Annotated in this window: 52 protein-coding genes (1 of these 52 running past the window's edge); 39 read left to right on the forward strand and 13 right to left on the reverse strand. The window is 63.0% G+C overall.

All coding sequences use genetic code 11. The annotated features are described in order from the left end of the window. Window positions 1-117: 117 nt before the first annotated feature. Window positions 118-975, reverse strand: coding sequence for a CAF17-like 4Fe-4S cluster assembly/insertion protein YgfZ (ygfZ, locus tag ACVOLR_RS04410; protein ID WP_481535356.1), 858 nt, complete (start codon window positions 973-975; stop codon window positions 118-120). A 39-nt stretch (window positions 976-1014) separates the two neighbouring features. Between ygfZ and ACVOLR_RS04415 the strand changes: the two genes are divergently transcribed. From ACVOLR_RS04415 to ACVOLR_RS04455, 9 genes are all read left to right on the forward strand, one after another. Then, on the forward strand, window positions 1015-1188 hold the full coding sequence (locus ACVOLR_RS04415) for a DUF1674 domain-containing protein (protein WP_481532526.1): 174 nt from the start codon (window positions 1015-1017) through the stop codon (window positions 1186-1188). Between the two features lie 54 nt (window positions 1189-1242). After that, window positions 1243-1635, forward strand: a complete 393-nt coding sequence (gene sdhC, locus ACVOLR_RS04420) for a succinate dehydrogenase, cytochrome b556 subunit (protein WP_282268784.1) — start codon at window positions 1243-1245, stop codon at window positions 1633-1635. Beyond that, entirely contained in the window at window positions 1632-2015 is a 384-nt protein-coding gene (gene sdhD / locus ACVOLR_RS04425) for a succinate dehydrogenase, hydrophobic membrane anchor protein (RefSeq protein WP_282268787.1), read from the forward strand. The genes sdhC and sdhD overlap by 4 nt, the downstream gene beginning before the upstream one ends. A 3-nt stretch (window positions 2016-2018) precedes the next feature. After that, a complete protein-coding gene (sdhA, locus tag ACVOLR_RS04430) occupies window positions 2019-3809 on the forward strand; it encodes a succinate dehydrogenase flavoprotein subunit (RefSeq protein ID WP_481535357.1) in 1791 nt (596 codons plus the stop codon). Between the two features lie 18 nt (window positions 3810-3827). Further along, complete coding sequence (locus ACVOLR_RS04435) at window positions 3828-4613, forward strand: succinate dehydrogenase iron-sulfur subunit (protein ID WP_481517949.1); 786 nt, start codon at window positions 3828-3830, stop codon at window positions 4611-4613. A 213-nt stretch (window positions 4614-4826) separates the two neighbouring features. Beyond that, entirely contained in the window at window positions 4827-5081 is a 255-nt protein-coding gene (locus ACVOLR_RS04440) for an FAD assembly factor SdhE (RefSeq protein ID WP_481535358.1), read from the forward strand. Between the two features lie 424 nt (window positions 5082-5505). Then, window positions 5506-6747: a lipoprotein-releasing ABC transporter permease subunit gene (locus tag ACVOLR_RS04445; RefSeq protein ID WP_481535359.1), complete on the forward strand. Its 1242-nt coding sequence runs from the start codon at window positions 5506-5508 to the stop codon at window positions 6745-6747. Continuing rightward, window positions 6740-7450, forward strand: coding sequence for a lipoprotein-releasing ABC transporter ATP-binding protein LolD (gene lolD / locus ACVOLR_RS04450; protein ID WP_481535360.1), 711 nt, complete (start codon window positions 6740-6742; stop codon window positions 7448-7450). The genes ACVOLR_RS04445 and lolD overlap by 8 nt, the downstream gene beginning before the upstream one ends. 109 nt (window positions 7451-7559) lie before the next feature. Next, entirely contained in the window at window positions 7560-8021 is a 462-nt protein-coding gene (locus ACVOLR_RS04455; protein ID WP_481535361.1) for a DUF6491 family protein, read from the forward strand. Here the strand turns inward: ACVOLR_RS04455 and ACVOLR_RS04460 are convergent. The 5 genes from ACVOLR_RS04460 to htpG form a co-directional block, all read right to left on the reverse strand. Then, window positions 8000-8143: a hypothetical protein gene (locus ACVOLR_RS04460; RefSeq protein ID WP_481535362.1), complete on the reverse strand. Its 144-nt coding sequence runs from the start codon at window positions 8141-8143 to the stop codon at window positions 8000-8002. The two genes, ACVOLR_RS04455 and ACVOLR_RS04460, sit on opposite strands and share 22 nt — an antisense overlap. Window positions 8144-8177: 34 nt before the next feature. Further along, entirely contained in the window at window positions 8178-8453 is a 276-nt protein-coding gene (locus ACVOLR_RS04465) for an oxidative damage protection protein (RefSeq protein WP_481535363.1), read from the reverse strand. 17 nt (window positions 8454-8470) lie between these two features. Next, on the reverse strand, window positions 8471-9526 hold the full coding sequence (gene mutY, locus ACVOLR_RS04470; RefSeq protein WP_481535364.1) for an A/G-specific adenine glycosylase: 1056 nt from the start codon (window positions 9524-9526) through the stop codon (window positions 8471-8473). A gap of 152 nt (window positions 9527-9678) precedes the next feature. Further along, on the reverse strand, window positions 9679-11196 hold the full coding sequence (ftsY, locus tag ACVOLR_RS04475) for a signal recognition particle-docking protein FtsY (protein ID WP_481535365.1): 1518 nt from the start codon (window positions 11194-11196) through the stop codon (window positions 9679-9681). A gap of 227 nt (window positions 11197-11423) precedes the next feature. Then, window positions 11424-13328: a molecular chaperone HtpG gene (gene htpG / locus ACVOLR_RS04480; protein ID WP_481535366.1), complete on the reverse strand. Its 1905-nt coding sequence runs from the start codon at window positions 13326-13328 to the stop codon at window positions 11424-11426. A gap of 202 nt (window positions 13329-13530) precedes the next feature. On the opposite strand from htpG, the gene rsmD reads away from it, so the two are divergent. The 7 genes from rsmD (at window position 13531) to ACVOLR_RS04515 (ending at window position 20025) form a co-directional block, all read left to right on the forward strand. Further along, complete coding sequence (rsmD, locus tag ACVOLR_RS04485; RefSeq protein WP_481535367.1) at window positions 13531-14154, forward strand: 16S rRNA (guanine(966)-N(2))-methyltransferase RsmD; 624 nt, start codon at window positions 13531-13533, stop codon at window positions 14152-14154. After that, a complete protein-coding gene (gene coaD, locus ACVOLR_RS04490; RefSeq protein WP_481516224.1) occupies window positions 14151-14654 on the forward strand; it encodes a pantetheine-phosphate adenylyltransferase in 504 nt (167 codons plus the stop codon). Before rsmD ends, coaD begins: the two co-directional genes overlap by 4 nt. Before the next feature lie 38 nt (window positions 14655-14692). Then, window positions 14693-15181 carry a hypothetical protein gene (locus tag ACVOLR_RS04495; protein WP_481513534.1) on the forward strand — a complete coding sequence of 163 codons (489 nt, stop codon included), beginning with the start codon at window positions 14693-14695 and terminating at the stop codon, window positions 15179-15181. 313 nt (window positions 15182-15494) lie between these two features. Further along, window positions 15495-15779, forward strand: coding sequence for a YfhL family 4Fe-4S dicluster ferredoxin (locus tag ACVOLR_RS04500; RefSeq protein ID WP_481510864.1), 285 nt, complete (start codon window positions 15495-15497; stop codon window positions 15777-15779). Further along, a complete protein-coding gene (ggt, locus tag ACVOLR_RS04505; RefSeq protein ID WP_481535368.1) occupies window positions 15776-17518 on the forward strand; it encodes a gamma-glutamyltransferase in 1743 nt (580 codons plus the stop codon). Before ACVOLR_RS04500 ends, ggt begins: the two co-directional genes overlap by 4 nt. Before the next feature lie 355 nt (window positions 17519-17873). Continuing rightward, entirely contained in the window at window positions 17874-18764 is an 891-nt protein-coding gene (locus tag ACVOLR_RS04510) for an MBL fold metallo-hydrolase (RefSeq protein ID WP_481516222.1), read from the forward strand. A gap of 424 nt (window positions 18765-19188) precedes the next feature. Next, window positions 19189-20025, forward strand: a complete 837-nt coding sequence (locus ACVOLR_RS04515; protein ID WP_481535369.1) for an alpha/beta hydrolase — start codon at window positions 19189-19191, stop codon at window positions 20023-20025. Between the two features lie 53 nt (window positions 20026-20078). On the opposite strand, the gene upp is transcribed toward ACVOLR_RS04515, so the two are convergent. After that, a complete protein-coding gene (upp, locus tag ACVOLR_RS04520) occupies window positions 20079-20711 on the reverse strand; it encodes a uracil phosphoribosyltransferase (protein WP_481535370.1) in 633 nt (210 codons plus the stop codon). Window positions 20712-21207: 496 nt separating this feature from the next. Here upp and ACVOLR_RS04525 point away from each other — a divergent pair, with 496 nt between their 5' ends. The 5 genes from ACVOLR_RS04525 to ACVOLR_RS04545 all read left to right on the forward strand — a co-directional run bounded on the left by ACVOLR_RS04525 (window position 21208) and on the right by ACVOLR_RS04545 (window position 27525). Beyond that, on the forward strand, window positions 21208-23727 hold the full coding sequence (locus tag ACVOLR_RS04525; protein WP_481535460.1) for a TonB-dependent receptor: 2520 nt from the start codon (window positions 21208-21210) through the stop codon (window positions 23725-23727). Next, complete coding sequence (locus ACVOLR_RS04530) at window positions 23724-24833, forward strand: phytase (RefSeq protein ID WP_481535371.1); 1110 nt, start codon at window positions 23724-23726, stop codon at window positions 24831-24833. The genes ACVOLR_RS04525 and ACVOLR_RS04530 overlap by 4 nt, the downstream gene beginning before the upstream one ends. Before the next feature lie 59 nt (window positions 24834-24892). After that, the gene (locus ACVOLR_RS04535; RefSeq protein WP_481535372.1) at window positions 24893-26221 is read left to right on the forward strand and encodes a purple acid phosphatase family protein; all 1329 of its coding nucleotides are present in this window, start codon (window positions 24893-24895) and stop codon (window positions 26219-26221) included. Between the two features lie 4 nt (window positions 26222-26225). Continuing rightward, on the forward strand, window positions 26226-26819 hold the full coding sequence (locus tag ACVOLR_RS04540; RefSeq protein ID WP_481535373.1) for an inorganic diphosphatase: 594 nt from the start codon (window positions 26226-26228) through the stop codon (window positions 26817-26819). 226 nt (window positions 26820-27045) lie between these two features. Then, window positions 27046-27525, forward strand: coding sequence for a hypothetical protein (locus ACVOLR_RS04545; protein ID WP_481535461.1), 480 nt, complete (start codon window positions 27046-27048; stop codon window positions 27523-27525). A gap of 75 nt (window positions 27526-27600) precedes the next feature. Here the strand turns inward: ACVOLR_RS04545 and ACVOLR_RS04550 are convergent, their stop codons facing one another. Beyond that, a complete protein-coding gene (locus ACVOLR_RS04550; RefSeq protein ID WP_481535374.1) occupies window positions 27601-28623 on the reverse strand; it encodes a LysR family transcriptional regulator in 1023 nt (340 codons plus the stop codon). 513 nt (window positions 28624-29136) lie between these two features. Here ACVOLR_RS04550 and ACVOLR_RS04555 point away from each other — a divergent pair. The 4 genes from ACVOLR_RS04555 (at window position 29137) to ACVOLR_RS04570 (ending at window position 35896) form a co-directional block, all read left to right on the forward strand. Further along, the gene (locus tag ACVOLR_RS04555) at window positions 29137-30333 is read left to right on the forward strand and encodes an efflux RND transporter periplasmic adaptor subunit (protein WP_481535462.1); all 1197 of its coding nucleotides are present in this window, start codon (window positions 29137-29139) and stop codon (window positions 30331-30333) included. A gap of 106 nt (window positions 30334-30439) precedes the next feature. Further along, window positions 30440-33610, forward strand: coding sequence for an efflux RND transporter permease subunit (locus tag ACVOLR_RS04560; RefSeq protein WP_481535375.1), 3171 nt, complete (start codon window positions 30440-30442; stop codon window positions 33608-33610). Window positions 33611-33740: 130 nt separating this feature from the next. After that, entirely contained in the window at window positions 33741-34478 is a 738-nt protein-coding gene (locus tag ACVOLR_RS04565) for an SDR family oxidoreductase (RefSeq protein WP_481535376.1), read from the forward strand. Next, complete coding sequence (locus ACVOLR_RS04570; RefSeq protein ID WP_481535377.1) at window positions 34472-35896, forward strand: efflux transporter outer membrane subunit; 1425 nt, start codon at window positions 34472-34474, stop codon at window positions 35894-35896. Before ACVOLR_RS04565 ends, ACVOLR_RS04570 begins: the two co-directional genes overlap by 7 nt. Before the next feature lie 76 nt (window positions 35897-35972). On the opposite strand, the gene ACVOLR_RS04575 is transcribed toward ACVOLR_RS04570, so the two are convergent. Further along, entirely contained in the window at window positions 35973-37469 is a 1497-nt protein-coding gene (locus ACVOLR_RS04575) for an aminotransferase class III-fold pyridoxal phosphate-dependent enzyme (protein WP_481535378.1), read from the reverse strand. A 118-nt stretch (window positions 37470-37587) separates the two neighbouring features. Between ACVOLR_RS04575 and ACVOLR_RS04580 the strand changes: the two genes are divergently transcribed. From ACVOLR_RS04580 to fabV, 10 genes are all read left to right on the forward strand, one after another. Beyond that, complete coding sequence (locus tag ACVOLR_RS04580) at window positions 37588-38019, forward strand: Lrp/AsnC family transcriptional regulator (RefSeq protein WP_282271858.1); 432 nt, start codon at window positions 37588-37590, stop codon at window positions 38017-38019. Window positions 38020-38393: 374 nt separating this feature from the next. Then, window positions 38394-39437 (forward strand): tRNA preQ1(34) S-adenosylmethionine ribosyltransferase-isomerase QueA, encoded by a 1044-nt coding sequence (gene queA / locus ACVOLR_RS04585; RefSeq protein WP_481535379.1) that lies wholly within the window; start codon window positions 38394-38396, stop codon window positions 39435-39437. 94 nt (window positions 39438-39531) lie between these two features. Next, the gene (locus tag ACVOLR_RS04590; protein WP_481535380.1) at window positions 39532-40611 is read left to right on the forward strand and encodes a Fe(3+) ABC transporter substrate-binding protein; all 1080 of its coding nucleotides are present in this window, start codon (window positions 39532-39534) and stop codon (window positions 40609-40611) included. Between the two features lie 72 nt (window positions 40612-40683). Continuing rightward, the gene (locus ACVOLR_RS04595) at window positions 40684-42336 is read left to right on the forward strand and encodes an ABC transporter permease (RefSeq protein ID WP_481535381.1); all 1653 of its coding nucleotides are present in this window, start codon (window positions 40684-40686) and stop codon (window positions 42334-42336) included. Further along, the gene (locus tag ACVOLR_RS04600; RefSeq protein ID WP_481535382.1) at window positions 42326-43327 is read left to right on the forward strand and encodes an ABC transporter ATP-binding protein; all 1002 of its coding nucleotides are present in this window, start codon (window positions 42326-42328) and stop codon (window positions 43325-43327) included. The genes ACVOLR_RS04595 and ACVOLR_RS04600 overlap by 11 nt, the downstream gene beginning before the upstream one ends. Before the next feature lie 74 nt (window positions 43328-43401). After that, window positions 43402-44541 carry a tRNA guanosine(34) transglycosylase Tgt gene (gene tgt / locus ACVOLR_RS04605; RefSeq protein ID WP_481516207.1) on the forward strand — a complete coding sequence of 380 codons (1140 nt, stop codon included), beginning with the start codon at window positions 43402-43404 and terminating at the stop codon, window positions 44539-44541. A 126-nt stretch (window positions 44542-44667) separates the two neighbouring features. After that, window positions 44668-44997 (forward strand): preprotein translocase subunit YajC, encoded by a 330-nt coding sequence (gene yajC / locus ACVOLR_RS04610; protein ID WP_057629810.1) that lies wholly within the window; start codon window positions 44668-44670, stop codon window positions 44995-44997. Window positions 44998-45054: 57 nt separating this feature from the next. After that, window positions 45055-46899, forward strand: coding sequence for a protein translocase subunit SecD (gene secD / locus ACVOLR_RS04615; protein ID WP_481535383.1), 1845 nt, complete (start codon window positions 45055-45057; stop codon window positions 46897-46899). Between the two features lie 61 nt (window positions 46900-46960). Continuing rightward, complete coding sequence (secF, locus tag ACVOLR_RS04620) at window positions 46961-47929, forward strand: protein translocase subunit SecF (protein ID WP_481535384.1); 969 nt, start codon at window positions 46961-46963, stop codon at window positions 47927-47929. A gap of 189 nt (window positions 47930-48118) precedes the next feature. Beyond that, on the forward strand, window positions 48119-49378 hold the full coding sequence (gene fabV, locus ACVOLR_RS04625; RefSeq protein WP_481535385.1) for an enoyl-ACP reductase FabV: 1260 nt from the start codon (window positions 48119-48121) through the stop codon (window positions 49376-49378). Window positions 49379-49593: 215 nt separating this feature from the next. Here fabV and ACVOLR_RS04630 read toward each other — a convergent pair whose 3' ends face one another. From ACVOLR_RS04630 to ACVOLR_RS04640, 3 genes are all read right to left on the reverse strand, one after another. Then, the gene (locus tag ACVOLR_RS04630; protein WP_481535386.1) at window positions 49594-51663 is read right to left on the reverse strand and encodes an EAL domain-containing response regulator; all 2070 of its coding nucleotides are present in this window, start codon (window positions 51661-51663) and stop codon (window positions 49594-49596) included. A 208-nt stretch (window positions 51664-51871) separates the two neighbouring features. Continuing rightward, entirely contained in the window at window positions 51872-53062 is a 1191-nt protein-coding gene (locus ACVOLR_RS04635) for a BaiN/RdsA family NAD(P)/FAD-dependent oxidoreductase (protein ID WP_481535387.1), read from the reverse strand. A gap of 6 nt (window positions 53063-53068) precedes the next feature. Further along, the gene (locus ACVOLR_RS04640; RefSeq protein WP_481508481.1) at window positions 53069-53617 is read right to left on the reverse strand and encodes a YaeQ family protein; all 549 of its coding nucleotides are present in this window, start codon (window positions 53615-53617) and stop codon (window positions 53069-53071) included. Window positions 53618-53680: 63 nt separating this feature from the next. Here ACVOLR_RS04640 and ACVOLR_RS04645 point away from each other — a divergent pair, with 63 nt between their 5' ends. Then, a complete protein-coding gene (locus ACVOLR_RS04645; protein WP_481535388.1) occupies window positions 53681-54550 on the forward strand; it encodes a pseudouridine synthase in 870 nt (289 codons plus the stop codon). Window positions 54551-54553: 3 nt separating this feature from the next. Here the strand turns inward: ACVOLR_RS04645 and ACVOLR_RS04650 are convergent, their stop codons facing one another. After that, on the reverse strand, window positions 54554-55039 hold the full coding sequence (locus ACVOLR_RS04650; RefSeq protein ID WP_481535389.1) for a YaiI/YqxD family protein: 486 nt from the start codon (window positions 55037-55039) through the stop codon (window positions 54554-54556). Window positions 55040-55348: 309 nt separating this feature from the next. Between ACVOLR_RS04650 and ACVOLR_RS04655 the strand changes: the two genes are divergently transcribed. The 3 genes from ACVOLR_RS04655 to ACVOLR_RS04665 all read left to right on the forward strand — a co-directional run. Beyond that, a complete protein-coding gene (locus ACVOLR_RS04655; RefSeq protein WP_054659637.1) occupies window positions 55349-55558 on the forward strand; it encodes a cold-shock protein in 210 nt (69 codons plus the stop codon). A 160-nt stretch (window positions 55559-55718) separates the two neighbouring features. Then, the gene (locus ACVOLR_RS04660; protein ID WP_481535390.1) at window positions 55719-56411 is read left to right on the forward strand and encodes a glutathione S-transferase family protein; all 693 of its coding nucleotides are present in this window, start codon (window positions 55719-55721) and stop codon (window positions 56409-56411) included. A gap of 51 nt (window positions 56412-56462) precedes the next feature. After that, window positions 56463-57671 carry the 5' portion of a protein adenylyltransferase SelO gene (locus ACVOLR_RS04665; RefSeq protein WP_481535391.1) on the forward strand. It continues 354 nt past the right edge of the window, so only the first 1209 of its 1563 coding nucleotides appear in the window; its start codon is at window positions 56463-56465; its stop codon lies beyond the right edge, outside the window.

The raw sequence follows: 57671 nt of genomic DNA on the forward strand, positions 1-57671 counted from the left end.
GAGCATGGCTCGGCACTACCAAGGCATTGCTGGTAAAGCCTCTGCCGAGCGTGGCTCGGCACTACCAGGGCATTGCTGGTAAAGCCTCTGCCGAGCATGGCTCGGCACTACAGGTTCTCAGCGGGCCAGACCTTCCAGCAGCGGCTGGGTGCTGGCGGTCTCGCCATTGATCAGAAGTGGGCCATCAGGCAATTCCAGTGGCAACACGGCCAGTGCAAGCGCACCCGCTACGCAGGCGACGGTGCCGATGTTGCTGTCGCTGTGCTGGACTGTGTCACCAGAATTGGCGAATGAGACACATTCCAACAACGCCAGCGAGCGCTTGGCCTTGCCCAGGAAGTGGGTGCGGGCAACGATTTCCTGGCCGGGATAGCAGCCCTTCTTGACGCTATAGGCGTTCAAGCGATCCAGCCCCAGCTGTTGCGGCGTCCACTGCTCGCGCTGCCCGTCTTCAAGCCGGGGCAGGCCGAAACGAAGGTCGGATTGACGCCATGCCAATTCCGCGCTGTCGTCGATGGCAGCGGCCACATTGCTGATCTGCAGCGTGCGCGGAACCGTTGCGCTACCCACATCCAGCTCGATGACGGCATCGCTCAGCTGCGCCAATTGCGCGCCACGCGCCGCAACCGGCGCTTCCAGCGCGGCATTCACCGCAAGCGCGCTGGCATGGCTGATGACGACCTTGCGGCGGAATACGAAGCGTCGCAACTGCTCGGCCATGGCCTCGGCACCGCCGTCGTGGCAGATCAGCAGCAGGGTCTGCGCGTCCACCCGTACCAGCTGAAAGATAGACAGCACGCGGCCTTTGGCGGTCAGCCAGACGCTCCATTGCCAATGACCATCGGCCAGCGAGGGCACGTCGTTGGCGAACTGGGCTTGGGCGAAAACGACCGCATCAGCTCCCGCAAGGCTCACGATCTGAGCCTTGGAAAGTGTGCGGAAACCGGTGAATGCAGGGGCGAGGTTGTCAGACACGTGACTGAGGACTAAAATTTGTGCGTTGCGAGACCACCAATGATAGGCCAAACAACCCCCACTCCCGAGCCCGAAGCTGAAGCCCCGTTGGCCCCCGAGAAGCAGCCGCTTCCCGAGGTGACACCGGTGCCTGAGGAAATAGGCGGCCGCGGCGGACTTGATCCGGTGCGGTATGGCGATTGGGAGAAAAACGGGCGCTGCATAGATTTCTGAGCAGCGTTGAGCCAACGCGGCATTGAGCCGCCCAGCCGAGATACGAGTCAGCGAATGGCGAACAGACCCCGCCCCCTCTCTCCGCACCTGCAGGTGTATCGCTGGCAGATCCAGATGGCCACCTCGATCCTGCATCGAGTAACCGGCATCATTCTGACTGTCGGTTCCCTGATCATTGCGGGCGGCTTGTTCGCCCTGATGATGGGGCCTGAGTCCTGGAACTGCTTCACCACCCACGCCAGCGCCTGGTACGGCAAGGTGATCCTGTTCGGTTGGACCTGGTGCTTCGCCTACCACCTGTGCAATGGCATCCGCCATATCGTGCAGGACTTCGCCATCGGCTACGCCAAGGCTACCTTCATCCGCAGCAGCTGGGTGTCGGTGATTGCCTCGCTGGTGCTGACCGCGCTGATCTGGGCTTACGTCTGCATGGGAGCTGCCGCATGAGCAAGTACCGCACCCCGTTGAAGAATGCGCGTGGCCTTGGCAGTGCCAAGTCCGGTACCGAGCACTTCGTCCACCAGCGCCTGACCGCAACCGCCCTGGTCGCACTGACCATCTGGTTCCTGTGCCTGGTGCTGAGCCTGATGGGCGCCGATTACGTTACCGCTGTGGAAACCATTGCCAAGCCGTGGAACGCGATCCTGCTGGGTGGCTTCCTGGTCGCCATGTTCTGGCACGCCCAGCTTGGCCTGCAGGTGGTCCTCGAGGACTACATCCACAACTCGCTGATGGCCCTGGCCTTGCAGACCACGGTCAAGTTTGTCGCCGTGCTCGGCGCCATCGTCAGCATCTTTGCGGTTGCCCGCATCGCGTTTGGGAACTGATACATGTCCGCTTACAACATCACTGAACACAAGGTCGACATGGTCGTCGTCGGCGCCGGTGGCGCTGGCCTGCGTGCAACGTTTGGTCTGGCCCAGAAGGGCCTGCAGACGGTCTGCATCACCAAGGTCTTCCCGACCCGCTCGCACACCGTGGCAGCACAGGGCGGCATTTCCGCCGCGCTCGGCAACATGGGTGAGGACGACTGGCGTTACCACTTCTTCGACACCATCAAGGGTTCGGATTGGCTGGGTGACCAGGACGCCATCGAGTACATGTGCCGTGAGGCCATCCCGGCCATCATCGAGCTGGAGCACTACGGCGTTCCGTTCTCGCGTACCGAAGAAGGCAAGATCTACCAGCGTCCGTTCGGTGGCATGACCACCAAGTACGGTGAAGGCCCGTCCGCGCAGCGTACCTGCGCCGCCGCCGACCGTACCGGCCACGCCATCCTGCACACCCTGTACCAGCAGTCGCTGGCGCATGATGCGCAGTTCATGATCGAGTACTTCGCACTCGACCTGATTTTCGATGACGAAGGCGTCTGCCGCGGCGTGCTCGCCCTGGATATGGCCGAAGGCACCCTGCACCTGTTCCGTTCGCAGGGCGTGGTGCTGGCAACCGGCGGTTACGGCCGTGCCTACTTCAGCGCCACCTCGGCACATACCTGTACCGGTGATGGCGGTGGCCTGGTGGCCCGTGCCGGCCTGCCGCTGCAGGACATGGAGTTCGTGCAGTTCCACCCGACCGGCATCTATGGCGCCGGCTGCCTGATCACCGAAGGTGTGCGAGGCGAGGGCGGTATTCTGCGCAACAGCAATGGCGAGCGCTTCATGGAGCGCTACGCACCGCATTACAAGGATCTGGCATCGCGTGACGTGGTGTCGCGTTCGATGACCATCGAAATCCGCGAAGGCCGCGGCGTCGGCGAGCACAAGGATCACATCCTGCTCGACCTGACCCACCTCGGCCCGGGCGTGATCGACGACAAGCTGCCGGGTATCGCCGAAAGCGCACGCATCTTCGCGGGCGTGGACGTGCACAAGCAGCCGATCCCGGTCATCCCGACCGTGCACTACAACATGGGCGGTATCCCGACCAATTACCACGGTGAAGTGGTGCGCAAGGTCGGCGACAACCCCGATGCAGTGGTACCGGGCCTGTACGCCATTGGCGAAGCGGCCTGCGTGTCCGTGCACGGTGCAAACCGTCTGGGCTCCAACTCGCTGCTCGACCTGGTGGTGTTCGGCCGCGCCGTGGCCAACCGCTGCGCCGAGACGATCAAGCCGGGCGCTGCGCACAAGACCCTGCCGTCGGATGCCTGCGACAAGGCCCTGGGCCTGCTCGACAAGCTGCGTCACGCCAATGGCGATACGCCGACCTCGGTCATCCGCGACAACATGCAGCGCACCATGCAGAACGATGCTGCTGTGTTCCGTACCAGCAAGACGCTGGAAGAAGGCTGCCAGAAGATGGCGGAAGTGTTCGATTCGTTCCAGGACGTCAAGGTTTCCGACCGTTCGCTGGTCTGGAACTCGGACCTGATCGAGACCTACGAGCTGAATAACCTGCTGCTCAACGCAGTGGCGACGATCAACTCGGCCGAGCAGCGCAAGGAAAGCCGTGGCGCCCACGCGCACGAGGACTTCCCGGACCGCGACGACGTCAACTGGCAGAAGCACACGCTGGTCACCGTCGACGACAAGGGCAAGTGCAGCTTCGATTACCGCCCGGTGCACATGTACACGCTCAGCGATGACGTGTCCGTGGTGCCGCCGAAGCCGCGCGTCTACTGATCCGGGGAACTTACGAACATGGCTGAATTTGCACTTCCGAAGAACTCCCGGTTGACCAAGGGCAAGCACTTCCCCGCCAAGGGCGGCGCGAAGAACACGCGTACCTTCAAGATCTACCGCTGGAGCCCCGACGACGACCAGAACCCGCGTACCGACACCTACGAGATCGATCTCGATGCGTGCGGCCCGATGGTTCTGGACGCGCTGATCAAGATCAAGAACGAGATTGATCCGACCCTGACCTTCCGTCGCTCCTGCCGCGAGGGTATCTGCGGTTCGTGCGCGATGAACATCGACGGCACCAACACCTTGGCCTGCACCCGCGCCATTGCCGATTGCGGCAAGGCCGAAGTGCCGATCTACCCGTTGCCGCATATGGACGTGGTCAAGGATCTGGTTCCGGACCTGACCCACTTCTACGCGCAGTACGCCTCGATCAAGCCGTGGATCCGTACCCAGACCCCGGCCCCGGCAGACCGCGAACGCCTGCAGTCGCCGGAAGACCGCAAGAAGCTGGACGGCCTGTACGAGTGCATCCTGTGCGCGTGCTGCTCGACCAGCTGCCCGAGCTACTGGTGGAACGGCGAGCGTTACCTGGGCCCGGCGATCCTGCTGCAGGCCTATCGCTGGATCATCGATTCGCGCGATGAAGACACCGGCGCACGCCTGGACGATCTGGAAGATCCGTTCAAGCTGTACCGCTGCCACACCATCATGAACTGCGCACGTACCTGCCCGAAGGGCTTGAACCCGGCACTGGCAATCGCCGAGATCAAGAAATTGATGATGGCGCGTCGCGCGTAAAGAGGCCGTGCCGAGGCGCAAGCCGGAGCAACGCTGCTGCTTTGCAGCTTTCCCTTCTCCCGCCTGCGGGAGAAGGTGCCCCGCAGGGGCGGATGAGGGGGGCTTTTGAAGTTGCCCTTGCTGAAATCAGAGTGCCGGCCTGGAGTCCCTCCAAGAGCTGCCCTCACCCCAACCCCTCTCCCGTAAACGGGAGAGGGGCTCAAGCTTGAAGCCATGCAGACCGAAGACGAAATCCTGTTGAAGAAGCTGCGCTGGCGCTGCCGCCGTGGCATGCGCGAGCTGGATCAGCTGTTCGGCCGCTATCTAGACCGTCGCTGGCTGCAAGCACCTGTCGCCGAGCGCGAGGTTTTCCTGCAGTTGTTGGACACCGAAGACGATAAGTTGTGGCGCTGGTTCATGGGCTACGAGGTCTGTTCGGATGCGTCGCAGGCGCAACTCATCGGCTATATCCGCGCCCTTCCGGTGTGAGTGGCGGCCATCGCGCTGGCTGAGCTGCGCGTTGCTGGGCCTGGCGATACTCGCCGCTATTTCTATAGTGAACTGCAGATTGGAGCCGGGCTATGCCTGGCCTTTCGGCGTGTGCGTGCTTGGCTGGGGCCTGCTACAGACGCGCGCCGAGGCGCGTAAGCCGGGCCGGAACATACTCATACCCTCGCCACCAAGCCCGCCCTGCATCGACGCCGGACCCGTGGAGCGGCTCGAACTGCTCGAGCGTGGGCCGCTATTGATACTACGTTGGCGGCAGGGCAAGCGGCGCCAACAGCTGCTGTTCTGGCCCGATACGCTGCCCAGGGTGCAGCGACGTGAACTGCGACTGGCCGTAAAGGCGCACGGCGTTTCCCGCCAGCCGCCGGGAATGGCACCATAGCCATCAGTTCACGGGCAGACACGCATGTTCAAACCCTTACCTGTCGCAATCGGATTGCGCTATCTGCGCGCCAAGCGCCGCAATGGCTTCATTTCCTTCATCTCCATGGCTTCCATCCTCGGCATCGCGCTCGGGGTGATGGTGCTGATCACCACCTTGGCGGTGATGAGCGGCTTCCAGAAGGAGATCCGCGACCGCCTGCTGCAGATGTCGGCCCACGCCACGGTGAGCGCCGACGGCGAGCCGATGGCCAACTGGCAGCATGCCATCGACGTGGCAACCAAGGATCCGCGTGTAGCCGGCGCCGCACCGTATATCGAGATCCAGGGCATGTTGAGTGGCCTGCGGGTGCAGGGCGCGATCATCCAGGGCGTTGATCCGGCGCAGGAGTCCAAGGTCTCGGTGCTGGCCGAGAAAATGGTCAAGGGCAAGCTGGACAGCCTGCAGCCCGGCGAATTCAACATGGTGGTCGGCAAGGAACTGGCGATCTGGTTGGGTGTGGATGTCGGCGACAGCGTTGTAGCGACGCTGGCCGAAGTGCAGGGCACGCCAATGGGCGCCATGCCGCGGGTCAAGCGCTTCAAGGTCAGTGGCATCTTCGAGGCCGGCTCCAATGAAGTGGACCGCGGCGTTGCCTTCACCAACATGCAGGACATGGAGCGCGTGCTGCGCATGGATGGCGTCACCGGCGTGCGCCTGAAAATGCACGACATGGACCAGGCCTATACCGTGGCCCGCGATCTGGCGGTCAACCTCAACGGCTACTACCGGGTGAGTGATTGGACCCAGGAGAACGCCAACCTCTACCACTCGTTGCGCATGGAAAAGACGGTGATGGGCATCCTGCTGTCGCTGATCGTGGCGATGGGTGCATTCAACCTGGTGTCTTCGCAGGTGATGCTGGTCACCGACAAGCAGGCTGATATCGCCATCCTGCGTACGCTTGGGTTGACGCCGGGTGGGGTGATGCAGGTGTTCATGGTGCAGGGCACCTTGATCGGTGTGTTCGGGACCATTGTCGGCGTGATCAGCGGCATCACCTTGACCCTCAATCTGGAGCGCATCCTCGGCCTGATCGAGACCATTTTCAACATCAAGTTGCTGCCGGAGGATGTGTACTACATCACCGGCTTGCCGACCGACATGCAGACTGCCGACATTGTGGTGATCACCGTGGTGGCGTTGCTGATGAGCTTTGCCGCAACCATCTACCCGGCGTGGCGCGCAGCCCGCACCCAGCCGGCCGAGGCGCTGCGCTATGAATGAGAACGCATTGATGGAATCGGTAATCCGCGCCGAAGGCCTGGGCAAGACCTACGCCGAAGGCAAGATGCACACGCCGGTGTTCGACGGCCTTGATTTGAACGTCGCCGCGGGCGAAACCGTGGCCATTGTCGGTGCCTCGGGCGCGGGCAAGAGCACTTTGTTGCACCTGCTGGGCGGCTTGGATATTCCGACTGCAGGTGAGGTCTATGTCGCCGGCCAGCGCATGTCGGCGCTGTCCGATGCGGCGCGCGGCAAGCTGCGTAACAGCTCGCTGGGCTTCGTTTACCAGTTCCATCACCTGTTGCCGGAGTTCACCGCGCTGGAGAACGTGATGATTCCGGTGATGTTGGGTGGCAGCGATCCAGCTGGCGCCAGTGCCCGCGCCAAGGCCTTGCTGGAGTCGGTCGGGCTTGGCCACCGCCTGGATCACAAGCCGGGTGAGCTGTCCGGCGGTGAGCGCCAGCGCACCGCGGTTGCGCGCGCCCTGGTCAATCAGCCGGGCTGTGTTCTCGGCGATGAGCCGACCGGCAATCTGGACGACAAGACCGCCGCCACAGTGTTCGATCTGATGCTGGAGTTGAATCGCGTGCATCGCACCAGTTTGGTTCTGGTCACCCATGACCGCAGTTTGGCGCGCAAGTTGGATCGCGTGCTGGAACTGCGTCAGGGTCGCCTGCACGAGCTGGCCAGCAGCGGCGTCTGAGCCGCGAAAAGCAGGTGATGGTCCCGTGGCTGCCACGGGACTACCATGCTTGGGTAATTGCCCGTTGCTTCATGGAATCAGGTTGTTTCCTTCAATGAGGAGTGCTGCCATGAAAAAAATGCTTGTTGCGATGATGCTGGCCGCCGTCCTTGGTGGCTGTGCGACGACCGGGAAACTGACCAGCGCCGAGCGTCTGGATCTTTACCGCGCGCACGCCGGTGAGCCGGTTAAGAGCTTCAGATACTTTGGTTCGCTCAATGGTTGGACAGAGCTGGGCGACAGCGCTTTGGCGGTGTGGACCAAGCCCAACGAAGCCTGGCTGTTGAATCTCAGTGGGCCATGCATGGATCTGTCATTCGCCCAGGCGATCAGCATCACCAACCTTATGGGCCAGGTTTCGGCGCGCTTTGACCGGGTGATCGTGCATGATGGCGGCCCAATGCCACATGTGCCGTGCCGGATTGACAGCATCCAGCCGCTGGACGTGAAGACCTTGCGCGCATCCGAGAAACAGCTGCGCGAAGCCAAGATTTCCGAGCGCGCTGCAGATCAGGGCGCCGAGTCGAACTGAAGCACCACCTGTAGTGCCGAGCCATGCTCGGCAGGGGCTTTACCGGTAATGCCTTTTGTAGGAGCGGCGTAAGCCGCGAAGCCCGCAATCCAATCGATCGCGGGCTTTTCTTTCTCCTTCATTGATGTCAGCTTCGCGGCTCACGCCGCTCCTACATCAACCTGCTTCCGGCGCGACGTAACCCGCCGGCTTTTCCGCGCCACCAGAGAACAGGAACTTCACCAGCTCTTCCTCAAGGAAGGCGCGGTGCTTGGGGTCGCGCGGTGACAGCCGGTTCTCGTTGATCAGCATGGTTTGATGCGCCAACCATGTGGCCCAGGCCGGCTTGCCGATGTTGGCGAAAATGCGCTGACCCAGCTCGCCGGGGTAGGGCACGAAATCCAGACCCTCGGTTTCGCGTTGTTCGTATTGGCAGAAGACGGAGCGGGGCATGGTGTAGTCCTGTCGAATCAGTGCGCCGGATGACGTTCCAGCAGTTTGCGGATAGGTGCGGGCAGGCCGAGTGTGGCCAGGTCGTCACGCGCTACCCAGCGTAGATCGGCATTGTCACCGACCTTGGATGTGAGTGCGACCTTGCGCAGGTGCAGCGGCTGCAGATGCAGGCGGTAGTGGCTGAAGGTATGCACGATCAGCGGGAGCTCGTTGGCGTTGTCGTAGTTGCCTTTGATGCTGGCGGCAAACCACTCGCGCAGCGCGCTATCGGTATCAGCCTGCGGCAAGGTCCACAGCGAGGCCCAGATGCCGGTTGGAGGGCGCTTCAACAGCAGGATGCGACCGTCGGAATCTTCCAGTAGCAAGGCAGTGGCTTCGCGCTCAGGCAACACTTTGCTGGGCTTCGGTGTTGGCAGTGAATCAACCAGACCCTGCGCATGTGCGGCACAGCTACTCTGCAGCGGGCACAAGATGCAGGCCGGCTTTGCGCGGGTGCACAGGGTTGCGCCGAAATCCATCTGCGCCTGGGTGTAATCGGCCATGCGACCGGCCGGCACCTGCGCGACGTGGGCTTGGGCCTGCGCCCATAGCTGCTTTTCGATTGCGGGCAAGCCGGGGAAGCCTGCGATGCCGTGGTAGCGGGTCAAGACACGTTTGACGTTGCCATCAAGGATCGCGAACGGGTCGTTCCAGGCTTGACTGAGGATGGCGCCGGCGGTGCTGCGGCCGATGCCGGGCAGGGCAAGCAGGGCATCGAAATCACGCGGCAACTCACCGCCATGCAGTTCGACGCATTGTTTGGCTGCAGCATGCAGATTGCGGGCGCGGGCGTAATAACCCAGGCCGGCCCAGTGCGCCATCAAGGTGTCGTTGTCGGTTGCTGCAAGGTCGCGCAGGGTTGGGAACGACTGCACGAAACGCTGGAAATATGGCGTCGCGGTGGCGACCTGGGTTTGCTGCAGCATGATTTCCGACAGCCACACCCGGTACGGCGAACGCGGATGCTGCCAAGGCAGATCGTGGCGACCGTGCTGATCAAACCAGGTGAGGAGTTGGCTGGGGAAGTTGGGCATTGGCTCGCAGGCGATGGCGGTTGCTTTCGCATTCCTTCTCCCGCGCGCGGGAGAAGGTGCCCCGTAGGGGCGGATGAGGGGAGCTTTTGATCCTGCTCGTAAAGCTTCCCCTCACCCCAACCCCTCTCCCGTAAACGGGAGAGGGGCTCAGATCAAGCGCCCAGCGCCTGCGGCAACAGCGCATCGACGAAGGCTTCAGCATCAAACACGCGCAGATCTTCCGGGCGCTCGCCGATGCCGGCAAAACGAATCGGAATGCCAAACTCGCGGGCCAGCGCAAACACCACGCCGCCCTTGGCGGTGCCATCCAGCTTGGTTACGACCAGGCCGGTGACGCCGGCAGCGGCATGAAACTGGCGCAGCTGCGACAGCGCGTTCTGGCCGGTGGTGCCGTCGATCACCATCAGCACTTCGTGCGGCGCTGTTTCGTCGATCTTGCCGAGCACGCGGCGGATCTTGCTTAGCTCGTTCATCAGGCCGGTCTGGGTGTGCAGGCGGCCGGCGGTATCGGCGATCAACACACTGGTGCCGCGCGCCTTGCCTGCCTGCAATGCGTCGAACGCGACCGAGGCAGCATCAGCATTCTGACCTTGGGCGACCACGGCCACGCCATTGCGTTCGCCCCAGATCTGCAGCTGGGCGACGGCGGCGGCGCGGAAGGTGTCGCCAGCGGCCAGCATCAGGCTATGGCCCTGATCCTTGAAGCGCTTGGCCAGCTTGCCGATGGTGGTGGTCTTGCCGACGCCATTGACGCCGACGGTAAGAATCACAAATGGTTTTGCATTGGTGTCGATGACCAGCGGTTTGGCGACCGGTTCGAGCATCGCGATCAGGTCGGCGCGAAGTGCGGCCAGTAGCGCGTTGGCATCGGCGAACTCACGCGACTTCATGCGCTTGCGCAGGTCTTCGACCAGCGCCGTGGTCGCTGGCATGCCGACGTCTGCGGTGATCAGTGCGGTCTCGATCTCGTCGAGCAGGTCGTCGTCGAGCTTGGGGTTGCGCGAGAACAGGCCGCCGAAGCTGCGCGCAAAGCTGCTGTTGCGCAGGCGATCACGCCAGCCGAGTTTGCCGGCCGGTGCTGCGGGAGCTGCGTCGACTGGAATGAGTGCTGCGTCTGAGTCGGGGGCGCTGGGGGCGATGACTTCGGCGACGGCCGGAGCGGGAGCTGCTGCCGCAATCGGAACTACGGGAGCGGGGGCGGCGGGAGTAGCAGCTACAGGAGCTGCAGCTACAGGAGTAGCAGCTACAGGAGTAGCAGCTACAGGAGTAGCAGCTACAGGAGTAGCAGCTACAGGAGTAGCCGCAACAGGAGCAGGTTCCACTGGCAGCGGAGCGATTTCGACGACTGCCGGGGAGGGGGCTTCGATAGCAGACGGGGTTTCGACTTGGACTGCCGCTGCAACGGGGGCTGCTTCAACTACGGCGGCTTGTTCCACAACCTGCGCGGGTGTTGCTGCGATCTCGGTTGTCAGCTCTACAGGCGTTGCTGCAGCGACAGGAGCTTCGACCGGCGCTTGCGCTGTTTCAGTCTGAATGGGTTCTGCCGGCAGCGGCGCTTGCGCCGACGGTGCCTGCGGGAAAGCGGCGGCCAGTTCCTCAACGCTCAGCGTGGACGGCTTTGCGGGCTGTTGGGCGTCGTCGGTCTTTTTGCGGCGAAAGAAGCTGAACATGGAGGAAAAAGGCCTGAAATCAGATGTCTATGTTACCACCGGCGGTTGGGCCACCGACGTTGCGGGCAGCACGAGGGCAGTTGATCGAAGCCCCTCTCCCGTTCACGGGAGAGGGGTTGGGGTGAGGGCAGCTCCTGGGGCTTTACCAGTAGGGTCTCTGCCGAGCATGGCTCGGCACTACGAGCATTGCCGGGAAAGCTCCTGCCGAGCATGGCTCGGCGCTACACTCAGGCCGACAACTCGAGCAGCAGCTTGTTCAAGCGGCGCACGTAACCGGCCGGGTCCTTCAGGCTGTCGCCAGCGGCCAGTGCGGCCTGGTCGAACAGCACGTGAGCCAGGTCGTTGAAGCGGTCCATATCGGCTTCCGCATCGAGCTTTTCAATCAGCGGGTGGGCCGGGTTGAACTCGAATACCGGCTTGCTGTCCGGCACCTTCTGGCCACTGGCTTCCAGGATCTGGCGCATCTGCAGGCCCAGGTCCTGCTCGCCGATGGCCAGGATGGCCGGCGAGTCGGTCAGGCGGTGCGAGACGCGCACTTCGGCAACTTCTTCGCCAAGTACGGTCTTCAGGCGCGCGGCCAGGCCTTCCTTGGTCTTGGCAACTTCTTCCTGTGCCTTCTTGTCTTCCTCGGTCTCAAGCTTGCCCAGGTCGAGATCGCCGCGGGCGATATCGGCGAAGGACTTGCCGTCGAACTCGGTGAGGTAGCTCATCAGCCACTCGTCGATGCGATCGGTCATCAGCAGTACTTCGATGCCCTTCTTGCGGAACACCTCAAGATGCGGGCTGTCCTTGACCTGCTGGAAGCTTTCGCCGGTCAGGTAATAGATCTTGTCCTGGCCTTCGATCATGCGGCCAATGTAATCGGCCAGCGCAACGCTCTGCTCGCCGCTGCCGTCATGGGTGGAGGCGAAGCGCAGCAGGCCGGCGACCTTCTCGCGGTTGCCGTAGTCCTCGGCCGGGCCTTCTTTCAGCACCTGGCCGAAGTTCTTCCAGAAGCCTGCGTATTCTTCCGGCTTGTCCTTGGCCAGCTTCTCCAGCATGTCCAGCGAACGCTTGGTCAGGGCCGACTTCATCGAGTCGATCACCGGGCCGGACTGCAGGATTTCGCGCGACACGTTCAACGGCAGGTCGTTGGAATCGACCACGCCCTTGATGAAGCGCAGGTACAGCGGCAGGAACTGCTCGGCCTGATCCATGATGAAGACGCGCTGCACGTAGAGCTTCAGGCCCTTGGGCGCGTCGCGGTGGTATAGGTCGTAGGGCGCGCGGCCCGGGGTGTACAGCAGCGAGGTGTACTCCAGCTTGCCTTCGACCTTGTTGTGGGTCCAGGCCAGCGGGTCGGTCGGGTCGTGCGCGATGTGCTTGTAGAACTCTTTGTATTCCTCGTCCTTGATCTCGGACTTGGCACGGGTCCACAGCGCGTTGGCGCGGTTGACGGTCTCCCACTCCGGCGTGGCCGGCTTGTCGGCTTCCTCGCCGTGGTGCTCTTTCTGCAGCTCGATCGGCAGGCCGATATGGTCGGAGTACTTCTTGATCAGGCTGCGCAGCTGCCAGCCGTCGGTGTAGCTGTCTTCGCCTTCCTTCAGGTGCAGCACGATGCGGGTGCCGCGCTCGGGCTTGTCGATGGTCTCGACCTCGAACTCGCCTTCGCCCTTGGACGACCAATGCACGCCCTCGCTGGCCGGCAGGCCGGCGCGACGGCTGTACACATCAACCTGGTCGGCAACGATGAAGGCCGAATAGAAGCCCACGCCGAACTGGCCAATCAGGTTGGAGTCTTTCTTCTGGTCGCCGGACAGGTTCTTCAGGAACTCTGCGGTGCCCGACTTGGCGATGGTGCCGAGGTGGGCAATGGCTTCATCGCGGCTCAGGCCGATGCCGTTGTCGTCGATGGTCAGGGTGCGCGCGACCGGGTCGGCCTCGATGCGGATGCGCAGCGGCGCGCCGCCTTCGAGCAGCTCGGGCTGGGTCAGCGCTTCGAAACGCAGCTTGTCAGCGGCGTCGGCGGCATTGGACACCAGCTCGCGCAGGAAGATTTCCTTGTTCGAGTACAGCGAATGGATCATCAGGTGCAGCAGCTGCTTCACCTCGGTCTGGAAACCGCGGGTTTCCTTGTGATTCTGGTTGCTCATCGGTCGGGGTGCTCCGTTGCTGATGGATCGCGCAGCTGCGCGGTGGCTGCAGCATGGGTAAGGGTGAATGGGCCGTTTTCAAGGTGGACGCAGCCGGAGCGGGCGCTGGTCTATCATCTGCAACACTTGGAACTGTTGGATGTAGGCCGCCGATGTATTTGATTTGCCACGTTTTGTCATTGGCTTTGCCGGTGCGGGCCGGATGAGTCCGGTCCGCGGCAAGGCGCCCGCTGCTGCCAGCGGGCAGGTGCGCATCGTCGGTGGACGGTGGCGCAATACCCGTTTGCAGGTTCCTGAATTGCCGGGCCTGCGGCCGACCAGCGACCGGGTGCGCGAAACCCTGTTCAACTGGTTGATGCCCAAGCTGTCTGGCGCGCGGGTTCTGGACCTGTTTGCCGGCAGCGGTGCGCTTGGTCTGGAAGCGGTGTCGCGCGGTGCGGCGTCGGCACAACTGGTGGAGCGCGATCCGCAGCTGGTGGCGGCCCTGCGCGGTGTGGTCGGGAAGCTGGGGGCGGGGACACAGGTTGAGGTGATTGTCGGCGATGCCCTGCAATGGCTGGGCAGTGCGCCACCCGCGCAGGCCGATCTGGTGTTTCTGGACCCTCCCTTTGCCGCCGGTTTGTGGGAACAGGTGATCGAGCGCCTACCCCGACACCTGGCTGAAGATGCCTGGTTGTACGTGGAAGCGCCGGTGGACGCGACGCTGCAGCTGCCGGCGGAATGGCAGCTGCGCCGCCAGGGCAGTACCCGCGAGGTGGCCTATGCCCTCTATCGCCGGGCCGCTGCTACACTTCGCGGCGACATGAACGCGACCGAACCCGCATGACCTCAGCCAACCGCCGCATCGCCGTATACCCGGGCACTTTCGACCCGATCACCAATGGTCATATCGACCTGGTGAACCGTGCCGCGCCGCTGTTCGAGAAGGTGATAGTCGGCGTGGCGCAGAGCCCGTCCAAGGGCCCGACGCTGCCGCTGGAACTGCGCGTAGCCTTGGCAGTGGAAGCCCTGCAGCACCACGACAATGTGGAAGTGGTCGGCTTCGACACCTTGCTGGCCCACTTCGTGCGCTCGGTGCACGGCGGGGTGCTGCTGCGCGGCCTGCGCGCGGTGTCCGATTTTGAGTACGAATTCCAGATGGCGAGCATGAACCGGCATCTGATCCCGGAGGTGGAGACGCTGTTCCTGACCCCCTCCGAGCAGCACAGCTTCATCTCTTCCTCGCTGGTGCGTGAAATCGCCCGGCTGGGCGGGGATGTCTCCGGCTTCGTGCCGGCAACTGTGCTCGAAGCGTTGCGCAAGGCCCGCGAAGCGCGCGGACAATAAATTTTTCAGTAACACCACTTTTCAACGGGAGAACGATCATGAAGAACACGATGCGCGTGCTGCTTGCCGCCTCGATGGTGCTGGCTGTAACCGCCTGCAAGAAAGAAGAAGCACCGGTAGTAGAAGCGCAGCAGGCGCTGGTCGCCCCGGCCAAGGATGACGACGCGGGTTGGAAGAAGTACCTGCAGGCGGTTGCCGTGCAGAACATGGGCAACATCACCGCCAGCCCGTTCCTGTACTACCTGCCGCCGGAATCGGATCCGGAGTTTGCTGCCAAGTACGACCGTCAGGCTGAGAGCGCTACCGGTGCCGTTGGCCGCGGCATCCAGCCGGGCAACATGCTGGCTTTCGGTTCGTCGGCTTCGGCCAAGATGGCCGACCTGATCGAGACCAGCTTCAAGGACGTGCAGGCTGATTCGATGAAGGGTGTGCGCGTGGTGTTCATCGGCGACGCCGCTGACAACGCCCGCGTGCAGACCATCGTCAAGCCGACCGGCGCCGACTACGTCTTCGTCGAAGCCAAGTGACGCACTGGCGCGGGGCCGCGTAGCGGCTCCGCCCTTGCCAGTGCGTCATCCCCGCGCAGGCGGGGGTCGCTTTGGCTCTGCTGCGGCTCTGGTTTGAGCCACAGCAGACCTGCCCAATCTGGAGGTTGCCAAATGGCAGCATCCTCACGGGCAGAACGGTGTGGGGCGGCGGCATTGCCGTCACCCCAACCCCGGCAAAACCAGTATCCGGTAAGCTTGCTGTCGGCGCTGCCCTTGGCAGGCCATGAACAGCAGGACCGATGAACCGGCAGGCGCCGGTTGCAAGCCCCGCTCCGACGGGAACACCGCAACAATGTCTTTGAAAATCAACGAGCTCTGCGTCAACTGCGACGTCTGTGAGCCGGCCTGTCCCAACCAGGCCATCGCAATGGGCGAGACGATCTACGTGATCGATCCGGCCCGTTGCACCGAATGTGTCGGTCATTTCGATGAGCCGCAATGCGTGGTGGTGTGCCCGGTCGAATGCATCGACCCGGACCCGGAAATCGTCGAAACCGAAGATCAGCTGCTGGCCAAACTGGCCGGTCTGCAACGCGATCACCCTGAGTTTTACCAATCGGAGAATCCAACGGCATGAAACTCGTTGCCCGTTCCCTGCTGCTGTTCGCACTGGTGTTGTCACCGGTTGCGTGGGCGGCCGATACCGCACCGGCCCGCGCCGCACACCCCGATGGCGCGGCAATTGCCAGCGGCCATTCGCTGGCGACCCAGGCCGGTATGGAAATCCTTGGCAAGGGCGGTAACGCGTTCGATGCCGCGGTGGCCGTGTCCTCCACCCTGGCCGTGGTCGAGCCGATCAGCTCGGGCCTGGGTGGTGGTGGCTTCTTCCTGCTGCACGACGCCAAGACCGGCAAGGACGTGATGCTGGATGCGCGCGAGACCTCGCCCGAGTCCGCAACGCCCGAGCAGTTCCTGGACAAGAACGGCAATCTGGACCGTGACCGCTCGGTCAATGGCCCGTGGTCGGCCGGTATCCCGGGCTTGCCGGCGGCGCTTGTGAAGCTGGCGCGTGAGCATGGCAAGTTGCCGCTGAGCGATTCGCTGGCACCGGCGATCCGCGTCGCCACCGAGGGCTTCCCGGTGTATGCACGCATGGCCCGCGGCTACGCCAGCCGCCGCGAAGTAATGGACCGCTACCCGGGTACCCGTGAGGTCTACCTGCGCAACGGCAAGCCGATTGCCGAGGGCGACATCTTCAAACAGCCGGAGCTGGCGCATACGCTGCAGCTGCTGGCTGCCAACGGCTTTGATGGCTTCTATCGCGGCGAGACCGGGCGCAAGCTGCTGGCCGGCGTGAAGCAGGCCGGCGGTCGCTGGACTGCCGAGGAACTGGCCGGTTACACGGTCAAGACCCGTGAGCCGATCGTGTTCAATTACCGTGGCTGGAAGATCACCACCGCCTCGCCGCCGTCCTCCGGTGGCATCGCGCTGGCCTCGATGCTGCAGATCCTCGAACCCTGGGATCTGAACAAGATGGATCAGGCGCACAGCACCCACCTGGTGGTGGAAGCGATGCGTCGTGCCTATCGCGACCGTACCTTCTTCCTCGGCGATCCCGACTTTGTCGATATTCCGCAGAAGGTGCTGACCAGCCGCGATTATGCGCAGGGCCTGCGTGCCACCATCCACCCGGAAAAGGCCACGCCCAGCGACCTGCTGTCGGGCAACCCGACGCCGCTGGAAGATGATGAGACTACCCATTTCTCGATCATCGACAGCGAAGGCAACCGCGTTGGCGGTACCCAGACGGTGAACCTGCTGTACGGCTCGGGTCTGATCCCGGCCGGCACCGGTGTGCTGCTGAACAACGAGATGGACGACTTCGCGCTGAAGCCGGGTACGCCCAATGCCTTCGGTGTGATGGGTTATGCGGCCAACGCGCCGGCCAAGGGCAAGCGCATGCTCAGCTCGATGACGCCGACCTTCATGGAAAACGACGACAAGGTCGTGGTGATTGGCACGCCCGGTGGAAGCCGCATCATCACCATGGTCCTGCTCGGCATCCTCGGCTATGACGCCGGGCTGGACGCACAGCAGGTAGCCGCCTTGCCGCGCTATCACCACCAGTGGTTGCCGGATGAGATTTCGGCTGAGACCGGCGCGTTCTCGCCGGAAGTCGCCAAACAGCTGCAGGCGATGGGTCACAAGGTTGAACTGCCTGGTGATGCAGCCGAAGGCGGCCGCGGTTCCAGCCACGTCTGGGGCAACCTGCAGACGGTGGAGTGGGACAGACGCAGCAATGTACTCAGTGGCGGCAGCGATCCGCGTAACCCGGTAGGTAGTGCCGCGGTCCGCAAGTCGGGAAAGGCCGACTGAGCTAAACAGCAAACCCCGTTTCGGCGGGAATGCTGTTCACTTGAACGCTTGAGTCCCCCAGAATCCGATGCCAGTTGCTGGCATCGGATTTTTTGTGGGAGCGGCGTCAGCCGCGAAGCAGGTAAATCATCAGTTGGTACAGTTGCCAACTGCTTAAGCGGCGTCAGCTTCGCGGCTGACGCCGCTCCCACAGTGTAACGCCAGCTCACGCCGCCCCAGTACTGAAGCTATTGGCAACCGCCGGCTTCAACAAAACCGCGCGCAACACTGCGTTCCCTATCCATGCCGTTCCCCGTCAATTATCCGCCAGCAGATCCTTGCGAATATTTAACGCGCAGCGGGTAGAATTTTTCATATGAAACTATGGTCGATTCGCGGTAACTCGCAAAAACTCGATGGCGGCGCAATGTTCGGCAATGCACCCAAGGCGTTGTGGGAGCGATGGGCGCCGGCCGATGAATCCAATCGTATTGAATTGGCCTGCCGCGCCTTGCTGGCCAGCCCGCTGGGCGGCAAGACCGTGTTGTTCGAAACCGGCATCGGTGCGTTCTTCGAGCCCAAGCTGCGCGAGCGCTATGGTGTGCAGGAGCCGCGTCATGTGTTGATCGACTCACTGCGTGAAGCGGGCTTCGAGCATGAAGACATCGACGTGGTCGTGCTCAGTCACCTGCATTTCGATCACGCAGGCGGTTTGCTGGCACCGTGGTCGGAAGGGCGTGAGCCGGAGCTGTTGTTCCCCAACGCGACCTTCGTGATTGGTGCCGAGCACTGGGAACGGGCCAAGCATCCGCATCCGCGTGATCGGGCCAGTTTCATTCCCGAGTTGACTGGATTGCTGGAAGCCAGTGGGCGCCTGGAAATCGTCAGCGGTGCCTATTCGAAAGCCTTGGGCGAGTCGGTACGTTTCAGCTTCAGCGACGGCCATACGCCAGGCTTGATGTTGGCCGAGATCGTCGGTCCTGAGCGTGTCAACGGCCAGCCGCGTGGTGGCGTGGTGTTCTGCGCCGATCTGATCCCCGGCCGCTCCTGGGTGCACGTGCCGATCACCATGGGTTACGACCGCAATGCCGAGTTGCTGATCGACGAGAAGCGTGCCTTCCTGGAAGACAAGCTGGCGCGGAATGTGCACCTGTTTTTCACCCACGATCCGCAATGCGCGATGGCGCAGGTGGTGCGTGATGAAAAGGGACGCTTTGCCACCGCCCATGAAGTGGGTGAGTTGAAGGCGCGTTCGCTGGCTGCCTGAGCCTGGCAGTCAATCTGAGTCGTGATCGAAAAGAGCGGAACCGCGAGGTTCCGCTCTTCTCATGCGTTGCGTCGACTTGTAGGTGGTGCCTTTCGTGCTCTTGCTCTTGGCCGAATAATCGGTCGTGTGCTGATGTCAGGGGACGAGTAGTTATGGTCGCGGCGCTCGCGGTGAGGAGTGATTGCCAGCGGCAGGTGGGCGAACAGGGCGGTAAACAGCCTGGTTTCCGGGTGCGGGCGCCTGCCTGCGTCGGGAATGGATCTCCGTCAAACGGCGATGAAATTCGATCATTGCTGGGCGTCAGGGTGCTGCTGCCGATGGCTTCCATGCTGACCTTCGTCCCTGCAGAAACTGACTTCCGGCACTGAATCTGGCTGGTACCAGCGGCGACAGTTGTCCCATCAATTTCTGCAGAGATATCGCCTTGAAATGTCCTTCCTTGTTACGCCGTGCGATGCTTGCCTGCGTCATGTTGCTGGCGCCGGCGATGGCGGCAGTTGCCGCGCCGACCGAAGTTGTCCCACTGCAGGCTCGCCCTGATCGCGCCACCACTATGGCGATATGGGCGCCTGCACAGGTGCGCGGGGTGGTGCTGTTTTCCTCGGGGCATGGCGCCTGGCCGGAGCGTTACGAGCGGCTGATGCAGTCCTGGTCGGAGGCCGGCTTCGTCGTTCTGGCTCCCCTGCACGTGGATTCGGTGAAGTATCCGGAGCGGGAAAAGTTCTCTCTAGAGCAGGGTTTGGGCGAACGTTTCGCCGACATGCACGCGGCCAGTGCTTATGCCGCCGCACATTGGCCGGGGCTGCCGGTAGCTACGGCGGGGCACAGCCTGGGGACCTTGATTTCGACCGCGCTCGGCGGCGCGCTGTCGCAGCTGGGACCGCTGCGCGACCCATCGGTGGTCGCGGTGCTGGGTTACTCCTCACCGGGCAGGATTCCGGGTCTGATCGGAGCGGAGTCGTATGCAACGCTGGCGGTGCCGCTGCTGCTTGTTACTGGCGACGAGGACCGGGTGCCGGGCTTCGTCGTGGATCCGGCCGATCACCTCTATGCGGTCGAGACAGCGCCCGCAGGTGGAAAGACAGCGGTGGTGCTTGCCAGTGGTGATCACAATCTGATCGGCGGAGAGCCGGAGCAGCTGTTTGAAAGAGCCCGGCAACTCGGGACCGCGTTCCTGCAGGCCGAGTTGCTTGGAAGCGAGCCGGCGCGTGGCGTACTGGCCGCTCCGCCAGCGTCGGGTGAGTACTGGCTGCGGCGATGAAGCTGGCGTGGCTGCCGGCAGCTGCCCGCAGCCACGTGATGCGCGGACTGGCTTCAGCCAACCCGGGTGCCGAAAATGCGGTCGCCGGCATCGCCCAGGCCCGGCAGGATGTAGCCCTTCTCGTTGAGGCGCTCGTCGATGGCGGCGGTATACACCTCAACGTCCGGATGCACGGCTTCCAGTGCCCTCAGGCCTTCCGGTGCGGCGACCAGGAAGATGCCCTTGATACGGCGGGCACCGGCCCGCTTGAGCATGTCGATGGTGGCGATCAAGGTGCCGCCGGTTGCCAGCATCGGGTCCAGGATCAACGCGTCGCGCTCTTCCAGCCGGCCGGTCAGGCGTTCGAAGTAGGGCACCGGCTGCAGGGTCTCCTCGTCGCGCTGCAGGCCAACCACGCTCACGCGCGCAGCCGGGATCAGCGACAGCACGCCGGTCAGCATGCCCAGGCCCGCGCGCAGGATCGGCACCACGGTGATCTTGGCACCAGCGATGCGCTGCACCTGCACCGGGCCAGCCCAGCCAGGCATGGTGTGGCTCTCGGTTTCGAGATTGGCGGTGGCCTCGTAGGCCAGCAGGGTGCCCAGCTCATTGACCACTTCGCGGAAATCCTTGGTGCTCATCGATGCATCGCGGAGCAGGCCGATCTTGTGTTGGACCAGGGGGTGGCGGACTTCGACGATTTTCATGGGCGTGATCAAACAGGAGGAGAAGAATTGTCATTTTAGCGCCTCTGCGCTCGCGGCTCCTGAGCGGCAGGGGCACGGTGCGACAGCCGCCATATCCGGCCAATGCAGCTTGACCTGGCCGGCAAGACCGGGGTGCGCCTGTCGGACGACTACGTCCAAATGGCTTTCGCGCTCGACAATGGTCGGTGCATGGCGTCATGCAGATGGTGATTTCTGCAGTTTGGCGGAGGCTGGTTTCGTTGCCCGCTGGCGGAGGTCACTACGGCAAGGATCAGCACCGCCGGGGCAGGCCACTTCCGCTCAGGGCATCGGCGGCGCAAGGGCTTTAGCAGTCGTGCTGTAACCTTGGCGCAACGGACTGACATATTCCCGCCTTGTCACTGTAACTGTCGCGTAACTGAACGGACATACCTTGCACACCCATCCTTTACACAGATTGGGGGCGGTAGTGCGCAAGAGCGTCTTGGTGGTGGCGGTGACGACCGCGGTGGCCTGTATGGCTGTCGCGCCTGCATATGCACAACAGGCCACGGCCGACGGCACGACCACGCTCGCCAGCGGTGCAGCGGCCGCTATCGATCTGGAGCGCATTGAAGTGCGTGCGCAGCGCGAAGCGCAGATACGCGCCGTTGAACTCAAACGCGACGCCAATGGTGTGCAGGACGCGGTTGCCTCCGACTCGATGGGCGACTATCCGGACATGAATGTCGCCGAGTCGCTGCAGCGGCTGCCCGGTGTCAGCGTTACCCGCGATCAGGGCGAGGGCCGCTTCGTGGTGATCCGCGGTCTTGATGCGGCCTTGAACAGCGTCAGCATCGACGGTATTGCCATCGGCACACCGGAGGACTCCTCACGCGCAGCACCGCTGGACGTGATTCCGTCCGAGTCCACCGAGCGCCTGCGGGTAATCAAGTCGGCCACGCCGGATATGCCGGGTGATGCCATCGGTGGCGCAGTGGTTGTGGAATCGGCATCGGCGTTCGACCGTGATGGCCGTTCCTTGAAGGGCAAGCTGGAAGGCAGCCACCAGGAGCTGTCGGGTGAGACCAGCCCGAAGGCCGCCTTCAATTACAGCGAAGTGTTTGCGGAAACCTTCGGTGTGGCGCTGGGCGTGAACTACCAGAAGCGCACGTTTGAATCCGACAACACCGAAGTGGAATACGGCGAGTTCGATGGCGGCGCTGAGGACGATCTGGTTGCGGTCGAGGTGCAGCGTCGCAAATACACGATTGAGCGTGAACGCACGGGTGCAAACTTGAACTTCGATTGGCGTCCGGATGACGACAATCGGTACTACCTGCGCACCTTGTACAGCCAGTTCGACGATGCTGAAACGCGGCAGCGCACGATCTTTGGCTTTGGTGATGCGGACTCGATCACCGCCCTGGGTGGCGGTCGCTATCAGGTGGACGATCTGCCGGCGAAAGCCATCAGCAAGCGCATGCGTTACCGCACCAAGGAAGAGAACACCTTGGCCCTCAGCTTCGGTGGTGAGAACCGCCTGAGCGGCGCCGTACTGGATTACAAGCTGGGCTACACCAAGACCCGCGAGCGCGTGAATGATGAAATGGAAGCGCGCTTCAACTATGCCGGTGGCGATATGTCGGCCACTCTCAACCAGAACAGCGGCATCCCCGGCATCAGCCTGAGTGACAGTGGCTGGATGGACAACGGCAACTATGTCTTCGACCGCGTGGTGCTCTCGCCCAAGCAGATCGACGACAGCGAACGCAGCGCGCAGCTCAACATCCGCTTCGATGGTGACAAGGCCAGCTACAAGTTCGGCGTGCTGGGCCGTTGGCGCGAGCGCGATGTCAATGTGGATGAGGTCGAGTTGAAGACCGGCCCGGCGGTCGATCTGTCCAGCTGGAATGGCAAGACGCTGGATCATCGCGGTGGCAGCCTCGGCCAAGGCATGAGCTCGGCGGCGATGCGTGCCTGGTGGGCGGCCAACGGCAGCAAGTACAGCGCCAAGTCCGGTGACGTTGCCGGCAACAAGATGACCTCGCTGGAAGAGGACTACGTCGCCAGTGAAGACATCCTCTCGGCCTATGCAATGGGCACCTGGGACATCGGCGCGCTGCGCGTGATCGGCGGCGTGCGTGTCGAGAACACTCAGTTCAATGCAACGGGCAACGACGTGGATATCGCCAGCGACGGCAAGACCGTTGTGGTGACACCGCGTATCGCCAACAACAGCTATACCAGCGTGCTGCCGGGTCTGCATCTGCGCTACGACACCAACAATGATTGGGTGCTGCGTGGCTCGGTCAACAAGACCGTGGCGCGTCCATCGTTCGGTGACGTCTCGCCGCGTTTGGCTGTGAACCGCGACGACAAGGAAGCGCGTATCGGCAATCCGAATCTGGACCCGTACGAGTCGACCAATCTGGATTTCTCGTTCGAGCGTTACCTGGGCGATAGCGGCATCGTCTCGCTGGGCCTGTTCCACAAGTCCATCGATGGCTACATCGTACAGGTCGAGAGCAAGACCGATCCCGAGTATCCGGGCTTTGACGTGACCCGCTCGATCAATGGCGACAAGGCCAAGGTCTTCGGCGCCGAGTTCAACTGGCAGCAGCAGCTGAGCTTCCTGCCGGGTGCATGGTCCGGCTTGCTGGTCGGTGCCAGCGGCACCTGGCTGGATACCGATTTTGATCCGGGTATCGCTGATCGTGAGAACGATGACTTCAACCTGCCGCGTGCCTCCAAGAACATCTACAGCGCGCACATCGGTTACGAGTGGGGCGGCCTGAGTACGCGGCTGGCTGGCGTCTATCGCAGTGAGTACCTGGATACCATCGGCGACAGCCGCGCCTTTGATATCTATGTCGCGCCGCATACCCAGCTCGACTTCAGTTTCGACTACAAGGTAAGCAAGAACGTGAGTCTGTATCTGGAAGCCTCCAATCTGCTGGATGAGCCGCTGGAGCTGTATCAGGGCATCTCCTCGCGCACCCTGCAGAACGAGGAATACGGCCGCACCTACGCGATCGGCGTGAAGGTGGCACTGTGAGGGCCGCGCTGCTCGCCAGTGCCGTTGCCTTGGTGCTGAGTGCCTGCCAGCCAGCGCCGAAGTCCACCACGCCGCCTACCGCTGCCGATCTTGCCGAAGGTGCAACCGCCGCGGCGTCCACGCTGGTTGCCGAAGCCTTCCTGACGCCGATGACGCCGGCTGACAACATCGATTCACCCGCCAGCTGGCGCGGTGCCGATGGCCGGCTGTGGCTGATCGCCACCGCCAAGGCCACCGACAAGCTGGTGGTATACGACGGCCAGAGCGGCAAGCATCTGCGTGACGTCGGCAGCACTGGCACCGCGTTGGGTCAGTTCGACCGACCCAATGGCATCGCCGTGCAGGACGACCTGGTCTTCATCGTTGAACGCGACAACCACCGCGTGCAGGTGCTGCAGCTGCCGGACTTCAAGCCGCTGGGTGTGTTTGCCGGCAATGATCTGCGCAAGCCTTATGGTTTGTGGGTGAACCCGGTGCAGGGCGGTTACGACCTGTATGTCACCGACTCCTACGACGATGGTGAAGATGCGGCTGGCAACGACATCCTGCCGGCGCTGGAGCGTTTGAACGAACGTGTGCGTCGCTATCACGTCACGGTTGATGGTGGCACTGTGCAGGCCAAGCTGGTGCGCAGCATCGGCGACAGCTCGCCCAAGGGCGCGCTGCGTGTGGTCGAGTCGATCTGGGGCGATCCGGCCAACGACCGTCTGCTGATCGCCGAAGAAGACGAAACCTATGCCAGCGAGTTCAAGGTCTACAACCTTGCCGGTGACTTCAGTGGCGAGACCTTTGGTCGCGGCCTGTTCAAGGCGCAGGCCGAAGGTGTGATGCTGCGGACCTGTGGTGATGGCGGCTGGTGGATCACCACCGAGCAGGGCAAGCAGCGCAGCACTTTCCATCTGTTTGATCGTAAGACACTGGCGCCGGTGGGCTCGTTCCACGGCAATACGGTGGCCAATACCGACGGCATCTGGAACAGCCAGCAGGTGTCGGCGCGTTTCCCGCAGGGCGCGTTGTATGCGGTGCATGACGATCAGGGTGTGGTGGCCTTCGATTGGCGTGATATCGCCAAGGCGCTGTCGCTGCCGCAGGATTGTGACAAGTGAGGGGGCAGGTGCGTTTACGCCAGCGGCTGCCGTTGCTGGCTCTGATCAGTGCAGCGCTGATGGGCGCAGCTGGAGCGGTGGGGGCCGCTCCAGCTGCTGAGCCCAATACGCAGGTACCGACGGGGAGCCGGCATTACGCGGCCAGTGGCTTTCCTGACCGCATCGTCGCGTCGCCAGCGCAGGATGCCAGCAGCGGTTTCGCGGTGGCGTGGCGTACCGCGCCGCTGGCACAGCCGGCGCTGCTGGAAATCACCGCGGCTGGCGACTCGCCGGACATGGGCCAGGTGCGGCAGCTCAGTGCGAGCAGCCAGCTGCTGCAGACCGAGAACGGCAGTAGCCAGCATCATCGTGCGCTGATCGATGGTCTGCAGGCTGACACGCTGTATGCATACCGGGTGCGGGGGCAGGGCACCTGGAGTGCATGGCAGCACTTCCGTACGGCCGCTGCCGCCGGTCAGCCGCTGACCGTGCTGTATTTCGGTGATACCCAGAACAAGAACCTCAGCCATGTAAGCCGGGTGATCCGGCAGGGCTGGCAGACTGCGCCGGATGCGCGGCTGACGCTGTTTGCTGGAGATCTGGTCAGTGGTGGTGATGGCGAGGACGATAACGAATGGGGCGAGTGGTTTGCCGCCGGTGGCTGGTTGCTGCCGGGCACGGCAGTCGCACCGGCCGCTGGTAACCATGAGTACTTCGAAGAGTTCGAGGACACGCCGCAGGAAAGGCGTGTGCTGGGCAAGCATTGGCCAGTTACCTTCGCGTTGCCGAACAATGGCGCGCCAGCTACTGCCAGTACAACCTATTGGTTCGACTATCAGGGCCTGCGCGTGGTGGTGGTGGATGGTACTTCGGCGCTGGATCTTGGTACCGCCAAGGCGCAGGCGAACTGGTTGGAGGGCGTGCTGGAAAGCAGCCGCCAGCCCTGGAACATCGTGGTCGTACACCAGCCGCTGTATCCGTTGCGCGCGGAGCGGGACAGCTCAGTGCTTGCCAGCGAGATCCGCCCTGTACTGCAGCGGCACAGGGTCGATCTGGTGCTGCAGGGCCACGATCACACCTATGGTCGCCGAGCCGATGCCGGTGCAGCGTTGCCGCAATACATCTCGTCCGTCGCCGGTCCCAAGCAGTACCGCCTGTCGCCGGAGGCTCGCGCGACGATGAAGCCGACTGCCGAGGACACCCAGTTGTTCCAGGTGCTGCGGCTGGACGACAAGGGTCTGCGTTACGAAGCGCGTACGGCAACCGGCCGTCTGTATGACGCCTTCCAGATCAACCGCAACGTCGATGGCGGCAAGCAGTTCAGTGAGGTCACCGAAGGGCGCATCCCGCAGCGTGATTGCCCGCGTGCAGTCTCGCCCAAAGGCCGCGACGACCGTTGCTGGGAGTGAGCAGATGAAGACGATGCAGGCAGTTCTATGCGGCATGGTGCTGGCGATCACTTCGCCGCTGGTGGCAGCGGCTGAGCTGTTGCATCCCTTCGCGTTGCCGCAGCCAGGCAATGCACCCGAGGAAGCGCTGCTGGTGGTGGAAATCCCCGCTGGCGGCGCGATCAAGTACGAACTCGGCGAGCATGGCGAACTGCGGGTGGATCGCTTCCTGTCGATGCCGGTGGCCTATCCGGCCAACTACGGTTCGATGCCGCAGACCTTGGCCGGCGACGGTGATCCCTTGGATGCGCTGGTGTTGACCCGCTTTCCGATCCAGCCGGGTGCGGTTGTGCGCTTTCGCCCGTTGGGCGTGTTGCGGATGGTCGACAAAGGCGAGGCCGACGAGAAAATCGTTGGCGTGCCGGTGGATGCAGTCGATCCAACTTATGCGAAGGTGCGTGCATTGGAGGATCTGCCTGCGGTGGATATCCAACGCATCGAAGCGTTCTTCCGGGTCTACAAACAGCTGCCCGGCGGCGTGGACATCCAGCTCAATGGCTGGGGCGATGCCGCCGAAGCCGAGCAGGTGATACGTCGGGCACTGGCTGGCTACCAGTAGGCCAAGCCTGCGCGTTGAGTATCGAACCGGTTTCACGGCTTCGTTGTTGGCTTCCTCCTATAATGAATGCGGATTCGTCCCGATAGGTCATCGCGAGTGTCGGTAAGGCTGGCGCCGCGATGACCGCACGTAGCAATGACGGCTCAGTCAGTGGCATTGGCTGGGCGATCACGGCGGGCTGCCGTTAACGGCAGGTGCCCAATCAAGGAGGGTGGTCATGCGCATTATGGGTAAGGCGTGGAACAAGCTGGCTGTAGCGGCCATGTTGCTTGCAGTAGCAGCGAGCGCGGCCGCCGCGCCGCCGTTGGAGGAGGAAGTCGTCAACCCCAGCGAAGTGCTGTTTGAGGGCGGCAAAGCCTATGCCGATGCCGGCGGTGGGCAGATGGAGCAGCTGCATAGCCGCAAGCAGGGCGGCGAGACAATCTATTACCGGCTGGTCCGCTACGACAACGAGAACGGTTACGTTGAAAACGACGGCGGGCAAGTGCTGGCACAGACTTTCCGTACCGAATCGAGTATCGGCCAAACGCCGTACCGCTATTACGGTGAAGGCCGGCTTTCGCGCCCGGACTTCTACAACAGCCCCTACAACCGTGATGCTCGCCAGCGTTACTCAGGGCCCGGTTACTTCGGCAGCTGCAGCCGCTATGACGGCTGCAAGGAAGTTCATATCGTGCCGCTGTGGCCGTATTACCGCGGCTACTGATACTTCAGATGCTTGATGCAAACAGGAACGGCGGCCTGCACGGCCGCCGTTCCTGTTTGACGCATGGCAGTGCGCTCAGGCACTGAGTGCTTCAACCACGCGCAGCTTCGGGTGCCCCTTCGAGCGCTGCTGATACTCCTGCTCGATATCGGCCAAACGCTTGGCGTTCGGGCACTGCAGCATCATGTAGTTGGCATCGAAGTTGAGCTTGGCGACCAGGAAGTCGATGAACGCGCGCACCTTGGGTGAGACCAGCCGGCCGCCGGCAAATACCGCATTGAAGTCGTAATCCGGGCCGGTCCAGCCGGGCAGAATCTGCCGCACCATGCCGGATTCGACAAAGGGCTTGGCCATCACATCGCTGCTGAGCATCAAGCCTTCACCGGCCACGAGAGCGGCGTTCAGCGCTGACGGGTCGTTTGCCACAAGTAGCGGGTTGACAGGAAACTCACGCATCTCGCCGCCATTTTCGGCCAACGTCCAAGTAAAGCGCTGAGTCTGTCCATGATGGGTCTTGCGGATCGCCAAGGTACGGTGGAACTGCAGCTCATCAGGGTGCTTGGGCTCACCGTGCACGGCGATATAGGCCGGGCTGGCGAATACCTGGGTGCGCAGACTGCCGAGCTTGCGGGCGATCAGGTTGGAGTCGGGCAGCGCGCCGACGCGCAGTGCAAGGTCCACTTCGCCGGAGATCAGGTCCAGGGTTTCATTGCCCAGATGCATGTCGACCCGGATCTCCGGGTATTCACTCTGGAACTGGCCCAGCAGCGGTGCAATCCAACAGGTGCCAATAGAGTACGGAACGGTGAAACGCAGCCAACCGCGCGGGCCGGACTGCAACTGGCTGACCGCGCTTTCGGCCTGATCCAGTTCACGGGCGATGCGTTGGCAGTGCTCGTAGTAGACCGTCCCGGCTTCGGTCAGGCCCAGGCGGCGCGTGGTCCGATGCAGCAGGCGCGCGCCCAGCCGGGTCTCCAACTCCTGCACCTTGCGGCTGACCGTGGTCTTGGGTTGGCCGAGCAATCGCGCAGCGGCAGTGAAACTGCCCTGTTCGACCACTTTGACGAAGATCAGGGTGTCGTTGAGATCGTTGGCCATGGGTAGGACTCTTGCGGCAGCGGAATTGTGCCGGCGACGGGATGATTATTCCCTTCAATCCGTACTAATCAAGTCTGGATTACAGGCCTATCTTGTACGCCTGTACCTAATCCGGACATGCCGTCATGCGCATGCGCTCCCCAATGGCCCTGTCAGCGCCACGCCGCGAACCAAGTTACCGCAATGCTTTGCCTTCAAGGATTGCCTGCAATCGATTGAATCCATTGCAGTTTGAGGCCTTGCTTGGCGACTTGCAGGTAAATGCACCGAGAGCGCCTTGGCGCGAGCGCGCTGCTTTGTTGCGACAGGCCCTGGGTAGCTTTGTCCCATTGGTGGTCCAAAAATTTCCGCGGACGGGACAGTGATCCTGCCGCAACCGGCGCGGTTCTGGCCGACCAAGGTCCAGCTGCGCAAATTGTCGCCTGACGGACTGCTGCCGCGGCGATGTCGAGCTCCGCTTTGTTTTCCCGTAATCCCCTGATCACCTCCCCCTTGGAGCACGAAATGAAAGGTATCTCCCCATCACCCACGCTGCGCCGCGTTGCCTTGGCAGGCATGTCGGCGCTGAGTCTGGCCGTCCTGGTCGCCTGCAGCGGCGGCCACGCGGAAAACGCCGCTCCGCCGGCACCCGAAGTCAGTGTTGCGCCGGTGCTGATCAAGCAGGTAGCGCAGTGGGACGAGTTCAGCGGTCGCATCGAGGCGGTGCAGAGCGTTGAGCTGCGTCCGCGCGTGTCTGGCTACATCGACAAGGTCAATTACGTCGAAGGCGAAGAGGTGAAGAAGGGTGATGTGCTGTTCACCATCGACGCACGCAGCTACCAGGCCGAGTTCAATCGTGCGCAAGCCGAATTGAACCGCGCACGTACCCAGGCTGGCCTGGCACGCAGCGAATCCGAGCGTGCGCGTCGCTTGGCCGAGCAACAGGCCATCGCTGCGGAAACCGCCGAGCAACGCCGCGCCAGTGCTGATCAGGCTGGTGCGCAGGTTCAGGCCGCGCAGGCGGCCTTGGATGCGGCGCGGCTGAACCTGGAGTTCACCAAGGTGCGTGCGCCGATTGATGGCCGCGCCGGACGCGCGATGGTCACCGCTGGCAATCTGGTCACCGCCGGTGATGCAGCCAGTGTGCTGACCACCCTGGTGTCGCTTGATACGGTGCACGTCTACTTCGACGCCGACGAGTCCACCTATCTGCGCTATGCGCAGATGGCCCGCAATGGTGAGCGTCCGAGTGAGCGCGATCAGGCCTTGCCAGTGAAGGTTGGCTTGAGCGGTGAGCAGGGCTATCCGCATGAAGGCAAGGTCGATTTCCTCGATAACCAGATCACCCGCAGCACCGGCACCATCCGCGTGCGTGCGCTGCTCGACAACGCCGGTCGCCAGTTCACTCCGGGCCTGTTTGCTCGCGTGCAGCTGTTGGGCAGTGGCCAGTTCCAGGCAGTACTTGTCGACGACAAGGCGGTGCTCACCGATCAGGACCGCAAGTACGTGTTCGTGCTGGACAAGGACAACAAGGCGCAGCGTCGTGATGTGCAGCTTGGTCGCAATGCCGAGGGCCTGCGCATCGTCGAACAGGGCCTGGCTGCTGGCGACAAGGTAATCGTCGACGGCGTGCAGAAAGTGTTCATGCCAGGCATGCCGGTGCAGGCCAAGCCGGTTGCGATGCAGCGCGTCGCGGCATCAGCCACCCAGGCCGTGAGCAGCATCAACTAAGCCGCCAACTACCTTTGCCGGCGTGGCTGCTGGCCGTGCGTGTCTGCTCCTGTTGGGGGCGGGCAGGGCGGCTGCAGCCTGACGCCAGCTTTTCCAAGGATTTCCCATGGATTTTTCCAGATTTTTCATCGACAGGCCGATCTTCGCGGCGGTGTTGTCGATCGTGATCTTCGCCGCTGGCCTGGTCAGTATTCCGTTCCTGCCGATTGGTGAGTACCCGGAAGTGGTGCCGCCGTCGGTGGTGGTGCGTACCGTGTACCCGGGCGCCAACCCCAAGGTGATTGCCGAAACGGTGGCTACGCCGCTGGAAGAAGCTATCAACGGCGTCGAGGGCATGATGTACCTCAAGTCGGTGGCCGGTTCCGATGGCGTGCTGCAGATGACCGTCACCTTCCGTCCGGGTACCGATCCCGACGAAGCGGCGGTGAAGGTGCAGAACCGTGTTGCGCAGGCGCAGGCGCGTTTGCCTGAGGACGTGCGGCGCCAGGGTGTGACCACCCAGAAGCAGTCGCCGACCTTCCTGATGGTCGTGCATCTCACCTCGCCCAAGGGCAACTACGACACCTTGTACCTGCGCAACTACGCACGTCTGCACGTCAAGGACGGGCTGGCGCGTATTCCGGGTGTTGGTGACGCGCAGATCTTCGGTGGCGGCGATTACGCCATGCGTGCCTGGCTGGATCCGGACAAGGTCGCCTCGCGCGGCTTGACCGCCAGCGACGTGGTGCGTGCCATGCGCGAGCAGAACGTGCAGGTATCGGCTGGCCAGCTCGGTGCCGAGCCGATGCCGAACAGCCAGTTCCTGACCCTGATCAACGCGCAGGGTCGCCTGCGCAGCGAGCAGGAGTTCGGCGACATCGTGCTCAAGAGCGGCACCGACGGCGAAGTGGTGCGGCTGTCGGATGTGGCGCGTATCGAACTGGGTGCCGGCGACTACACCTTGCGCTCGCAGCTGGATGGCAAGAATGCCGTTGGTATCGGCATCTTCCAGGCGCCGGGCGCCAATGCGTTGGAAATCCGTGATGCGGTTATCGGCCGCATGGACGAGCTGCAGAAGACCTTCCCGGCCGACGTGAAGTACGAGGCGGTGTACGACACCACCATCTTCGTGCGTGACTCGATCAAGGCCGTGGTGACCACACTGTTGGAAGCCATCGCCTTGGTGGTGCTGGTGGTGATCCTGTTCCTGCAGACCTGGCGTGCCTCGATCATTCCGTTGATCGCGGTGCCGGTGTCGATTGTGGGCACCTTTGCAGCGCTGTACATGTTGGGCTTCTCGATCAATACGCTGAGCCTGTTCGGTCTGGTGCTGGCGATCGGTATCGTGGTCGATGACGCGATCGTGGTGGTGGAGAACGTCGAGCGCAATATCGAAGAAGGCTTGTCGCCAACGGCGGCTGCGCATCAGGCAATGAAGGAGGTGTCCGGCCCGATCGTCGCGATTGCGTTGGTGCTGTGTGCGGTGTTCGTGCCGATGGCCTTCCTGTCCGGCGTTACCGGCCAGTTCTACAAGCAGTTCGCGGTGACGATTGCCATCTCCACGGTGATCTCGGCGATCAACTCGCTGACCCTGTCACCGGCGCTGGCTGCGCGTCTGCTCAAGCCGCATGGCGCCGCCAAGGATGCGCCGAGCCGTTTGATCGACAAGTTGTTCGGCTGGGTGTTCCGTCCGTTCAACCGCTTCTTCAAGACCAGCTCGGAGAAATACGAGCGTGGCGTATCGCGCATCCTCGGCCGTCGCGGCGCGGTGTTCGTTGTGTATGCCGTGCTGCTGGTGGGCACCGGGGTGATCTTCAAGCTGGTGCCGCCGGGCTTCATCCCGACCCAGGACAAGCTTTACCTGATCGCTGGTGTGAAGCTGCCGGAAGGCTCGTCGATTGCACGCACCGATGAAATGCTGCGCAAGGTTGCCAAGATTGCCCAGGAAACCGATGGCGTCGCCCACACCATCTCGTTCCCGGGTTTGAATGCACTGCAGTTCACCAATACGCCCAACACCGGCGTGGCCTTCATCCCGCTCAAGCCGTTCAACGAGCGCAAGGGGCGTACCGCAGCGCAGATCAATGCCGAGATCAACCAGAAGATCGCCGGGCTGCAGGAAGGTTTCGCCTTCGCGATGATGCCGCCGCCGATCCTTGGTCTGGGCAACGGCAACGGCTACCAGATGTTCATCGAGGACCGTGGCAATCTCGGCTATGGCGCCTTGCAGAACGCGGTACAGAGCATGCAGGGCGCCGTCGCACAGACGCCGGGCATGGCCTATCCGATCACCAGCTACCAGGCCAACGTGCCGCAGCTGGATGCGGAGGTCGACCGCGTGAAAGCCAAGGCGCAGGGCGTACAGCTGACCGAGTTGTTCGACACGCTGCAGACCTACCTGGGTTCGGCGTATGTCAACGACTTCAACCAGTTCGGCCGCACCTGGCAGGTGATCGCACAGGCCGATGGTCAGTTCCGTGACAGCGTGGAAGATATCGGCAAGCTGCGTACCCGCAATGATCGCGGCGAGATGGTGCCGATTGGCTCGATGGTGACCGTCAAGGAAACCTACGGTCCGGATCCGGTGCTGCGCTTCAATGGCTACCCGGCGGCTGATCTGGCCGGTGAAGCCGACCCGCGCATGCTGTCCTCGGCTGAGGCGATGAACAAGCTCACCGAGATTGCTGGGCAGGTATTGCCGGCCGGCATGGTCACCGAATGGACCGACCTGAGCTACCAGCAGGCGACCCAGGGCAAGGCTGCCTTCATCGTGTTCCCGGTGGCGATCCTGCTAGCGTTCCTGGTGCTGGCTGCGCTGTACGAGAGTTGGTCGCTGCCATTGGCGGTGATCCTGATCGTGCCGATGACCTTGCTGTCGGCATTGTTCGGGGTATGGCTCACCGGTGGTGATAACAACGTCTTCGTGCAGGTAGGCTTGGTGGTGCTGATGGGCTTGGCGTGTAAGAACGCGATTCTGATCGTCGAGTTCGCCCGCGAGTTGGAGATGGGTGGCAAGGGCATCGTTGAGGCCGCATTGGAAGCTTGCCGTCTGCGTCTGCGTCCGATCGTGATGACCTCCATCGCCTTCATCGCCGGCACGGTGCCGTTGGTGCTTTCGCACGGCGCCGGTGCCGAGGTGCGCTCGGTGACGGGTATCACCGTATTCGCTGGCATGTTGGGTGTGACCTTGTTCGGCCTGTTCCTGACCCCGGTGTTCTATGTGGCGCTGCGCAAGTTCGTGTCACGTAACGGTGGTGGCAAGCTGGTACAGCATGGCGAGCCGACCATCCACCATTGATGGCAGGTGTAACTCCATTGCGGGAGGCTGCAGATGTGTTGCCTCCCGCAAGTTCTTGCCACCTTCACCGGCAAGGATGGTTTGAAATGTTATCGGGCTTGTATCAATTCATTCCCCCAAGGAAAAGCAAATGAATACCCAGAACACCAAAGTTGCCCTGGTTACCGGCGCCACCCGCGGTATCGGTCTTGAGACCGTTCGCCAGTTGGCCGCCGCAGGCGTGCACACGCTGCTGGCCGGGCGCAACTACGACACTGCTGCCGCAAAGGCGCAGGAGCTGCAGGCGGAAGGCCTGCCGGTGGAGGCTATCCAGCTCGACGTCAACGATACCGACAGCATTGCGGTAGCGGTTGAGCGTGTAACGCAACAGCACGGCAAGCTCGACATCTTGGTCAACAATGCGGGCGTGCTGGTTGATGACCTGCAGGCAGGTGCAAGCGGTCAGTCGCTGGAAACCTGGCGCAGCACCTTCAACACCAATCTGTTTGCAGTGGTTGAAGTGACTGTGGCGTTCCTGCCGCTGCTGCGCGCGGCGCCGGCTGGACGCATTGTCAATGTGTCCAGCATTCTGGCTTCGCTGACCCTGCACTCCCAGCCGGGCTCGCCGATCTACGGCTTCCTGGTGCCGGCTTACAACGCTTCCAAGAGCGCGCTGAACGCATGGACGGTACAGCTGGCGCACGAGCTGCGCGAAGGCCCGATCAAGGTCAACGCGGTGCATCCGGGCTACGTCAAAACCGACATGAACGGCGGCGAAGGTGAAATCGAGATCACCGAAGGCGCGCGTTCCAGCGTGGGCATGGCCTTGATTGCTGAAGATGGCCCGACCGGTAGCTTCAGCTACCTCGGCGAGGTGCTGCCGTGGTGACGCGCGTGCTGGTAACCGCAATGGCCAGCGCCCTGCTGGCCGGCTGCGTGAGCGTTGGTCCGAACTACAAGGCAGCACCGGTTGAGCCGGTGAGCCTGCAGGGCGCGGCAGATCCCGCGTTCTCCAATATGCCGCCGGTAGCCAACTGGTGGGCGCAGTTTGATGATCCGGTCCTGGGGCAGTTGGTGCATGACGCGCTGGGCGACAACCTCGACCTGCAGATCGCCATGGCCCGTGTACGCGCCGCACGCGCGGTGTTCACCGAGCAACGCTTGGATCAGCTGCCGCATATCACTGCGGGTGGGAGTCAGGATAGGCGCATGCAGCCGGATGCATCCCTGGGTGGCGAGCGTGTTTCCAGCGAAACCTACCAGCTCGGCTTCGATGCTGGCTGGGAGCTGGATCTGTTCGGCAGGCAACGCCGTGCAGCAGAGGCTGCACGCGCCGACCTCGGCGCCGAACGCGACAATCTGGCCGATGCGCAAGTGGTGGTGGCTGCGGAAGTGGCGCGCAACTACTTCGAACTGCGTGGCTCGCAGAAGCGAATTGCCGTTGCTCGCGACACGCTGCTCAATCTGCGTGAAACCCAGCGTTTGACCGAAACGCGATTGGAGCTCGGTGCTGGCAGTGAGCTCGATGTACAGAGTAGTCGTGCCCGTTTGAAGGCGATCGAGGCGGACATTCCGTTGTTGGAAGTTGCCGAGGTGCAATCGCGGCATCGTTTGGCCGTGCTGCTTGGGCAGCGTCCCGGTTCGCTGGATATCCTGCTGCAGCCACGCGAAGTGCCGGCATTTGCCAAGGCATTGCCGCTGGGCGACACCAGCGACCTGTTGCGTCAGCGTGCTGACGTGCGCATGGCCGAGCGTCGCTTGGCGGCAGCTACCGCGCGGGTCGGTGTGGCAACGGCGGATCTGTTCCCGCGCATCAGCCTGAGCGGTTTTGTCGGCTTTCTCGGCGGTGATGCTTCGGGTCTGGTGAATGGCAACAACAAGGCCTGGTCGTTGACCCCTTCAATCAGCTGGGCGGCATTCGACTTCGGCACCGTGCGAGCGCGACTGCGTGCCAGCAAGGCGCAAGCCGATGGTGCGGCTGCCGAGTACGAGAAGGCGGTGCTACTGGCGCTGGAAGACACCGAAAATGCACTGACCCGCTATGCCAAGCAGCAGGCGCGGCTGGGCATCGTGGCTGAGCAGGCGCAAGCCGCGCGCAAGGCAGAATCGCTTGCACAGCTGCGTTATCGTGAGGGCTCCGAAGACTTCCTGGCCTTGCTGGATGCGCAGCGCAATCAGTTGGCTGCCGATGATGCATTGGCGGCAGCAGAAGCGTCGGTCAATGTCAGTGTGGTGGCGGTGTACAAGGCACTGGGTGGCTGGGGTGGGCAACCCGGTCCCGCGTTGGCGGTCACCAGCGTGCGTTGAGAGAGCGGGAGCTTCTGGATCTGCAAACAGAAACAGGCGGCCGTTGGCCGCCTGTTTCGTTATGCGGTACAGAAAATCAGGCAGCGTCAGCTTGCGCTCGACGCGGGCCTTCAACCAGCGCACGACCAACCATGTCCACCAGAACGTCGAGCTCTTCTTCATCCATGCCGAAGTGCGGGGTGAAGCGCAGCGAGTTCTCGCCGCCGTGGATCACGTTGACGCCGTGCATGCGCAGCCACTCTTCGGTGGAGCCGGCGCCATAGCACTTGAATTGCGGGGCCAGCTCGCAGGAGAACAGCAGGCCGGTGCCCTGCACCTTGGTGATCAGACCGCCGAGCTTGGTCTTGAGTGCTTCCAGCTTTTGCACGGCTTGCTCGCCGCGCAGGCGGATGTTCTGGCGGACTTCCGGTGACAGGCGGGCGAGGGTGGCAACGGCCACATCCAGCGCACGCGGGTTGGTGGTCATGGTGTTGCCGTACACGCCCTTGCGGTAGAGCTTGGCGGCGTGCTCGGTGACAGCCAGTACCGACAGCGGGAACTGCGCGCCGTTCAATGCCTTGGAATAGGTCTCCATGTCCGGCGGGTCCAACGTCTCGTAGCCCGGGTAGTCGACAAAGGACAGGGTGCCGTGCGCGCGCAGTGCGGCCTGGATGGAGTCGATCAGCAACAGGCTGCCGTGCTCGCGGGTCAGTTCGCGCACCAGCTTGTAGAAGCTGGCCGGTACCGCACGACCCGGGTCGCCTTCGCCCATCACCGGCTCCAGGAACACCGCTTCGATGAACCAGTTGTTGGCGTTGGCATCGGCAAACACCTTGCGCATCGCCGCTTCGTCATAGGGTGCCACGGTGATGACGCTGTTCTCGCCGCGGTAGCTGGCCAGGTGCTGGTCATAGGCCTTGCGGCTGGAGTCCGAGTACAACGCGGGACGGTCGGTGCGGCCGTGGAAGCTGCCCTTGATCACGACACGCTTGATGGTGGCGCCGGCATGCGGTGCGCCCGGATCGGTCTGCAGCTTGGCGTTGATGTCGGCGATGCGTGCGGCCAGGCCGACGGCTTCGGAGCCGGAGTTCAAACACATGAAGTGGGTGAACGGACAGCCGCCGCGGCTGTGGCCGATTTCCTTGCGCATGGCCTGCACAAAGCGGCGCTGTGCCAGGCTCGGGGTCATGATATTGGCCATGACCTGCGGCTTGGCGGCAGCGGCCATCACATCGGCCGGGGTGTGGCCGAAACCGAGCATGCCGTAGCCGCCGGCGTCATACAGCACCGCGCCCTTGAGCGAGATTACCCATGGGCCGCAGGCGGCCAGGGCGATATAGGGAACGATGGCATCGTCGGCATAGAAATTGACGAAACCGGCCTGCATGGCGTCGATCTGGTCCTGTTCGTCCAGATCCAGCAGGTCGGCAGCTTCGTCCTTGATACGGGCGTATTCGCTGGCGGCAGCGGCGATGGCGCCGGTCAGGTCCGGGTGAGCGACGGCCAAGCGTTCAACGCTGGCATCGTCCAGGCCTTGGGTCAGGCGGTGGCCGGCGTGCGCGCGAAGCGGGGCGAGGGGGCCGAGTACGGTCATGCTCATCTCCAGAAGTTTCTTGTATATACCCATTATCTGGAGATTCTGGACATATGGCAGCTATGATCTCGACGGATTTTCGGGTAATTTCGTCGAATCGACGAAGCTGGTTAGCAATGTGAATATTTCCCCTGCCGACGAACGCCTGTTGTCCGTGTTGCGCGAGGATGCGCGCGCCTCCACCGCGCAGATCGCGCGCCGCTTGGGGTTGTCGCGGACCACGGTGCAGAGCCGGATCGACCGGCTTGAGCAACTGGGGGTGATTGCTGGCTATACGGTGCGCACCCACGAGGACTACGAGCAGGGCCAGGTGCGTGCGCACGTGCTGATCACCGTGCTGCCAAAGAAAATGCCAGCGGTGGTCAAGGCGCTGCGCGATATCACCGAGGTGCGCTCGTTGCACTCGGTAAGTGGGAACCATGACTTGATAGCGATGGTGGTGGTTGGCGGGGTCAGTGAGATGGACGTGGTGACCGATGCCATCGGTGCGGTCGATGGGGTGGAGCGGACTAATAGCGCGATTATTCTTTCTACCAAGTTCGAGCGGTGAGATAGCGGGCTAGGTTGCTTTGGTGTTGTTTGGACTCCGCTTTGGGTTTGCCTTGGCTTTGCCTTTGCTTTGCTCCTGCTCCACAGCCGTCATTCCCGCGAAGGCGGGAATCGCTCTGGCACTGGCTTGGGCCTTTGGTCGTTGATTTGCTTTGACCGGAGCGCTGACAGGAGCAAGGGCGAAGGCCACAGCGAGAGCCAGAGCCAGAGCGATTCCCGCCTTCGCGGGAATGACGGCATGAAGCGGAGCCAGTGCCACAGCCAAAGTCCAAGCCATAGCCATAGCCAAAGCCAAAGCCAAAGCCAAAGCCGATAAAACCGGCTCTTCCGCCCGCGAGAGCTACAATACCCGGCTACCCGTACGAAGTTCCGGCCTTGAAGAAGTCCGATTTCACCTATGACCTGCCTGAGGAATTGATCGCCCAGGCCCCCTTGGCCGAGCGTTCGGCCAGTCGCTTGCTGCTGGTTCCGCCGGCTCCGGCGCCGTTCGATGACCGCCAGGTGCGTGATCTGGCCGAGTTGCTGCAGCCCGGCGATCTGCTGGTGTTCAACGACACCCGCGTCATCCCGGCACGCCTGTTCGGGCAGAAAGCCAGTGGCGGCCGCGTCGAGATCCTGATCGAGCGTCTGCTCGGCGGGCAGCAGGCGCGCGCGCAGATCGGCGCCAGCAAGTCGCCCAAACCCGGCAGCCGCATTCAGCTTGATGCCGGCGGCGAAGCCGAGGTGCTTGGCCGCGACGGCGAGTTCTATGTGCTGCGCTTTGATATTCCGGAATCGCTGGAATCCTGGCTGGTACACGAAGGCCGCCTGCCGCTGCCGCCCTATATCCACCGCGAGCCGGGTGTGGACGACCGTGAGCGCTACCAGACGGTGTTCGCCAAGCAGGTTGGCGCAGTGGCTGCGCCGACCGCCGGTCTGCATTTCGATGAAGCGCTGCTGGCGCAGCTGCGCGAGCGTGGTGTGCAGTTCGGTCATATCACCCTGCATGTCGGTGCTGGCACCTTCCAGCCGGTGCGGGTAGACGATCTTTCGCAGCACGTGATGCACCGCGAATGGCTCAACGTCGGCGCCGAACTGGTCGAGCAGGTGCGCCGCACCCGTGCTGCCGGTGGCCGTGTGATCGGCGTTGGCACCACCGTGGTGCGGGCGCTGGAGAGTGCGATGCGCGAGGGTGAGCTGCATCCTTATGCCGGCGAAACCCAGATCTTCATCACCCCGGGTTACCGCATCCGCAGCGTCGATGCGATGGTCACCAACTTCCATCTGCCGGAAAGCACCTTGCTGATGATGATCAGCGCTTTCGCTGGCAAGCAGCGCGTGTTCGAGGCCTATGCGCACGCCATCGACCAGAAGTACCGCTTCTTCAGCTACGGCGATGCGATGCTGTTGTTCCCGGCAGTTGAGGGTGCGGCTGTTTGACGCAGTGCAAGGGCGGATCAAAATGAGATAAGTTCTCATTTGATCCGTGTCCGGCCATCGTGGCCGGGACCGACGACCACTTCCGGAGTAATCCATGCGTCATCCGAAGCGTGCCGCCGGCCATCTGGCTGCCCTGTGTTCCCTTATCCTGCTTGGTGCCTGCGCCAAGACCGGTGACAACCCCGCCTCTGCTGCGCCGCAGCCGGTGGCAGCCGCTGGTGAGGTCAACCTCTACACCACGCGCGAGCCCGCCCTGGTGCAGCCGCTGCTGGATGCGTTCACCGCCGACACCGGCATCAAGGTCAACACCGTACTGCTGAAAGACGGCTTGACCGAGCGGCTTGCTGCCGAAGGCGAGCGTTCGCCGGCCGACGTGCTGATGACGGTGGATACCGGCCGTCTGCTCGACGTGGTCGAAGCCGGCCACACCCAGGCGGTGAAGTCGCAGGTGTTGGAAGCTGCCATTCCGGCGCACCTGCGTTCGCCAGAAGGTCAGTGGTTTGCGCTGTCGCTGCGTGACCGGGTGGTGTACGCCGACAAGGATCTGGACCTGACCGGCTTCACTTACGAAGACTTGGCTGACCCGAAATGGAAGGGGAGGGTATGCATCCGTTCCGGCCAGCATCCCTATAACACCAGCTTGTTCGCGGCGATGATCGCGCATGACGGCGCAGAGAAAACCGAGGCCTGGTTGCGTGGGGTCAAGGCCAATCTGGCGCGTAAGGCGGCCGGTGGCGATCGCGATGTTGCACGCGACATCCTTGCCGGTATCTGCGATATCGGTGTGGCCAATGCGTACTACGTCGGTCGCATGAAGAATGCCGAGGAAGGCTCCGAGCAGCGCAGCTGGGGCGATGCCATCCAAGTGGTTCGGCCGGTGTTCGCCAGCGCCGCCGATACCGGCACCCACGTCAATATCTCCGGCGCCGCTGTCGCCCGTCATGCTCCCAACCACGACAATGCGGTGAAGCTGCTGGAGTATCTGGTCAGCGACAGCTCGCAGAGCCTGTACGCGCGCGCCAACTACGAATATCCGGTGAAGCCGGGCGTGGCTCTGGATCCAGTGGTCGCCAGCTTCGGTCCGATGAAGGTGGACCCGCTGCCCCTGGCCGAGGTGGTCGCCAATCGCAAGTTGGCCAGCGAGCTGGTGGACAAGGTCGGCTTCGATAACTGAACCTGATGGTTCCCGACAGGCCGGCGCCGTACTTGCGGTGCCGGCCTGCTGCTTTGTAATGGATAGTGCTTGATGACGTGGCGATGGAATCCGTGGCTGCTGGGCGCGGCATCGGTGGCGGTGCTGATGTTGGCGCCGGTACTGGGCTTGGCGTGGGCGGCCAGCGATGGCAGCGCCGGCCTGTGGGCGCATCTATGGGCCAATGTGTTGCCGACTGCGCTGCTCAATACCGGCCTGTTGTTGCTGGGCGTTGGCGTATTGGTCGGCGTGCTTGGCACCGGCAGCGCGTGGCTGGTGACGGCGTTCGCCTTCCCAGGGCGCAAGCTGTTGAGCTGGGCATTACTGCTGCCTTTGGCCGTGCCCACTTATATCGCCGCCTTCGCCTATCTGGATGTGCTGCATCCGCTTGGCCCGGTGCAGGGCTTGATCCGCGACCTGCTGGGCTATGACAGCCCGCGCCAGTTCCGGCTGCCGGATATCCGCCATCTTGGTGGCTGCATCGTGCTGCTCGGCTTCGTGCTTTACCCCTACGTCTACCTCACCACCCGCGCCTTGTTCATGACCCAGGCCGCGGGCTTGCTGGAAGCGGCACGCAGTCTGGGTGCTACTCCGTTGCAGGTGTTCTGGCGGGTGGCATTGCCATTGGCGCGGCCGGCGATCGCAGTAGGCGTGGCGCTGGCCTTGCTGGAAACCCTCAACGACATTGGCGCCTCTGAATTCCTCGGTGTGCAGACGCTTACCGTGTCGATCTATACCACCTGGGTAAGTCGCGGCGATCTGGCGGGCGCCGCCCAGATCGCGCTGGCGATGCTCGGTGTGGTGGCCTTGTTGCTGACACTGGAACGCTATGGTCGGCGCCGCCAGCGCTACGCCAGCGTGTTGCGGCCGCGCCCGTTGCAGCCGCAGCAGCTGCGTGGCGTTCGAGCCTTGCTCGCGTTGTTGCTGGGGCTGCTGCCGGTGCTGTTGGGCTTTGTGGTGCCAGCGGCCTATCTGCTCTGGGAAGCGGTGGAGCGCCTGCAGGTCGCCGGCTTCTCGCCGCAGTTGCTGGTCGCGCTGTGGAACACGGTGCGGGTTGCGTTGCTGGCAACCGTTGCGGCAATGGCGCTCGGCCTGTTGGTTGCCTGGGCACTGCGGCTGGCGCAGGCGCGGCGACGTCATGGCCTGGCCATGGCCAGTAGTCGCACTGCCACGCTGGGCTACGCGATCCCCGGCACGGTGCTGGCGATTGGCTTGTTGCTGCCGTTGGGTGGACTGGATGCCATGGCCAGCCGATTGCTGGTGCTGCTCGGTGGTCAGCCACAGATGCTGTTGATGGGTTCGGTGACCGTGTTGGTGCTGGCCTATACGCTGCGCTTTCTTGCGGTGTCGGTGGGCGGGATTGAATCGGGGCTTGCGCGCATTCCGTTGTCGCTGGACCAGGCCGCCGCAAATCTGGGCGAGGGTGCGGCGGGTAGGTTGCGACGCGTGCATTTGCCGTTGTTGCGCCCGGCCCTGGCGGCTGCCGCATTGCTGGTGTTCGTCGACACGATGAAGGAGTTATCGGCCACCCTGGTGCTGCGGCCAATGAATTTCGAAACGCTTGCTACCTGGTTGTATGCCGAGGCCGCACGCGGGACGTATGAAGAAGGCGCGGTAGCGGCCTTGTTGATTGTCGTCAGCGGCCTGCTGCCGGTGATTTTGCTGGCGCGCGCCGGCGCGGCGTATGGAGTTGAAGATGCACGTTGACGCACAGCTGGTACTGGACGGCTTGCATATTGGCTATCCGGTTGCGGGTGGTTTCAAGCAGGTGGTGGAGGGCTTGTCGCTGCAGCTCGGGCGCGGCGCGATCGGCTGCCTGCTGGGCGCTTCCGGTTGCGGCAAGACCACGGTGCTGCGCAGCATTGCCGGCTTTGAGCCGTTGCAGCAGGGCAGCATCGTGCTTGCCGGACGGCAGTTGGCTTCGGCGCAGCAGGCACTGCCGGCCGAGCAGCGTCGGGTTGGGATGATGTTCCAGGATTACGCGCTGTTTCCGCATCTGGACGTGGCGGCGAACATCGGCTTTGGTCTGCGCGGCTTGCAGCGTGCTCAGCGTAAAGCCCGGGTGCAGGCGTTGTTGCAATACGTGGGCTTGCAGGGACTGGGGCAGCGCTACCCGCATGAACTATCAGGCGGACAGCAGCAGCGCGTGGCCTTGGCGCGTGCCTTGGCACCGGCGCCGGACCTCTTGCTGCTGGACGAGCCGTTCTCGAATCTGGATGTGGACACCCGCCAGCGTCTTGCCGGCGAGTTGCGTGACCTGCTCAAGGCGGCCGGCACCACGGTGCTGATGGTGACCCATGACCAGAGCGAGGCCTTCGCCATGGCCGATCGCATCGGCGTCATGCACGAGGGCCGCTTGCTGCAATGGAGTACTGCCCAGGCCCTGTATCAGACGCCGTTGGATCCTTTCGTGGCCGGCTTTATCGGCCGTGGCTCTGTGATCCAGGCGGCCCAACTCGGGATTGGCGGGGGCGGGCTGGTGCTGGTGCGGCCGCAGTGCTTGCTGCCTGACCCCGCCGCGCTATTGCGCGCGCGGGTCGAGAGCGTGGTGTTTCGCGGGCCGGGCAGCAGTGGCTGGGTGCGCCTGGCCGGTGGCGAGCGGCTGGAGCTGGATTTCGGCCCAGGCCAACTGCCCGAGATCGGCGCCGAGATCGGCCTCGTCTGGCAGGATCCAGCGCCGGTCCGCTTCGCCGACTGACTGTTCCGGGGCGAAAGTTCGCCCTGCTGGCCCATATCCGCGACAATTGGCGCAACTGACGCCTCAATGCTTCCATGTCCAGATTGCAGTTCAAGCTCCAGAACACCGATGGTCGCGCCCGCCGTGGCCAGCTGTCCTTCCCGCGCGGCACCGTGCAGACCCCGGCCTTCATGCCGGTCGGCACCTACGGCACGGTCAAGGGCGTGCTGCCTGAGCAGGTACGCGCGCTCGGTGCCGAGATCATCCTCGGCAATACCTTCCATCTGTACCTGCGCCCGGGCCTGGATGTGATCGCCGACCACGGTGGCCTGCATGGCTTCTGCCAGTGGAATGGCCCGATCCTGACCGATTCCGGTGGTTTTCAGGTATTTTCGCTGGCGCATCGCCGCAAGATCACCGAAGAAGGCGTCACTTTCGCCTCGCCGACCGACGGCGCCCGGGTCTTCCTGGGCCCGGAAGAGAGCATGAAGATCCAGAAGGTGCTGGATTCGGACATCGTCATGATCTTCGACGAATGCACCCCGTACCCGGCCACCGAGCCGGTGGCGCGTAAGTCGATGGAGCTCAGCCTGCGCTGGGCCCAGCGCAGCCGCAACGCGCATGACGCCATGGGCAATGATGCAGCGCTGTTCGGCATCGTGCAGGGTGGGGTGCATACCGACTTGCGCAGTCGCTCGGCCGAAGGCCTGCAGCAGATCGGCTTTGATGGCTATGCGATCGGCGGTTTGGCGGTAGGCGAGCCCGAGCACGAGCGCAACGCCATGCTCGATCACATGCATCCGATACTGCCAGCCGACCGTCCGCGCTACCTGATGGGTGTTGGCCGGCCGGAGGATCTGGTCGAAGGCGTGGCACGCGGCGTGGACATGTTCGACTGCGTAATGCCCACCCGTAATGCCCGTAACGGCCACTTCTTCACCTCGTTCGGCACGGTCCGTATCCGTAACGCCCGCTACGAGCGCGATATGGACGTGATTGAGCCGGGTTGCGGCTGCCACGCCTGCACCGGTGGCTATACGCGTTCCTACCTGCGTCATCTGGACCGCTGCAACGAGATGCTGGCGCCGATGCTGGGCACTCTGCATAACCTGTTCTATTACGAAAAGCTGATGGCCGACATGCGTGCGGCCATCGAGGCGGGAACCTTCCTGGCCTTCCGCGAGTCCTTCTATGCAGCCCGGGGCCTGAACGTCCCGGCGTTGTCGGGGGAGTAGCGGTCTTCACACGGTCCGGGACGTGCTCCCGGACGCGTGGCATACTTCACGGCTGACCCCGTTTCGCGGTAACTGCTGCAGGCCATCCGGCCTGCATGGGTGCCGCCCAACATCAAGGATTACAAAATGACTCTCATGGCTATCCTGCTCCCCGTCGCCCAGGCCGCTCCGGCCGCACCGGGCATGGGCACCTTCCTGCTGCCCATCGCGCTGATCGCAGTGATGTACTTCCTGATGATCCGCCCGCAGATGAAGCGTCAGAAAGAACACAAGGCAATGCTGGAGAAGATCTCCAAGGGTGACGAAGTGCTGACCTCCGGCGGCATCGCTGGCGTGGTCACCGACATCGGCGACAACTTCATCACCGTGGAAGTGGCCGACAACGTCCGCATCCGCGTACAGAAGGGCTCGGTCGGCAACGTCCTGCCCAAGGGCACGCTGAAGTCCGCTGCCTGAGACTGATCCCTTTCCGTCACGTCGTGACGCCGCACCGGCGTCACGCAGGATCCTGCAATGCTTGAATTTCCGCGCTGGAAGTACTTCCTGATTCTGATCGTTCTGGCGGTCAGCGCGCTGTACGCGCTGCCCAATATCTACCAGAAGGATCCGTCCGTTCAGATCACCGCCAATCGTGGTGGGCAAATTGATGATGCGCTGCAAGAGCGCGTCAGCAAGGCGCTGAGCGAGGCCGGTGTCACCGCCAAGTCGGTGGAGAAGGAGGGCGAGAACAATCTGATCGTCCGTCTGACTTCGCTGGACGCCCAGTCGCGCGCCAATGAGGTGCTGCGTGAAACGGCCGGCGAGAACTACACCGTCGCCCTGAACCTGGCCTCGACCGTTCCGGATTGGCTGGCCAATCTCGGCGGCAAGCCGATGGTGTTGGGCCTGGATCTGGTCGGCGGCGTGCACTTCGCATTGCAGGTGGACCAGAAGGCTGCGGTGGACAAGCGCTTCGAAGCCTTCACCGAAGACGTGCGTACCACCCTGCGTGACAACCGCGTCTCCTACCGTTCGGTTGAGCGTCGCGGCGAAAGCGATATCGCCATTGCCCTGACCAACGCGGCCGATGCCGACAAGGCACGTGCGGCACTGGCCAAGGCGCAGCCGACCTTCAGCTACTCGGTAAGTGGTGATCGCATCACCGCAACCGTGCCGCAGGCGGAAATGCTGCAGATCGCCTCCGGCGCCATCGAGCAGAACCTGACCACGCTGCGTAACCGCGTCAACGAACTGGGCGTGGCCGAGCCGATCATCCAGCGTCAGGGCGAAGACCGCATCGTGGTCGAGCTGCCGGGCGTGCAGGACACGGCGGAAGCCAAGCGCATGATCGGTGCCACCGCGACGCTGGAATACCGCGCCGTGGTCGATGGCAACGCCGAAGATGCCGCCAGCACTGGCCGCATCCCGCCGGAAGCCAAGTTGTACCGCGACCGCGCCGGTCGCCCGCTGCTGTTGAACAAGCGCACCATCGTCACCGGCGACCAGATGGTCAAGGCGGCAACCTCCACTGACCAGAACGGCTTGCCGTCGGTCAGCGTGACGCTCAACAGCGTCGGTGGCCAGCGCATGTTTGATTTCACCAGCGCCAATGTCGGCAAGCCGATGGCTGTGGTCTACACCGAGCGGATTCCGCAGGTGACCATGGTCAATGGTGTGGAGCAGCGCAGCTTCCGGGTCAAGGAAGAAGTGATCTCCGTGGCCAACATCAACGGTGTGTTCGGCAAGGAATTCCAGACCACCGGTCTGGAGAAGACCGAAGCCGACGGCCTGGCCAAGCTGCTGCGTGCCGGCTCGCTGGCTGCGCCGATGGACTTCGTCGAGGAATACGTGATCGGCCCGAGCCTGGGTAAAGAGAACGTGGACCGCGGCGTCAAGGCCGTGGTGTTCTCGTTCATTTTCACCCTGGTGTTCTTCGCCATCTACTACCGCATGTTCGGCGTGATCACCTCGGTGGCACTGCTGTTCAACCTGCTGATCGTGGTGGCGGTGATGTCGATGTTCGGCGCGACCATGACCTTGCCGGGCTTCGCCGGTCTGGCCTTGTCGGTCGGCTTGTCGGTCGACGCCAACGTGCTGATCAACGAACGTATCCGTGAAGAGTTACGACTGGGCATGCCGGCGAAGAAGGCGATCGCGGAGGGCTACGAGCGCGCCTCGGGCACCATCCTCGACGCCAACCTGACTGGCCTGATCGTCGGTGTGGCGCTGTACGCGTTCGGTACCGGCCCGCTGAAGGGTTTCGCGCTGACCATGATCATCGGTATTTTCGCCTCCATGTTCACGGCGATCACCGTGTCGCGTGCTCTGGCGACGCTGATCTACGCCAAGCGCAAGAAGCTGAACTCCGTGGCCATCTGACGCGAATCTCTTCGCAGAAGCCCGCACCTGACCGGTGCGGGTTTTCCAAGGAACTCCTTGCATGAAACTGTTTCCACTTCACATCGTTCCGAACGACACCAACATCGACTTCATGAGTCACCGCAAGCCGGTGCTCGCGATCATGGTGGTGTTGTTGCTGGCCTCGTTCGCCATCATCGGCTTCAAGGGCTTCAACTACGCCCTCGAGTTCACCGGTGGCACGGTGGTGCGTACCCACTTTGAAAAGAGCATCAACGCCGACACGGTGCGTGAGCGTCTGGAAAAGGCTGGCTTCGACAATGCCCAGGTGCAGAGCGTCGGCGGCGGCAATGACTTGATGATCCGCCTGCCGCCAGATGGCGAGCACAACAATGCCGCCGATGCCGCGCAGAAGGTTGCCGAGAATGTCCGCGTTGCGGTGACCGCGCCGGACAACGTCGCCACCGTGCAGCCCGGCGAGTTCGTTGGCCCGCAGGTCGGCAAGGACCTGGCGATGAACGGCATCTACGCCACGCTGTTCATGGTCATCGGCTTCCTGATCTATATCGCCGCCCGCTTCGAATGGAAGTTCGCCATCGTCGCCAGCGTCACCGCGTTCTTCGACTTGATCCTGACCATCGCCTACATGTCGCTGGTCGGCCGCGAGTTCGACCTGACCGTTTTGGCCGGTATGTTGTCGGTGATGGGTTTTGCCATCAACGACATCATCGTGGTGTTCGACCGTGTGCGCGAAAACTTCCGCAGCCTGCGCGTGGAGCCGCTGGAAGTGCTGAACCGCTCGATCAACCAGACGCTGTCGCGTACGGTGATCACCGCAGTGCTGTTCTTCCTGTCCGCACTTGCGCTGTACATGTTCGGTGGCGAGTCGATGGAAGGCCTGGCCGAGACCCACATGGTCGGCGCCGTGATCGTGGTCATCTCCTCGATCATCGTGGCCGTGCCGCTGCTGAGCATCGGTCCGTTCAAGGTTACCAAGCAGGATCTGCTGCCCAAGGCCAAGGACGAGGAAGAGCTGGCACGTCGTCCCTGACGGAACCGTACTGCCTCGCTGAAAAGCCGCGCCCTGCGCGGCTTTTCTTTTGCCCGCAATCCGAACGAGGGCAGGGCAGTCCATGCGGTGGCGTCGGTTGTTTTCGATGCGGCAGCGCACTACGATCCTCCCGGTTCAGCGCGCAAACTGCTTGTGCTGCTGTCTTCTGTTTAGCCAACCGAGGTTTTCATGGTCATCAAACCGCGTGTGCGCGGCTTCATCTGCGTCACCACCCATCCGACTGGTTGCGATGCGGCGGTCAAGGAACAGATCGATTACATCAAGGCCCAGCCCAAGCTGGCCAACGGCCCGAAGAAGGTGCTGGTGCTGGGTGCCTCCACCGGCTACGGCCTGGCTGCACGCATCAAGGCCGCGTTTGGCAGCGATGCCGCCACCCTGGGTGTGTTCTTCGAGCGCCCGGGCAGCGAGACCAAGCCGGGTACGGCGGGCTGGTACAACACCGCCGCGTTCGAGAAGTACGCACACCAGGCTGGCCTGTATGCGCGCAGCGTCAATGGCGATGCGTTCTCCGACGAGGTGAAGCAGAAGGTCATCGAGATCATCAAGGCCGATCTGGGCCAGGTCGACCAGGTGGTCTACAGCCTCGCCGCGCCGCGACGCAAGCACCCCAAGACCGGGGAGATCATCAGCTCCACGCTGAAGCCGATCGGCGCGCCGATCACTTTGCGTGGCCTGGACACCGACAAGGAAGTGCTGACCGAAACCACGCTGCAGCCAGCAACCGCCGAGGAAATCGCCGGCACCGTGCAGGTCATGGGTGGCGAAGACTGGCAGATGTGGATCGACGCCCTGCTTGAGGCTGGCGTGCTGGCCCCGGGTGCCACCACCACCGCGTTCACCTATGTCGGCGAAGAGATCACCCAGGCCATCTACTGGAACGGTTCGATCGGTGCCGCCAAGAAGGACCTGGACAACAAAGTGCTGGCCATCCGTGACAAGCTGCAGGGGCTCGGTGGCGATGCACGCGTGTCGGTGCTGAAGGCTGTGGTGACACAGGCAAGTTCGGCTATCCCGACCATGCCGCTGTATCTGTCGTTGCTGTTCAAGGTGATGAAAGAGCAGGGCACGCACGAAGGCTGCATCGAGCAGCTCGATACCCTGTACGACATTCTGTACAACGGCCCGCAGGGCGGCGCCAACGCGGCTGAGCATATCCGCCAGCAGCTACAGGACGCGCAGGGACGTGAGATCGCGCTGGTCGACGGCGAAGGCCGTCTGCGTGCTGATTACAAGGAAATGGCGCCGGAAGTGCAGAGCAAGGTGCTGGAGCTGTGGCCGCAGGTGACCAATGAGAACCTGTACGAGATCAGCGACCTGGCCGGTTACAAGGCTGACTTCCTGCGTCTGTTCGGGTTCGGTATCGACGGCGTGGATTACGAGGCCGATGTGAATCCGGATGTGGCGATTCCGGGTATTGTTGAGGTCTGATTTTTTGGGTTTTGTAGATGTGAGAAGGCCGCGCTTTGCGCGGCCTTCTTTTTATATTTGAAGCTAAGAGCTTGCCCTCACCCCAACCCTCTCCCGCTTGCGGGAGAGGGGCTAGCAATGCTTGAATTCGTAGTGGGCTGAGCCCCTCTCCCGCCTGCGGGAGAGGGGTTGGGGTGAGGGCAGCTTCTAGCGCAGAGCGCCAGAAGCTAGCTCCATCAACCAAACTCAAAATCCATCTGAGCCGTCGGCGGCCCGACAAAATCACCTTCCACATAATCCACGCCGGCACTGAACAGCAAACTCATCGTCGACGCATCAGCCACAAATTCGGCGATGGTCAAAATGCCAGCAGACTGCGCCTTGGTAGTGATTTCCTGGGTCTTCTCCAACTGCTCCTTGGCAAGCGTGGGGTCAGCAGTGAACGCGCTGTCCAGCTTGAGGAAGCCCGGCTGGAAGTGCGCCAGCAGCTGGAACGAATCCAGCCCCGAACCAAACTGCTCCAGGCCGACCTTGCATCCCAGCGCGGTGACATCAGTCAGGAACTGCTGCGCATTGCGCAGATGGGTAAACACCTTGGCCTCGGGAATCTGCAGCCACAGCTGCGCGCCTTCCACGCCTTCGGCCTGCAGGCCGTTGCGGATCACCGTCAGCAGTTCAGGGTCGGAGAACGATTCCGGGGTGATGCGTACCATCAGGTGCGTGCGATGGCCGGCACGGCGGCGCTCGCCCAGCGCGCGGATGGCGTTGGCCACCACCCAGCGGTTGATTGGCGCCAGCAGCTCGTGTTCCTGCGCAATCGGCAGGAAGGTGGCCGGGCCAATCATTTCGCCGTTGTTTTCCATCTGCAGCGAGGTGTCGTACAGCTGGATTGGTTCGCCCATCAGGTTCAACACGGGGCGGAAACGCAGATGGAAGCCATCGCCGGCCATCGCCTCGCGGATGCGTTGCACCCAGCTCTGGATACGTTCTTCCTCGACGCGGTCAGCCGCGCCCGGGTCGAATACCTTGAAGGTATTGCCGCCGAGTTCAATGGCGGCGCGCGCGCAGTCATTGGCGCGATTCAGGACCTGGCCGACGCTGGCAATCTTCTCGCCTACCTGCACGCCGCCGATGCTGACGGTGACGGTTGCCGAGCGTTCGCCGATGCTGAATATCGACGAGGCAAAGGCGCTGCGCACCCGTTCGGCCATCTGCGACGTGTGTGCGTAGTCGCCGTCGGTGAGCAGGGCGAAGTTGTGTTCGCCAAAACGCGCCAGCTGCGCGTCCTCGCCAATGGCCTGGGCCAGCTTCTGGCCGAGTGCGGCAATCAGCGCATCGGCCGAATCCAGGCCGATATCAGGTAGCAGGCGCGCGTAGTGATCCGGTTCGACCAGCAGGAAGCCGTACTGGCCATCGCTGCGGCCAACCTGGGCGACGGCTTTCTCCAGCTGCACCATGAAGGTCGGGCGGTTGAGCAGGCCGGTGACCTGGTCACGCTGGCGCAGGGCTTCCACTTCGCGTGCCAGCTCCGGATCGAACTCTTCGCGGCGGCGGAACACGATCTGGAAGCAGCTCTCATCTTCATAGGTGGCGGCGGTGAACTCCATCGTCGCCGGGAACGTGTCGCCGTCCTGGTTGCGTGCATGCACTTCGTACTGCGGTGGCGGCGCTTCGCCCTTGCTCAGGGACTTGAGCAGCTGCTTGAAGTTCTCCACATGCTGCGGCGCCACCATGTCCAGCAGCGAGATGCCTTCCACGTCCTCGAACGACTCGAATCCGAACATGTCCAGATAGGCTTCGTTGGCGCGGATGTGCATGCCTTCATGGATGTAGGCAATGGGATCGCGTGAGGACGAGATCAGTGCATCGCAGCGGCGCTCGGTCTCGCGCATCTGCGCTTCGATCCGGCGCAGGCCGCGACGCGCCTGCAGGTCGGTCCATTCGGTCTGCACCACCGACAACAGGTGGTCCGGTTGCTGGCGCAGCGCGATGGCGCGGATGCCATTGGCTGCCGAGTCGAGCAGCATCTGTGCGTCGATGCTGTCGGTCAGCAGGATCATCGGGATGTCCTTGCCGCTGGCCGCGACCTGCTGGGTCAGCAGCAACTGCGGGATGACGTAAGAGTTGGCCGCCAGCACCAGATCGATGGGCTGGCTCAGCGCCTGGCTCAGCTCGTCCGGGCTTTGCGGCCGCGACGGGCGTACTGCGATACCGCTGTTGCGCAAGGTGCTGACGATGGCCTCGGCGTTTTCGGCACTGTCGTCAACGATCAGCAAGCGCAAGGTGATGTCTTTGGCGTTCTGCATTCAGGACTCCCGGGGGACGGGGTTTAATACACGATGCACGGCGCTGGCGTCTATGCGCAGATCGCTTGCCTGTGACGTACATACGTGAGTGTAGTCTCAAGGCAGGCTTCAAGACGTCGTCGCCATCGGCCGCAGCGCATATCAGCAGATGCGGCACTCAACCGTGTGGCGGGCATCATGCTTCGATGGATCCGCTTGCTGAATCCGCTTACACGGCCATGCCGGCGGCGCGGCCGGAGGCCCAGGCCCATTGGAAGTTGTAGCCGCCCAGCCAGCCGGTCACGTCCAGTACCTCGCCGACAAAGTGCAGGCCGGGCACCAGCTGCGACTCCATCGTCGATGAAGACACCTTGCGCGTATCCACGCCGCCCAAGGTGACCTCGGCGGTGCGGTAGCCCTCGGTGCCGCTGGCCACCAGCGGGAAGTCGGACAACAGGCTGGCGGCGGCCTTCAGTTCGGGCTCGTCCATCTGCCGCATCGGCTTGTCCTTCAGCCATTGCTCGCACAGGCGCAGGGCCAGCCGCCGCGGCATCACCTCCGACAACACAGTGCGTAGCTCGGAGGCGCCGCGCTCGCGCTTCATCTGTCGCAGCCATTCAGCTGCATCGTGATCGGGCAGCAGGTCCAGTCGCAGGTCATTGCCGGGCTGCCAGTACGAGGAGATCTGCAGGATCGCCGGGCCGCTGACGCCGCGGTGGGTGATCAGCATGGAGTTGCGGAAGCTTTGGCCGTTGCAGCGGGCCTCCACCGGCAGGGCAACGCCGCTGAGCTCGGCAAAGCGCTCCTGGTGGGTGCCGCTGAGGGTCAGCGGGACCAGGCCGGCGCGGGTCGGCAGCAGCTCATGGCCGAAGTTGCGCGCCACCTCGTAGCCGAAGCCGCTGGCGCCCATGCTGGGGATCGACAGGCCGCCTGTTGCGATCACCATCGAGGCGCTGTGGAACTGGCCCTGCGCGGTACGCACATGGAAGCCATCGGCACCACGCTCAATTTGCTGCACGCCGCAGTCGGTGCGGATCTGCACGCCTGCATCGGAACACTCGTCCAGCAGCATCTTTACGATCTGCTTGGACGAGATATCGCAGAACAGCTGGCCCAGCTCTTTCTCGTGATAGGCGATGCCGTGGCGCTCGACCATCTCGATGAAATCGGCCGGCGTATAGCGCGCCAGTGCCGATTTGCAGAAATGCGGGTTGTTAGAAATGAAGTTCGCTGCGGTGGTGCCGGTATTGGTGAAGTTGCAGCGGCCACCGCCGGACATCAGGATCTTCTTGCCAACCTTGTTGGCATGATCGATCACCTGCACGATACGGCCGCGCTGGCCGGCGGTCAGCGCACACATCAGCCCGGCCGCGCCGGCGCCGATCACCAGTACGTCGCAGCGGATTAGCTTGTCTGCCACTACTGCTTACTCCGCCGGGCGCTTGCGCCAGACCGGGATCACGTCCAGCTGGATCTGATCATTGAGGATCTGCACCTCGCCATCCTGGATCAGCACGCTGAAGCGCATTGCCCGCTGCACCAGTTCACCCCAGCGTTCGACAAACGCGGACGGCAGATCGACCACCGACAGGTTGTTGAAGCGGGTCAGGTGCTTGCTCTGCTTCTGCCACCAGATGTCAGAGGCATTGCCGCCGTAGTTGACGATCTGCACGCGGCGGCTGCGGTTGCAGGCCTTGCGCACGCGAGACTCGTCCGGGTGGCCCAGGTCGATCCACTGTTCGATATCGCCGGTGTAGTCCAGCTGCCACAGGTCCGGCTCGTCCTCGCTGCTCAGGCCTTTGCCGAACTCCAGCCGGTCCTCGGCATTGAGGGCGAAGGCGAGCAGGCGCACCATCAGGCGCTCGTCGGTTTCGGAGGGATGCTGGGCCAGGGTCAGGTTGTGGGTCGCGTAGTAGCCGCGGTCCATGTCGCTGATCTGCAGCTCGGCCTTGCGGATGGTGGCGGTGAGGGCCATGGGAATACCGGGTACAAAGACCGCCCATCATAATGCCTGGCCCCGCAACGGACCCGTCTCAACGTGCCTGATCATGATCTGCCCAGCCGTCTGCAACTCGCGCCAGGCCCGTGGGCCAGCCTGTTGGAAGGTTTGTGCGCACGCTTTCCGGCGATAAGCCAGGCGCAATGGCTGGACCGGTTTGCGCGCGGGCGGGTGTTGGGCAGCGACGGCGAGCCGCTATTGCCGACGCAGCCGTGGCGGGCAGGGCAGGAGATCCAGTACTTCCGCGAGGTCGCCGACGAGCCGGAAGTGCCGTTCGCCGAGCAGATCCTGCATCAGGACGAGCATCTGCTGGTGGCCGACAAGCCGCATTTCCTGCCGGTCACCCCGGCTGGCAGGTTCGTGCGGCAGACTCTGCTTGCGCGTCTGATCGCCAGCACTGGCAATCGCGAGCTGGTGCCGCTGCACCGGATTGATCGCGGCACCGCCGGCTTGGTCTTGTTCTCCTGTAACCCGGATACGCGTGCTTCGTATCAACGGCTATTCGCCGAGCGACGCATCGACAAGGGCTACGAGGCCTTGGCCCCGGCCTTGCCAGCGCTGGAATTCCCGCTGCTGCGCAGTAGTCGCATTGGCCGTGGCGAGCCGTTCTTCCGCATGGCTGAGCTGGCGGGCGAGGCCAATGCGCTGAGCCGGGTGGATGTCATCGAGCGGCGTGGTGATGTCTGGTGCTATGCGCTGGAGCCTGTGAGTGGGCGCAAGCACCAGCTGCGCGTGCATATGGCGGCGCTGGGAGCGCCGATCATCGGCGACGATTTCTACCCGCAGGTGCTGGAGCGTGCTCCGGATGACTATCAGCAGCCATTGCGGCTGTTGGCGCGGCGCTTGGCCTTCGTGGATCCGCTCAATGGCATGCAGCGGGAATTCCGTAGTGCACGTGAGCTTCTGTGAGTTTCAGCGCCGCTGCGCCAGCCAGCGGTCCAGCTGTGCCGCAAAAGCCTGGCGGTCGCGTGCGTGCAGGGTGGCCGGGCCGCCGGTCTGAATGCCGGCTCCGCGCAGTTCTTCCATGAAGTTGCGCACCGACAGCCGCTCGGCAATGGTGTTCGCGGTATAGAGCTCGCCGCGCGGGTTCAGTGCGACGGCCTTTTTCTCCAGCACGCGTGCTGCCAGTGGAATGTCCTGGGTGACGACCAGATCACCCGCGTTGACCCGCTCAGCGATCGCGTCGTCGGCAACATCGGGCCCGCCCGGTACCTGCATGGCACGGATGAAGTGTGAGGGTGGGGTGCGCAGCCATTGGTTGGCGACCAGCACGGTTTCAACCTTGGCCCGTTCGGCGGCACGGAACAGGATTTCCTTGATCACCACGGGGCAGGCATCGGCATCGACCCAGATCTGGGTGGCCGAACGGGTGGCGGAAACGGCGTCTTCAGGGCTCATGCTGCGCAGTCTATTGGATTTGCCGACTTTGCTGTTACCGGGCTATCGCCAAAAATTTGACTAATTTCAGCAACTTAATAGCCGAACTGAACCGCATTGAATTTCTGAATGCGGTAAATATCGCTTTTTGGAACAAAGCCGCGTATCGTCCATCCCACTGTGCTTGCAAGGGTCACCGTGAATCGTGGCCTGATGCAGTTGATCTTCTTGATCGGCTCATCGATCCGCTTTACCAACGCCTGCAACTCAGTCTCGGCCCCGATACCCGGTGGCCGCGATTATTTCAACTTATGTTTCAGGAGTTAGTACATGTCTGATCGTCAGACCGGCACTGTCAAGTGGTTCAACGACGCTAAGGGCTTCGGCTTCATCACCCCGGAAAGCGGCCCGGACCTGTTCGTGCATTTCCGCGCCATCCAGGGCAACGGCTTCAAGTCGCTGCAGGAAGGCCAGAAGGTGACTTTCGTCGCCGTGCAGGGCCAGAAGGGTATGCAGGCTGACCAGGTGCAGGCGGTCTAATCGACCCCTTGCTACCGTAAGGTTGCTTGGAACGCCGGAAGCGAAAGCTTCCGGCGTTTTTGTTTGTGTTTTCTTCAGCGCGACGTCGTAGCGGAGTGATGCTGGGTTCTGCTGGCCTTGGTTAGGATGCGCTTTCGATTTCGATTGCACGGAGCCGGTGATGATCACGGTGCACCACCTGGAACAATCGCGTTCGCAGCGCGTGCTGTGGATGCTGGAAGAGCTTGGCCTGGACTACGAGCTGGTCAGCTACAAGCGTGACCCCAAGACCTGGCTGGCACCGGCGGAACTGCGCAAGGTGCATCCGCTGGGCAAGTCGCCGGTACTGCAGGACGACACGCTGATCCTGGCTGAATCCGGGGCCATCCTCGAATACCTGGCCGACCGTTACGACCTGCAGCGCAGCCTGTCGCCGCAGCCTCTGCCAGTGGAGGCGCCAGAGCGCCTGCAATATCACTATTGGATGCACTACGCCGAAGGCTCGGCGATGCCACCGCTGGTGATGAGCCTGGTGTTCGCGAAAGTACGCAAGGCGCCATTGCCATTTTTCGCCAAGCCGATTGCCCACAGCATCGTCGACAAGGTGATGAAGAGTTTCATCAGCCCGCAGCTGCGTCTGCACCTGAACTGGATGGAGCAGACCCTGACCAAATCCACCTGGTTCGCCGGTGAGCGCTTCAGTGCGGCCGATATCCAGATGAGTTTCCCTATCCAGGCGGCGGCAGTCCGCGCCGGCCCCATGACCGACTACCCGAAACTGCAGGCTTTCCTGGCACGTATCGCCGAGCGACCTGCCTATCAGCAGGCCGAGCAGCGTGGCGGTGCCTTGGATCTTATTGGCGGCACTCGCTGAGTACGGCGGGCCGAGCTTGCAGCAGCGGCCGCCAGCCCCCACGTTGAGACGATGAACGACACGCCCCCGCAATTTGATAACCGCTTCCAGCGCGAGCTGCCCGGCGACCCCGAAACCGGCGCGCGCCGCCGCGAGGTAGTGGGCGCCGCATGGTCAGCAGTAATGCCGACGCCGGTTGCCGCGCCACGCTTGTTGGCGCATTCGGCCGAGGTCGCAGACCTGCTTGGCTTTGACGCAGCAACCGTTGCCAGCCCGGAATTTGCCGAGGTATTCGGTGGCAACGCCTTGTTTGCGGGCATGCAGCCGTGGGCGGCCAACTACGGTGGCCATCAGTTTGGCAACTGGGCCGGGCAGCTCGGCGATGGCCGCGCCATCTCCTTGGGCGAGTTGCTGGCTGACGGCAAGCGCTGGGAGCTGCAGCTCAAAGGTGCTGGTCCGACCCCGTACTCGCGCGGAGCCGATGGGCGTGCGGTGCTGCGTTCTTCACTGCGCGAGTTCCTGTGCTCCGAGGCCATGCATCATCTCGGCGTGCCTACCACCCGTGCATTGAGCCTGGTCGGCACCGGCGATGCGGTGATGCGCGACATGTTCTACGACGGCCATCCGCAGGCCGAGCCTGGCGCCGTGGTGTGCCGGGTTGCGCCTTCGTTCATCCGCTTCGGCACATTTGAGCTGCCGTCGGCGCGCGGCGATGTCGCGCTGCTGCGGCAGTTGGTCGATTTCTGCATCGCCCGTGATTACCCCGAGCTGCAGGGCAATGGCGAGGCGCTGTATGCCGACTGGTTTGCGCAGGTCTGCACGCGTACCGCGGTGATGGTGGCGCAGTGGATGCGGGTCGGTTTCGTACACGGCGTGATGAATACCGACAACATGTCCATTCTCGGTTTGACCCTGGACTACGGCCCTTATGGCTGGGTCGAGAACTACGATCCGGACTGGACGCCGAACACCACCGACGCGCAGGGTCGCCGCTACCGCTTTGGCACGCAGATGCAGGTGGCGTATTGGAATCTGGTGCGGCTGGCGCAGGCGCTGTCGCCGTTGTTTGCCGAGGTGGCGCCGTTGCAGGCGGGATTGGATGGCTTCCGTGAACGCTATGAAGCCGAAGAACGTGGCAACTTGGTCGCCAAGCTAGGCCTGGGCGAATTCCGCGACGGCGACGCCGATCTCATGACGCAGTTCCAGCAGCTGCTGCAGGAAGGCGAAATGGACATGACGCTGGCGTTCCGCGCTTTGGCGACCATTGATATCGACGCGCCG

This window comes from Stenotrophomonas sp. STEN030 (genome assembly GCF_056759995.1).

Coding starts and splice junctions, on each gene's coding strand:
- ACVOLR_RS04415 (WP_481532526.1), top strand. CDS start 1,015: ATGATAGGCCAAACAACCCCCACTCCCGAGCCCGAAGCTGAAGCCCCG.
- sdhC (WP_282268784.1), top strand. CDS start 1,243: ATGGCGAACAGACCCCGCCCCCTCTCTCCGCACCTGCAGGTGTATCGC.
- sdhD (WP_282268787.1), top strand. CDS start 1,632: ATGAGCAAGTACCGCACCCCGTTGAAGAATGCGCGTGGCCTTGGCAGT.
- sdhA (WP_481535357.1), top strand. CDS start 2,019: ATGTCCGCTTACAACATCACTGAACACAAGGTCGACATGGTCGTCGTC.
- ACVOLR_RS04435 (WP_481517949.1), top strand. CDS start 3,828: ATGGCTGAATTTGCACTTCCGAAGAACTCCCGGTTGACCAAGGGCAAG.
- ACVOLR_RS04440 (WP_481535358.1), top strand. CDS start 4,827: ATGCAGACCGAAGACGAAATCCTGTTGAAGAAGCTGCGCTGGCGCTGC.
- ACVOLR_RS04445 (WP_481535359.1), top strand. CDS start 5,506: ATGTTCAAACCCTTACCTGTCGCAATCGGATTGCGCTATCTGCGCGCC.
- lolD (WP_481535360.1), top strand. CDS start 6,740: ATGAATGAGAACGCATTGATGGAATCGGTAATCCGCGCCGAAGGCCTG.
- ACVOLR_RS04455 (WP_481535361.1), top strand. CDS start 7,560: ATGAAAAAAATGCTTGTTGCGATGATGCTGGCCGCCGTCCTTGGTGGC.
- ACVOLR_RS04460 (WP_481535362.1), bottom strand. CDS start 8,143: ATGAAGGAGAAAGAAAAGCCCGCGATCGATTGGATTGCGGGCTTCGCG.
- ACVOLR_RS04465 (WP_481535363.1), bottom strand. CDS start 8,453: ATGCCCCGCTCCGTCTTCTGCCAATACGAACAACGCGAAACCGAGGGT.
- mutY (WP_481535364.1), bottom strand. CDS start 9,526: ATGCCCAACTTCCCCAGCCAACTCCTCACCTGGTTTGATCAGCACGGT.
- ftsY (WP_481535365.1), bottom strand. CDS start 11,196: ATGTTCAGCTTCTTTCGCCGCAAAAAGACCGACGACGCCCAACAGCCC.
- htpG (WP_481535366.1), bottom strand. CDS start 13,328: ATGAGCAACCAGAATCACAAGGAAACCCGCGGTTTCCAGACCGAGGTG.
- rsmD (WP_481535367.1), top strand. CDS start 13,531: ATGAGTCCGGTCCGCGGCAAGGCGCCCGCTGCTGCCAGCGGGCAGGTG.
- coaD (WP_481516224.1), top strand. CDS start 14,151: ATGACCTCAGCCAACCGCCGCATCGCCGTATACCCGGGCACTTTCGAC.
- ACVOLR_RS04495 (WP_481513534.1), top strand. CDS start 14,693: ATGAAGAACACGATGCGCGTGCTGCTTGCCGCCTCGATGGTGCTGGCT.
- ACVOLR_RS04500 (WP_481510864.1), top strand. CDS start 15,495: ATGTCTTTGAAAATCAACGAGCTCTGCGTCAACTGCGACGTCTGTGAG.
- ggt (WP_481535368.1), top strand. CDS start 15,776: ATGAAACTCGTTGCCCGTTCCCTGCTGCTGTTCGCACTGGTGTTGTCA.
- ACVOLR_RS04510 (WP_481516222.1), top strand. CDS start 17,874: ATGAAACTATGGTCGATTCGCGGTAACTCGCAAAAACTCGATGGCGGC.
- upp (WP_481535370.1), bottom strand. CDS start 20,711: ATGAAAATCGTCGAAGTCCGCCACCCCCTGGTCCAACACAAGATCGGC.
- ACVOLR_RS04525 (WP_481535460.1), top strand. CDS start 21,208: ATGGCTGTCGCGCCTGCATATGCACAACAGGCCACGGCCGACGGCACG.
- ACVOLR_RS04535 (WP_481535372.1), top strand. CDS start 24,893: ATGGGCGCAGCTGGAGCGGTGGGGGCCGCTCCAGCTGCTGAGCCCAAT.
- ACVOLR_RS04540 (WP_481535373.1), top strand. CDS start 26,226: ATGAAGACGATGCAGGCAGTTCTATGCGGCATGGTGCTGGCGATCACT.
- ACVOLR_RS04545 (WP_481535461.1), top strand. CDS start 27,046: ATGGGTAAGGCGTGGAACAAGCTGGCTGTAGCGGCCATGTTGCTTGCA.
- ACVOLR_RS04550 (WP_481535374.1), bottom strand. CDS start 28,623: ATGGCCAACGATCTCAACGACACCCTGATCTTCGTCAAAGTGGTCGAA.
- ACVOLR_RS04560 (WP_481535375.1), top strand. CDS start 30,440: ATGGATTTTTCCAGATTTTTCATCGACAGGCCGATCTTCGCGGCGGTG.
- ACVOLR_RS04565 (WP_481535376.1), top strand. CDS start 33,741: ATGAATACCCAGAACACCAAAGTTGCCCTGGTTACCGGCGCCACCCGC.
- ACVOLR_RS04575 (WP_481535378.1), bottom strand. CDS start 37,469: ATGACCGTACTCGGCCCCCTCGCCCCGCTTCGCGCGCACGCCGGCCAC.
- ACVOLR_RS04590 (WP_481535380.1), top strand. CDS start 39,532: ATGCGTCATCCGAAGCGTGCCGCCGGCCATCTGGCTGCCCTGTGTTCC.
- ACVOLR_RS04595 (WP_481535381.1), top strand. CDS start 40,684: ATGACGTGGCGATGGAATCCGTGGCTGCTGGGCGCGGCATCGGTGGCG.
- ACVOLR_RS04600 (WP_481535382.1), top strand. CDS start 42,326: ATGCACGTTGACGCACAGCTGGTACTGGACGGCTTGCATATTGGCTAT.
- tgt (WP_481516207.1), top strand. CDS start 43,402: ATGTCCAGATTGCAGTTCAAGCTCCAGAACACCGATGGTCGCGCCCGC.
- yajC (WP_057629810.1), top strand. CDS start 44,668: ATGACTCTCATGGCTATCCTGCTCCCCGTCGCCCAGGCCGCTCCGGCC.
- secD (WP_481535383.1), top strand. CDS start 45,055: ATGCTTGAATTTCCGCGCTGGAAGTACTTCCTGATTCTGATCGTTCTG.
- secF (WP_481535384.1), top strand. CDS start 46,961: ATGAAACTGTTTCCACTTCACATCGTTCCGAACGACACCAACATCGAC.
- fabV (WP_481535385.1), top strand. CDS start 48,119: ATGGTCATCAAACCGCGTGTGCGCGGCTTCATCTGCGTCACCACCCAT.
- ACVOLR_RS04630 (WP_481535386.1), bottom strand. CDS start 51,663: ATGCAGAACGCCAAAGACATCACCTTGCGCTTGCTGATCGTTGACGAC.
- ACVOLR_RS04640 (WP_481508481.1), bottom strand. CDS start 53,617: ATGGCCCTCACCGCCACCATCCGCAAGGCCGAGCTGCAGATCAGCGAC.
- ACVOLR_RS04650 (WP_481535389.1), bottom strand. CDS start 55,039: ATGAGCCCTGAAGACGCCGTTTCCGCCACCCGTTCGGCCACCCAGATC.
- ACVOLR_RS04655 (WP_054659637.1), top strand. CDS start 55,349: ATGTCTGATCGTCAGACCGGCACTGTCAAGTGGTTCAACGACGCTAAG.
- ACVOLR_RS04660 (WP_481535390.1), top strand. CDS start 55,719: ATGATCACGGTGCACCACCTGGAACAATCGCGTTCGCAGCGCGTGCTG.